Here is a 57,671-nt window from a genome sequence, read left to right as displayed (position 1 = left end):
CCAGGTAGTCGGTCATCGCATCGTAGCGGTCCTTGGGGTTGACCGGCACGTCCGCGTAGCTGGACTTGGGCTGGTAGCCGTAGTTGACGAGGCGGAATCCGAGTTCCTCGAGAATGGGGTCGGCCTCGCGGCGGAACTGGCCGTACAGCTGGTTGAGATCCTCAGGCTTGTGCAGGATGCCGATGGACGTCTCGATCTGGCCGCCCGGTTCGAGAGAGACGGCGACGCCCTCGCGGGCGAGACCCACGAGATGCCCGTTCTCCCAGTATTCCTTCTCGGAATCATAGAAGGGCGCGATGCGCTTGAGGAACGTCTCGATGCCGTTCGGCTCGTAGTAGCTCACGGCGGTGTCGTCGGCGTTGTGCACGGGCAGGTGCTCGATCTCGACGCCGAAGCCGCCGGTGCCGCGCTTGGAGCGTCCGGCCTCGAAGAACTTCAGGAGGCTTTCGACATGCTTCGGGTTCGGCTTGGCGAGCAAATGCGCATAGCTGATTCTGGGAGTGACCATAACCGGTATGGTATGCGAGCCGGCCTACACGGCCCGCCGAACGCCCGTCAATCGGCTATATCTTTTTCCGATAGCGGGTGCGCGGAGTCTCTTCCGGTTCCCGATTCCGCGGGACGAAGGATCGGGAACCGATGGCAATCCCGAGATCAGGTCACCAGATTGAAGAACACCCCGACCATGGCGAGCACGGCCCAGCCGCCGAACACGAGCAGCATCACCAATCCCTTGCGGACGTGCCACAGCGCGATCCCCTGCAGCATGGCGGCGATGGCATCGGCGCGCGGCGAACCGGTCGTCTCCATCCTCATGCCCTCGGTGACGTGCACTCCGGGCGTGCCCAGGCTTTTCCTCACCATCGCGTGGGTGTCTTCCGGCATCGCGGTGAAATCCAGTCCGGAATCGTCCTCGCCGGTGATGTTCCGGCGTTCGTGCTTTCCGTGGCGCTTCCGACCGCCGTCACCACCGTTCCCGCCGTTCCCGCCACCGTCGCCCGATCCGCCATCGTTCCCGTCTCCGCCAGCGGATTCCGGCTTCCCCGGCGTCCCGCCACGGGTCCGGATGTCCTCCATGATGGGATCCAGCCCGATGTTCGTCGCGGGGACCTCCAAGGCGCCGACGAGCAGCAGCGAGCACGCCAACGCGCCCCAGAACGCCTCGCCGCCCAACGCCAACGGATTGGTCACCGCACGGAGCGCGTAGAAGCGGTCGATGCCGAACATGTAGTCCGCGAACTCCGATTCGCCCATCCCCTTCTTGAGGCGGGCCCTTTCGTACGCCCCTTCGCCGTAATGGCTCTCATACGCGGCGATCTGCCGGTCGACGGTCATGACGCTCTGCAATTGGTCCAGATCGGACCAGCTGATATGCGAGGCGCCCACAGCCATGCCGATCGGCAAGGACAGCACGACGCACAGCACCAGTCCCGCATAAGGCATGCGGTGTGCACGGCGCACCTGCCTGGCGAACACCGCATCGTCCTCCAGATCGGCGTTCAGGACGGCGTATGACATCCGCTGCATGAAGAAGGTGTATACGGCGCAGACGAAGGCCGCGATGGCGGACAGACCGGCGTCGAATTTCAACGCGAACACCAGAACGGCCATGACGGCGGCGAACATCAGGCACGCGACGACGAATGCGTGGCGACTGGGATGGCCGGAGGCTCCGTTCCCTGCTGTCATGACGGGTCCTTCCCAGAACGTCAGTCGGCGGTCACGAAGCCCTGCGGCTCGCCCTTGTCGGCGAACTTGGCCTTGTGGGCCTTCTTCGCGGCGGCGATCATGAGCTTGATGCGGTTCAGCTGGTTGGCCTCGGAGGCGCCCGGATCGTAGTCGATGGAGACGATGTTGGCCTCCGGGTGCAGACGGCGGATCTTGCCGAACATGCCGCGGCCGGTCACATGGTTGGGCAGGCAGGCGAACGGCTGCGCGCACACCACGTTCGGGCATCCCTGCTCGATGAGCTCGAGGATCTCGGCGGTGAGCAGCCAGCCCTCGCCGGCCTGCACGCCGATCGACGTGACCTCGGCGGCCTTCTGGACGAGTTCGGGCATCGGATCGTCCTGCTTGAACTTGCCGTGGGCGGTCGCGATGGCGGCCTTGATCGGCGCGTTGTAGCGGTCGAGGCCCCAGCGCATGAGCGCGTACAGGGTCTGGTTGCCGCCCATGCCGAGGTTCTTCTCGTTCCAGTCGGTGATGTACGGGCGGGTGGTCATGAACTCCATGATGCCGGGCACCACGGCCTCGCAGTCCTGCGATTCGATGACGTCGACGACGTGGTTGTTCGCGTCCGGCTGGTACTTGACGAGGATCTCGCCGACGACGCCGACACGCACCTTGCGGGGCACGTCCTTCAGCGGCAAGGCGTCGAAGCTCTTGACAATCTCCTTGGCGAGGACCGGATACGGCAGGTAGCCCTTCCTGAGCCACGGGGTCTTCGCCGCGGTCTTCGAGAAGCCGTGGTGCTCGATGGTCTCGCGCACGATGACGTCCCACTGCTCGTACAGCTTGTTCGCCGCCCCCTGCTCCACCTCGTATGGGCGCACCCGGTAGAGGCACTTCATGAGTAGGTCGCCGAGGATCAGCGCCTTGACGGCGCGGTGAAGCATCGGCACGGTGGCCTTGAAGCCGGGGTTGTCCTCGAGTCCCTGCGTGGAGATCGCGATGACCGGGATCTGCGGGTAGCCGGCGTCCACCAGGGCCTTGCGGATGAGGCCGAAGTAGTTGGTGGCGCGGCACATGCCGCCGGTCTGGGTGATGGCGAGCGCGACGTGGTCCGGATCGTATTTGCCTTCGAGGATCGCGTCGATGAGCTGTCCGATGACCATGATGGCCGGATAGCAGGCGTCGTTGTTGACGTATTTGAGGCCGGTCTCCACGTCCGTGCGGGAGGCGTGCTTCAACACGTCGAACTTGTAGCCACCGGAACGGATGACCGCCTCGACCAGCGACAGGTGGATCGGGCTCATCTGCGGGGCGACGATCGTGTAGTCCTTCTTCATGTCCTTGACGAACTTGCGGCGTTTCGCGTAGCGGGACATGGTGGCGTTGTTGTGGCCGGACTTGCCCTTCGCCTTGCCCTTGCCGGTCACGTCGCCGGTGGTGCCGTCGCCGAGCGCGCCGAGGCGCGCGTCCTCGATGTCGCGTTCGGCGGCGCGTTTGGACGCCGCACGCATCCGTTCGGTGAGCTTCGGGTTGGCGGCCATCGTGGTGTCGAGCAGAATCTGACGGCCCGGGGTCGGCGCCTTGGAACCGGTTTTGCGGAAGCCGGTGGACTTCGGCGCGTTCGACGGGACGTCGGACGTGTCGGAGATGGCGGACGATTCCGCCTTGACCTTGGCTTCGGCCGCGTCGACGGCGGCCTGTGCCTCGGCGAGCGCGGCCTTCGCGGCGGCGAGGTCGGCTTCGGCCTGTTCCTGCGCCTTGCGTCGAGTCTCGAGCTCCCGTTCGACTTCGGCGGAGTTCGCGGCGATCGTCTTGTCGTCGATAAGCGGACGGTCATGCTTGTCGACGGCGCCGGCTGCCGCCGCGGCCTTAGCGGCGCGGGCCTTGTTGGCCTCGCGCTCCTCGACGGCGGCCTTGAGCGAACGCAGACGGATCTTCGCGGCGCCGAGGTTCGAGACCTCGTCGATCTTGAGCAGCGTGTACACGTCGGCCTTGTCGGCGAGGATCTCGGCGACCTGGTCGGTGGTGATCGCGTCGAGGCCGCAGCCGAACGAGTTGAGCTGGACGAGTTCGAGCCCCGGATAGGAGGCGACGAAGTGGGCCGCCGCGTACAGGCGGGAATGGTAGGCCCACTGGTTAGTGACGCGCAGCGGCATGCGTGCGACGGTGAGCTTGCGGTCGCCGACGTGGCGGAAGCCGTTCGCGTTCTTCTTCCTCGGATCCTCCTCGCCCTTCGAGAGGAATTCGGTGAGGTTGAGCTTCTCCCCCGGCTGCAGCTCGCAGATCGAATCCTCGGAGAGCACGACCATGCCGAGCGAGCAGATGGTCTCGGGGATGCCGTGGTTGATCTCCGGATCGATGTGGTAGGGACGGCCGGCGAGCACGATGCCGCGGCAGTCGTGTTCCTTCATGTAGGCGAGGGCCTTGAGGCCTTCCTCCTGCACGTCGTGCTTGAAGACCTTGTCCTCGGCGTAGGCGGCCTTGACGGCGGTCTCCGCCTCCTCGCGCGTCACGTTCGCCCACGCGAACTCCTCGACGATGCGGTCGACCATGAGCTCGTGGTTGGCGAGGTTGAAGTACGGGTGCATGTAGCGCACGCCCTCGTCGCGCAGTTCGGGCATGTTCGCGCCGACAACGAGTGGATAGTTCGCCACGACCGGGCAGTTGTAGTGGTTGTCCGTGTTGGGCACGAGGTTGTCCTCGTAGCTCACGCACGGGTAGAAGATCGTTTTGACGCCCTTGTTGAGCAGCCACTTGATGTGGCCGTGGACGAGCTTGGCCGGATAGCAGATGTTCTCGGAGGCGATCGATTCGATGCCGGTCTCGAACAGCTCATGGGAGCTGCGGCCGGAGATCATCACCTTGAAGCCCAGGGACGTGAGGAGCGTGAACCAGAACGGATAGTTCTCGTACATGTTCAACGCCCTCGGGATGCCGATCTCGCCGCGAGTGGCCTTCTTGTCCGTGAGACGGCGGTACGCGAAGCAGCGCTTGTACTTGTAGTCGTACAGGTTCGGTCGGTCGGAGCGTTTCTTCTTCGCGTCGCCGCCGCGTTCGCAGCGGTTGCCGGTGACGAAGCGGGAGCCGTCGGAGAACGTGGTGATGGTGAGCTTGCAGTGGTTCTGGCACAGCTTGCACACGTCGCGTTCGGTGGTCATCGACATGTGGTCGAGGGCTTCGCCGGTGAGGATGGACGAGGCCGTGTGGTGGACGCCGTCGATGACGACCTCGCCTTCGTGCGCGTCCGCGTTGGGGGTGTCACCTGCGGCGGATTCCTCGGCGGCGGCCGCGTCGACGGCCGTTCCGTCCACACCGACGTGCTCGTGGTCGTCGTCGGCGACGTCCTCGTAGTGCATGCGTGCGGTGAGGGCCGCGCCGTACGCGCCCATGAGGCCTGCGATGTTCGGACGCGTCACCTCGCGTTCGGTGAGGAGTTCGAACGCGCGCAGCACGGCGTCGTTGAGGAAGGTGCCGCCCTGCACGACGACGGTGTCGCCGAGCTCGCCGGAGTCGCGCAGTTTGATGACCTTGTACAGGGCGTTGCGCACGACGGAATAGCACAGGCCGGCGGCGATGTCCTCGATGGAGGCTCCCTCCTTCTGGGCCTGCTTGACCGACGAGTTCATGAACACGGTGCAACGGGAGCCGAGGTCCACCGGATGCGTGGAGGCGAGCGCCTTCTGCGTGAACTCCTGGATGGTGAGTCCCATCGACATCGCGAAGGTCTGGAGGAACGAACCGCAGCCGGACGAGCAGGCCTCGTTGACGGCGATCGAGTCGATGACGCCGTCGGTGATGGCGAGGTATTTCATGTCCTGTCCGCCGATGTCGATGACGGCGGTGACGCCGGGGCTGACCATTTCGGCGCCGCGATAGTGGGCCATCGTCTCGACGACGCCCTCGTCGAGGTGCAGACCGGTGGTGATGAGTCCCTCGCCGTAGCCGGTGGCGCACGAACGAGCGATCCACGCGCCTTCGGGCAGTTCGGTCTGGATCTTCTTGACGATGTTGATGGCGGCGGTCAGCGGGCTGCCCTCGTTGTTCGCGTAGGAGGACCAGACGATCTCGCGGTCGTCGTTGACGAGCGTGGCCTTGATGGTGGTCGATCCCGCGTCGATGCCGAGGAAGTGCGGGCCGTGCGCGCCTTCGAGCGTGCCGATGTGCACGTGCTCACGGTGGTGACGCTTGTCGAACGCCTCGCGGTCGGCCTCGGTCGGGAACAGCGGCGGCATGGTCGGGGTGTTGGAGGGCAGGTTCTTGAGCTCGTCCAGACGTTTGAGGATGTCCTCGCAGGTGCGGGCCTCGAAGTGGTGGCCTTCGTCGTCGGAGTCGATCTCCGCCTGCAGGGCCGCGCCGTATGCGACGTACAGGTGGGCGTCGGTCGGCACGATGAACTCGTCGACCTTGCCGTCAAGCGCGCGCTGGAACGCGGCGCGAAGCTCGCTCATGAAGAACAGCGGGCCGCCGAGGAAGATCACGGTGCCGTGAATCGGACGTCCGGAAGCGAGGCCGGCGATGGTCTGCGTGGCGACGGCGGTGAAGATGGAGGCGGCGAGGTCCGGCTTGGCGGCGCCGTCGTTGATGAGCGGCTGCAGGTCGGTCTTGGCGAACACGCCGCAGCGGGAGGCGATCGGGTACAGGTTCTCGTAGCTTTTCGCCATCTCGTTGAGGCCGGCCGCGTCGGTGTCGAGCAGGGTGGCCATCTGGTCGATGAACGCGCCCGTACCACCGGCGCACGAGCCGTTCATGCGCTGTTCCGGCGTGGGCTTCAGATACGTGATTTTGGCGTCTTCGCCACCGAGCTCGATGATGACGTCGGCCTGCGGGTATTCCTTGTCAATCGCCTCGGTCTCGGCGATGACCTCCTGGACGAACGGCACGTGCAGGTTGTCCGCGAGCGCGAGACCGCCGGACCCGGTGATGGCGAGGCGGATCGGCTCGTCGCCGCGGCCGCGGTTCTCTAGTTCCTTATGAATGTCGACGAGCAGCCCGGCGACCGTGGCGCGCACATTGGCGTGATGACGGCGATAGTCGGAAAACAGGGTCCCGGACAGGGAGTCGGACTGGTCGAGCACCACCGCCTTGACGGTGGTGGAGCCGATGTCCAAACCCACGCGCAACGGCTTCGTATCGTGGTTCGACGCCACGGTATGCGCTTCGTTCACCATGTAAACCTCTTCAACCGATTTCCGGGACGCGTCTTGCGAGTCGCAAGTAAATCGCGTATGGCCCGGCCACTCAAAACCCATACTGTAGTCCGAAGCCCTGCCCAAGGAAGGCGGGTCACGCGGGGCGCGAGAGTGATTCATCTAACAGGGGAAGCGGTAAACGCAACGCTTCCGCATGTCCTGTCGGGATAGGGGTTCGTGTTCGGATCACATGACCAGCAGATGATCGACGGCGACGAAGGAGCCGACCGAGCCGAAGCGCTGGCCGGTTTTGTCGGTCCAGCCCGGCATTTCGCCGGTCACGGTGATGGATACGATGTAGTCGTCCTCGGGCAGTTCCGGCGAGACGTACCGGTAACCGGAATCCGGCGATTTGGCGTACCAGCTCACGAAGATGGGATTCACCACCATCGCGGACTCCCCGCCCATCCCGGCTCTGCGAATACCGACCCTCGCATACGACCCCCACTGGTCGGCACGTCCGGTCAACGCCACCCGCGAGCCGTGGAACGGAATGGTGACCGATTCGCCGGCCCTGTCCGATCGGAACCCGACGTCGATGCGCCGTCCCTCGAACGGTTCCTCCTTACCCGAGACCGGCGACCATGCCGGCCAGTATTCCGCCAACCGCAGCCGACCCTGATTCACGGACAACTGTTGCCAGACATAGGTGGCGGCGGAGGCCTGATGTGGGAACGACCAGCGGTCCCCCATGTACATCGCGATCTCGCCATGCCCGGTGTGCACCGGCAGCACGTACAGCGTCTGCGAATTGCAGGTCATCGTGCCTTCCGGCCATGGTCATCGAACCAGGGGACGCCGCTGATGATGAGTGATTGCTGGGACATAGCTTCACCTCCTTGAACGCAAAGCCGCCTTTCCGGTAGCACCGTCGACACCGCCGGACGGCACACACCGGAAAGGCACTGCTCAGAAATGGAACCAATCATGCGCAGGATGGTTCCGGAAAACCGCAAGGGCCAATCCCACCTCCCGAATCACCCCTTCACCGATCCGGCAACCAGTCCGGAGACGATCCACTTCTGGCAGAAGATGAAGAAGACGAACACCGGAACCAGCGCGATTACCGTGATGGCCATGAACGCCGGCCAGTTGGTCGTGAACTGGCTCATGGAGTTGAACACCTGCAGGATAATCGTGCGATTGTCCGTGGAGGACAAGAACACATTCGGCTGCAGGAAGTCGTTCCACGTGGACAGTGTCTGGAACACGACCACGGTCGCCAGAATCGGCGTGATCATCGGAAGGACGATCGTGCAATAGATCCTGAACGGACCAGCGCCGTCGATGCGCGCCGCTTCCAGCACCTCCATCGGCAGCTTGCGCATGTATCCGACGATCAGGAAGTAACAGAAAATCGAGTTGACCAGGTACAGCGCGATCAGACCCCATAATGTGTTGACAAGATGGACGTTGGCTTCCATGCGATACAGCGGGATCAGCGTGGCCTGCAACGGGATGCAGAAGGCTATCATCAGCACGGCGCCGACTCCGGCGGTGAACCAACTTTTACGCAGGATCATGCCGTATGCGGCCAGGGAACCGATGAACAGCTGAAGGAACACCGCCACGACCGTGACGATCAGCGAATTCAGGAAGCTTCGGGCGATCGGTAGGTTGGCGAAAGTGTCGATGTAGTTCTGGATGGACCATGTCTCAGGCAATCCGAACGGAGACTTCGCCATGTCGATGGAGGTCTTGAACGAGTTGACGATGATGTAGTACAGCGGGAGCGCCATGATGATTGCCATGGCGTTGATGAGAATCGTGCGCACCCACACGCCGATCTTCGCCCTGGTGCTTGGCTTGAGCTTGTTCATATTACGCGAACCTCCTAGAGATGGCGCTGGTGAGAGCCGTCTGCCCAAGAACCACGATCAGACATGCCAGCGTGAACAGCACCGCCAGCGCCGAACCGAGACCGTACTGCGACTGCGAAATACCATGGACGATAATCGCCTGGGTGATGGTGTTGGTGGAATATCCGGGGCCGCCCTTGGTCATGCCGAAGGGCAGGTCATACACCTTCAGGCCATTGGTGATGAGCAGGAACGTGGAGACCACGATTCCGGGAATGAGCTGCGGCAGCGTGATGTGGATGAACTTCTGCAATCCGCTGGCACCGTCGACGGCGGCCTGCTCGTAAAGGTCTGCGGGAATCGCCTGCAGATACGCCAGATACAGCGTGGCATGCCAACCCACGGCAGCCCAGATGGCCACGAAGATCACACAGCCACGAGCCAGGGTCTCATTGGCCAGCCACGGTACGGAATCCAGTCCCATCGACACCAGCACGGAATTGAGCGCGCCCGTCTTGAGCGGGGAGAGGATGAAGCTCCACACCATACCCAGCACGATCAGCGAGGGGACGCCCAAGAAGAAGAACAGCGAGCGGGCGAACGAGCGGCCGTAGAACTTCGTGTTGAGCAGCACCGCCAGAGGAATGGCGATAATCGTGGTGATCAGCGTGGTGGAAAGCGCGAACAGGATGGTGAATCCCAGGCCCACCAGCAGGGAGGGATCGGTGAATACCTTGCGGTAGTTGTCGAAGCCGACGAAATTCACATCGGGGTTGAATCCGGTGTAGTCGGTAAAGGAGTAATACACCGTCTGGATCAAGGGGATCAGCGTCAGCACGACGAACACCGCGAGGACGGGAATCAGGAATCCGGTGGACGATGCCGATTCAACGAATCCGCGGGTCTTGTACCACGGCGTCTTGCGGGCGTCATCGCGTCCACCGACCTTGGCGTCGCCGCTGCTGTCGGACTGCCGCATCATTGCGGGGTTGCATGTTTGTGCCGTCATGTCTTTATTGCCTTTCCATAAGGAGTGTGTCGGGGCGACTTTCGAGGCGCAAAGGAGAGGAGAATCCTCAGGAGATTCGCCCCGACCGGAGCGGCGGCTGGCACTGGAGTGCGGAACCCCAGCACCCAGAGAACCGGTCGCCGCTGATTTGCGCATTCGCTTTGATTGCGCATTCACACCAATCGCGTTACTTGGCGTTGGCCTTCCATGTCTCGTCCATGTGCTTGGCCACCGAAGCGGCGTCCGTACTGCCCTGGATGAGCAGCTGCCACTGGGAGGTCATTTCCGTGGCCATCACGTTGCCGTTCTGGGACCAGTTGGTCCAGTAGTACTTGCCGGTGGTCACGTACTCGTCGTAGATGTCCTGCAGCTGCGGAGCCACGTCGGCGGCGTATTCGGAGGAGACGGAAATCTGACCGATGTTCTTTTCCTCGAGTTTGAGTCCCTCTTTAGAATTCATGAAGGCGAGGAACTTCTCGGCAGCCTTGAGCTTATCGCCATCGATCTTCGAGGAGATGGCGAACGGGGAGTCCGGCCCACCGCCCACGTACGGTTCGCCGCCTTCCACCGCAGGGAACGGGGCGGTGGCGTAGTCGACGCCGGAGGAGTTCAGATCAGGGAAGTCCCACGGGCCGGAACGGAACATGGCTAGCTGGCCGGTCATGAATTGCTGCTTGATCTGGTCGTTGTTCACGCCCACGACCTCCTTGGGCATGGTGCCGGATTCGATGAGCTTCTGCCATTCCTTGATAATCGGGGTCCACTGCTTTTCGAAGCTTCCACCCTCGCCCATTTCCGGCCATTCGCTGGTATCGATGCCCTGCTTGGCGTAGTAGCCACCAAGCATCGGCTGGAACGAGCCGGAAACGACGGTCGGATCGTCCATGTACGGCGTGATTCCCGCGGCCTGCAGTTTCTTGCCCAACTCGCAGAATTCATCGATCGTCTCAGGCACGGAATCGTATCCCACCTGCTTGAGCAGGTCTTTGTTATATACAATGACGCCGACCCATGCGGTGGGGCTCATGCCGTACACCTTGCCGTCACGGGTATAGAGGTCCTTATTGGTGTCCGGAATGGAATCCATGAACGACTCATTAGTCAAGTCCTTGGCCAATCCGGCGTCCAGCACTTCGTTGCGCGTCTCGATGGACATGTGGAACACATCGGGCAGCTGGTTTCCTGCGGCACGTGTGGTCAGCGTCTGCGCGTAATCAGCGGCTTCGCCCTGTGCGGTGCTCAGATCGACCTTAATATCGGGGTTGGCTTTCTCGAAGGCCTCGATGATGGGCTTGACCTGATTCTCGTTGTTCCACGAGAAGTAGGTGATGGTGGTTTTGCCGGAATCAGCTGTTCCACTACCGCATGCGGCCAAAGGAACGATCATCGCCGCTGCCGCTACAGCCGCGATGACGGTCTTGGAGAACTTCATGGTGTTTCTTCCTTCCTGCGACACCCGCTTTGGCATCGCCAAGAACGTTGTGATCAAGCTCGGCTCGAACCTTGGGCCACTATGCCCCTCCATTGTGCACCGTCTTGATTTGTTAATACGTATTAGTGAATACGTGACTTCAGTATGCCACCAAGGGACCGCGGCGGCAAAGCGGCGTGTCGCAATGGCGCCAATTCCATAAAGGCCTTAAATAGAGCTATTTAGAGCAGGCCGCACCCAGCAACCACTCTCCGGTTCATCTGAAGAGAAACACGCCACGCCGGAATTTGTAAATCGATGTCTTCATCGTAATAATACGTATTAGATACACGCGACACTGCAGCCGCGTCAGATGTTTACTGCGCATAGGAAAGATCACCATGAACAACACGGCTCAATACACAACAATCGACCTTCTTCCCAATGAACTCTGGTGGGGAGGCCGCGCGGCGGACGGCCGACTCATGCCATTCGGCGCACAGCCGTTCTCCTGCGACCTCGCCGCCTGGAAACACGTGGATGGACAGCTGCCGGAAGCGTCGAACCAGAGCGCGCCATTGCTGGTCTCCACCTGCGGCCGCCATATATGGTGCGACAAGCCGTTCGCGTTCTCCTTTGAAGGCAAGCACCTAACCGTGCAGGCCGATCATGCCGTCACCGTGCATGGCGACGGCGACGGCACGTTGCGAGACGCCTTCCTCGCGGCGAGCGAGCGGTATTTCCCACCTTCCGGCGCGACTCCCGCCAAGGCGATGTTCACCAAGCCGCAGTACAACACATGGATCGAAATGCCCTACCGCCCGACCCAGCAGGCCGTGCTCGCCTACGCCGACGCGATGCTGGCCGCCGACATGCCCCCGGGCGTGCTGATGATCGACGACAAGTGGAGCCCCGACTACGGAACCTGGACGTTCGATCCGGCCGCGTTCCCGAATCCACAGGAGATGCTCCGCCAGTTGCACGGCAAAGGATTCGACGTCATCGTCTGGCTGGTGCCGTTCGTCAGCCCCGATTCCGCGGTGTTCCGCGAGCTCGAGGCACGCGGACTCATGCTGCGCGACCGCCACGGCCGCACGGCCATCCGTCGCTGGTGGAACGGGCTGAGCGCCGTGCTTGACCTGAGCAACCCCGAGGCGAGGCAGTGGATCCGCGGCCGGCTCGACGCGCTGTGCGAGCTCGGCGTGGACGGCTTCAAGTTCGACGGCGCCGACCTGTACGACTTCCACGACGACGACCTGCCATTCACCCCGATGACGGCCAACGACATGTGCGAACAATGGGCGGCCATCGGCGTGCACTATCCGTTCAACGAATTCCGTGCCTGCTGGAAGATGGGCGGGCAACCGCTCGCGCAAAGGCTTCAGGACAAGCCCGCCTCCTGGGATGAGCACGGCATCGGCTCGCTGGTCCCGGAGATGCTGGCGCAGGGCATGATCGGCCAGCCGTTCGTCTGCCCCGACATGATCGGCGGCGGCGAGGTCAACAGAGCCAAACATTCGGACGTGGATCAGGAGTTCTTCGTCCGGTACGCGCAAATCGCAGCGCTTTCCCCGATGATGCAGTTCTCCACGGCGCCTTCCCGCGTACTGGACGAGCGGCATCTCGACGCAGTACGCAAAGCGCTGGCCATCCGCGAATCGTATCTACCGACGATCCTGCGCCTAGCGGATCATGCGGCGCGAACCGGCGAGCCGATCATCCGTCCGATGGCCTACCACTTCCCCGATATGGATACCGTCACCGACCAGTTCCTGCTGGGAGACGACACCATCGTCGCCCCCTGCACCCAACGTCATGCGGTCTCCCGACAGGTATCGATCCCCAAGGGACGGTGGCGTTCGGATGACGGACGGACCATCACAGGACCGACCATCATCGACACACCGTGCCCGATCGACAGAATCCCCCGCTTCGCCCGCGAAGGCTGACGATGGGAGTCGACCGCAAGAGGCTAATATCGAATGGCGGCCATACCCACCACCGCAATCCCGCCAAATGAAATCCAGTGCAAGAGGATCCCATGACCACCAGATACGCCGGAACCCGACCGCCGACCAGTAAGGACGTCGCCGCCCTGGCGGGCGTATCCCAAAGCACGGTATCGTTCGTCATCAATGGCAAGAACACCGTGTCCGAGGCGACGCGACGGCGAGTCGAGGAGGCGATGCGCAAGCTCAACTACCAACCGAACGCCGGCGCACGCACATTGAAGACGAACCGCACCAACATCATCGCGCTGTTCGTGGAGATGAGCGAGACGATCGACGCCAATGAGACCACACCGTACATCGACGCGATCGTGCGCAGCGCACGCGCACACGACTACGACGTCATCCTCACCACCACGCACGACGGCGTGGCCGCCCTGAAACGCATGGCCGGCAAATCGATCTGCGACGGCTTCATCCTCATGGACGTCAGCCGCGAGGACCCCCGCATTCCAATCGCCGCCGAACTCAGCCAACCCGTCACGCTCGTGGGCCGTGCGAACAACGCGCGCGGGCTGGACTGCGTGGACGCCGACGCCCGCAAGGCCGCCCTGCTGGCAGTGGATGAACTCGCCGATACCGGACATCGTCATGTGACGATGGTCGGTACACAACTGGGCACCGACCCGCATGAATACAACTTCGTCGATGAGTTCTACACCACCGCGCACCAGCGCGCGGACGAACGCGGGCTCGGCTTCTCCATCGTGCAACGACTCGGTGAAGGATGGCCCGGCATCGAGAAGACCTCCGACCAGCTGCTGCTGCACGCCGATGACCGTCTTGGCATCATCGTCCGTCAGCCCCAGCCGACCGAATGGCTGCTGCGTACATTACGCCGGCATGGTGTGCTTCCGGGTCAGGACGTCTCCGTAGTGTCGTACTGTTCGGACTACGCCGCGGCATCGTTCGAATGGCAGGTCACCAACGTATCCACCACACCGGAGCAACTCTCGGAACACGCCGCGACCCTGCTGTTCGACCGTCTCGAAGGCAACCGCAATCGTGATGCACGCTGCGAACTGATAGCGCCGGCGGGCATCACGCGCCGCGCCACCACCGTCGACTGGACCAAGCGCTGATCGGAGAGCTGTCCGGCGACGCGCCGTTCAGGAGGCCTGGGCGCCTTCGCCGGCTTCGCGGTCCTTGAGATAGATCTCGGGGATGTCGCGCTCCTGGTCGTGGAGCTTGGCCCAGATGATGGGCTTGCCGGCCTCGAGGGATTTCGGCACGTCGATGATGCGCTGGTTCTTCGAGCCACGGAACTGCAGGAGCGAGTCCTTCTGGGTCTTCAGGTACCGACCGTCGACGAGGATGTCGATGAGCTTCAACAGCTCGAGCTTGTCCGGCGTCTCCCCCGGGCGCATGAGTTCCTCCCACGTATAACCGGTCCACGACCAGATGTCCTTGGTCTTCCCGAACTCGCTGCGGATGCGCTCGGCGAGCGGCAACAGCACGGGCGTGTTGAGGAACGGTTCGCCGCCGAGGAACGTGATGCCCTGCACCCACGGGGCCTTGAGGTCCTCGATGATCTTGTCCTCGAGCCGCTGCGTGTACTCGTGACCGGCCTTGAAGTCCCAGATCGACGAGTTGAAGCAGTCGACGCAGTGGAACGGGCAGCCGGAGACGTACAGCGAATTGCGCACGCCTTCGCCGTCGGTGACGACGAAGGTCTTGTAGTCGGCGATCATGCGCTTGGACATGCGCCGTCCATCCCACTGCCCGGCACGCGGGTCGTTGGCGAGCCCTCCGGAGGGGACGGACGGCCCGCGTCCGGTCTCCTCGGGCGCGAAATCGCGGCGAATCATCTCACCCATGTCACACCTCATTTGCGTCTCGGCCCGTCGGAGGGGCCTTCCGTCGTCACAACGGATTGAGGGTGGCCGTGCGATGCACGGCCACCCTCAGTCTTCATTCCGTCGCCGTATCTCCAGCCGACGGGATGACATGCTGAATCACTACTTGGCTTCCTCGAACCATTCGCGGGTGGAGCCGTCGTCGAGCGTGACGTGGCCGGTCTCACCGCTCATGTGCTTGACGCGGTGGGAGATCTCCTCGTGACGTCCGTGCACCATGGGGCGCTGGACCGGGTTGCCGAGGTAGCCGCAGGTGCGCTTGGTGACGTTGCACTTGTCCGGATCGGAGTTGCCGCACTCGGGGCACTTGAAGCCCTCGTCAGTGGGTTCGAAGTCGCCCTGGAAGCCGCACACGAAGCAATGGTCAATCGGCGTGTTGGTGCCGAGGTAGCCAATGCCCACGTTGTAGGCGTAGTCCCACACGGCTTCAAGCGCCTTCGGGTTGTCCTGCAGGCACGGGTACTCGCAGTAGTTGATGAAGCCGCCGGAGGCGTAGTACGGGAAGTCCTTCTCGTAGTTGAGCTTCTCCATCGGGGTGGGCTGGAGCCACACCGGGTAGTGGAACGAGTTGGTGTAGAAGTCGTGGTCGGTGACGCCTTCGACGCGGCCGAACTTCTCGCGGTCCATGCGGTTGAAGCGGTCGGTGAGGGATTCGGCCGGCGTGGAGTACACGGAGTAGTGGTAGCCCTCCGCCTTGCTCCACTGCTTGCACAGCTCGCTCATGCGCTTGACGATGGACAGCGCGAACTCCTTGCCCTCCGGATCCCAGCCGTGGTCGCGGATCCAGTTCTTGCCGTAGAACACGGCGGTGGTCTCCGCGAGACCGATGTAGCCGAGGGACACGGTGGCGCGCTCGTTCTTGAACAGCGTGTCGACGTTGTCGTTGGCCCCGAGGCGGCCGAAGGCGCCGAAGCGGAACAGGGTGGGCGCGTTGACCGGGGTGGCCTGCTTGCAGCGCATGATGCGGAACTGCAGGGCCTGATGGGCCACTTCCATGCGCTCGTTGAACAGCTTCCAGAAGCGTTCCTTGTCGCCGTGGGATTCCAGCGCGATGCGCGGCACGTTGACGGAGACGACGCCGAGGTTCATGCGGCCGTCCTCCTCGTCCTTGCCAGTGGCGGGGTTGATCCAGCCCTGCAGGAAGGAGCGGCAGCCCATGGGGGCCTTGAAGGAGCCGGTGATCTTGACGATGTTCTCGTAGAACACGACGTCCGGGTACATGCGCTTGGTGGCGGATTCAAGGGCCAGCTGCTTGAGGTCGTAGTTGGGGTCACCGGGGTCGGCGTTCACACCGTGGCGCACGGTGAACACGAGCTTCGGGAAGATGGCGGTGTGGTGCTCCTTGCCGAGGCCGCGGATGCGGTTGAGCAGGATGGCACGCTGGATCTCACGGGAGAACCAGTCGGTGCCGAGACCAAAGCCGACGGTGACGAACGGGGTCTGGCCGTTGGAGACGCGGTTGGAGTTGATCTGGTACTCCATGGTCTGCATGGCGTCGTAGATGGCCTTGCGGGTGCGGATCTTCGCGAGGATCTCACGCTCCTGCTCGAGCTCGTCGACGTCCTCATGGAACGGTGTGTCCATCGGCAACGGCTCGCGGCCCTTCTCGAAGTGGAGCTTGGACGGCTCGTTGGCCTTCGCGTTGGCGACCTGGCGACGCGCGAACTCGATCGGCATGTCGTCGGGGATCATCTCGCGGGCCTCTTCGAGGAACTTCTCGTAGTCGAGCTTCGCGTAGCGGGCGAGATGCTCGTCGGCGCGGTTGGCGGTCTGGCCGCCGTACTGGCTGGAGGCCACGTCCTTCATGATCTGGGTGATCTGGGTGGCGGCGATGGCGATGGACTTCGGGGAGGCCATCGGCGCGTTGCCGAGCGTGAAGCCGTTGGCGAGCATGTCCCAGAAGTTCGGCAGGGAGCAGTTGGACTGCGCGGTGAACGGCGAGTAGTCGGCGTCGTGGAAGTGGATGTCGCCCTTCATATGGGCGTTGGACACGGCGGGCGGCAGCATGTTGAACGCAGCCGCCTTGGAGACGGCGCCGGCCAGCAGGTCGCGCTGGGTGGCGTAGACGTTGGCATCCTTGTTGGCGTTCTCGTGGATGAGCGTGGGGTCCTGGTTGATGAAACGGGACACCGCCTCGTTCACGTCGGTGGCCTTCGCGCGCTCGATGTCCTTGTCGAGACGGTAGGTGGTGTAGGCGCGGGCCACGTCGTACAGGTGCGCGTCGATGAGCGCATGCTCAACGAGGTTCTGAATGTCCTCGATCTTGGCCGGGCCGGCGTAGCGTTCCTTGATCTCGCCCTCGACCTGGTCGGCGAACGAGCGGATGAGCTTCTCCTCCTCCGGTCCGACCTGCTTGTCGAGGTCGCCGAAGGCGGCCTTGACGGCGGAGATGATGTTGATCGGGTCGAAGTCGACGATACGGCCGTCACGCTTCTCCACCTGGACCTGGCTGGACGTCCTGGTGGCTGTTGCGGTTTCGAGCACTTCGGTCTCCATCTCTTCTCCTCACCGGCCTTGGGCCTTGCTGCAAAAACTCCGTTCCCACGGCTCCTCCGGCGACGTTCCCGCACCCGGATTTCCGTGGGCCTCAGATACTGTACGACAACCCCGGCACCATATCTAGTCCCGCCACGCCGGCAGAACACTAGGACTAGTGTTCTTCGGCGGAATTCCGCCGCAAACTACGACTGTGTGATTAACGTAACAATCATCGGCCAGCGTGTCGCGGTCAGCCGAGGTTGGACTGCGTGCCGGCGATGTCCGCGGTGGCGGCCTGCGCGTTCTGCGCGGCGTCCAGACGGGTGCGCACGTCGTTGAGCAGGCTCTGCGCGCGCCGCGCCAACGCCTCGCCGATCTCCCACTGCCGCATCGACTGGTCGAGGTTGAGACCTCCGGCCTCCAGCGCCTGGACCGCCTGGATGAGCTTGTCACGGGCCTCCTCGTACGGCATGCGCGCGATGGCCTCGCGCTCCTCGTCGGTCAGCGTGGACGCCGGTGCCGCCTTCCGGGCCTTGTCGTCGGCGGTTGCGGTCACGGTCTTGTCGGTCATGGTCATTGCTCCTTCATATGTGGATGTTCGTCGTATGGCTGTCCGCCGTGGCAGTCATCGCCCCATCCGAAGACGGACCGTCGGACGGGGCGGGAGCGGGCGGGTCAGTCCGCGGTCGCGGTGACGACGCCCTTCCTCAGGGTCAGGGTGAGTTCTTCACCGGTCCGGACCAGCGAGGCGTCGTCCATCACGTGCCCCTGCTCGTCCTGGACGACGGCGTATCCGCGGTTCAGCGTGGATTGGGGGCTCAACGCGGTGAGCGAGGCATGCGCCTTCTCGATGGTGAGCGAGGCGTCGTCCACGATGCGCCGCAGGCCGATGTCGAGACGGTTCCGCGCATCGTCGAGGAACCGCTGGTGCGGCTCCAGCATGGTCAACGGCCTCGTCAGGCTCGGGCGGTTCGCATAGCCCTCGACGAGACGGATCTCGTTGTCCACGCGCGAGGAGATGCGCATGCGCATGCGCTGCAGGGCGTTGTCCACCAGCTGCCATTGCTCGCGCACGTCCGGCACCACTTTCTTGGCGGCGTCGGTGGGCGTGGAGGCCCTCAGGTCGACGGCGAGGTCGATGAGCGTCCAATCGTCCTCATGCCCCACGGCGGAGACGATCGGCGTGACGCAGGCCGCGGCGGCGCGCACGACGCCCTCGTCCGAGAATCCGACCAGATCCTCGAACGCGCCGCCTCCACGGGCCACGATGATCACGTCCACGTCCGGATCCTCGTCGAGCTTGCGGATCGCCGCGATGATATCCGGCGGGCATTGCGCGCCCTGCACATGCGCGTGCACGATCTTGAACCGCACGGCGGGCCATCGGAGGTTCACGTTGGTGACCACGTCGCCCTCGGCGCGCGCCTGGGGCGCGCAGATGAGGCCGATGCACTTGGGGAATTCGGGCAGCGGCACCTTCCGGTCCGCGTCGAACAACCCCTCGCCCTTGAGCCGTTTGCGCAGCTCGTCGATCTGTTCCTTGAGCCCTCCGGCGCCGATCTTGCGGATGTCGTCGCCGATGAAGCTCAGACGCGTCTGCTTGACCCAGATGTCGGCACGCCCGTGGACGACCACGCGGTCGCCCTGCCGGAACTGCGCGGCGGCGGCGGCGAACGTACGCCATCCGGAGACGGAGATGGCCACGTCCTCGAAATCGTCGCGCACCGTAAGGTACGCGGACCCCGGACGCCGCGTGTTGATCTCCGTGATCTGGCCGCAGATCCACGCGGCCGGCCATTTCACCACCGCATTGTGGAACTTCTGGCTCAGCACGCTCACCGGCCATGGGTTCTCCGCCGTGGTCTCGGCGGCCAGCCTGGGCAGCTGGTCCATCGGCCTCGGCCGGTCGAGGCCGCCGGCGACGCCCGCCGTGGCGTTCATTTCGTAACTCATGCGCACCACTATAGTGACGCCTCCAAGGACCGGTAGATATCTACCGGTTCCCTTCCGTCTCCCATGACCGCCGGCGTGTCGTCACCGGCACCGTCATGGACGCCGTCACGAAAAGGCCAGCGTGGCGAGCAGCGCCGCATGATCCGAACCGGCGATCCTCACCACCTGCATCCGCCCGGCGGCGACGCCCCGGTCCACCACCACATGGTCGATGCCCGCGAACCGGGGCAGCAGGCCGCGGTCCGCCGGCCAGGTGAACGTGAAGCCGTGGCCGGACATCATCGCGGCGTCACGGAACCGCTCCCCGAGAAAGCCGCGGAACGGCGCATGATCAGTCGTGGCGTTGAAGTCGCCCATGAACACGAACGTGTCGTCCGTGTTCGAGCGCATCATCGCCAGCTCGTCCAACGATCGCTTCCATTGCCGCCAATAGCCGGGCACCGGGGCGGTGGTGTGCACGGAGACGAACCGGATACGCTTGCTTCCGGCGAACTCCACCGTGCCGCCGGGCATGAACGAGGCGCTGGAATCCACGTCGTCGTCCGAAGGGTCCTCCAGCGGGGCGGCGGACCACAGCCCGTTGCCGTACACGCCGTCGGAGCTGGAGATCTGGGAATACGGCAGATAGTCCTCGATGCCGGCTTTGCGCAACGCCTCGACGAACCCGTCGGTGGTCTCCTGCAGCGCCAGCACCTCGACACGCTGGTCGCGCACGGTCTCCACGACCGCCTCGGCGTCCGCACGCCCCTTGTACACGTTGAACGTCATCACGCGCGCATACGCGTCGGACGTGTCGGCGTGGGCCTGCGCCACGGCCGTAGCGGCACGCTCCGGCAGAACGTCGCGCGAAGCGAAGAACGGGTACTGCCACCACACGTTCACCGCGAGGGCCGCCATGGCGACAAGCGCCGCGACGAACCTCCTGGACGCCAACGCCGCCACGAGCGCGAACGCGGCGACGACGATGAACCATGGCGTCGCCGAGACCAGCACCGGCACATACGGCAGCGCCTGCAAGTCGGAGGGCAGCGACCTCGCCAGCACCGCGACCATCGCCGCGGCGGACGACGCCACGGCCAAAGCGCCCAGCACGCGCCTGCGGAATCTCCCCCGCGCAGGACCGGACTCGACGCGCACTCCCCCGCCGCCGGACCGCGGACGCGACGCGGGCTTCCGAGAGGAACCGGTCCGACGGGCGGACGCGCGGCTCCGGCCGGAGGCGCCGGCCGGACCGGCGGAGGCACGCCCCGTCGTCTTCGAACGGCCGGACGTCGGCCGATGGGACTTCGACGCGTCGCCATCCTCCGACGTCGCACGCGCGAGCAGCTCGTCGCGCGCGGCATTCCGCGCCTGCGTACGGGAACGGTATACGTTCGTTCGATCTCGTTTCGTCATCGCCCCTCCTTATGCCGTCTGTCACCTTACCGTGCCGGTGACGGACGCGCGTCCACGAACGACGACGACTCACATCATCCCGACATTCCCGCGTGGGGCCGGCCGAAGTCCGTGTACAATGGACCGCTGTCGCCTCGGTAGCTCAGGGGATAGAGCACCGCTCTCCTAAAGCGGGTGTCGTCAGTTCGAATCTGATCCGGGGCACGTCTCACCCCTTGGAGCGCAACGGTTCCAAGGGGTTTCGCTTACTTCGCCTTGGCGGCCTGGCTGTCGATCCACTGGTTGGCGGCGTCGACGGCCTCCTGGAGGGTGACGGCGGCGGCCTTGTAATAGCGTGAGTCCTTCACGCCGGATGAGTCGAACAGGTTCTTCGCGGTCCGGTAGGCACCTTGAAGCATCGCGGAGACGGTCCGGGACCCGCTCAACCCGTCAAGCCGGTCCAGCGTCTTCCGCGCTTCGGAGAGCGTGTCCTTCAACGTGTTTTTCGCGGATTGCAGGTCGTCCGACACGGAACCGTCGTCCGACCGCGCGTCGCCGTCAGTCCCGTCATCCTGTGCGGCCTTGCGCTGGGCCTTCTGTTCGGCATCCCGCTTGGCCTTCAGTTCGGCGGCGCGGATGCGCAGATCCTGCGCGTCATCGTCCAGCTGGGACGCGTAGCGTCTCAGGTCCGCCCCGAACGCGTTCGACGGGCAGACCGCGGGCGGATCCTCCCGTTCCGCGCCGGCGGCGACGGCCGCCACCGCGGCTTCGGTCCATTCGTTCTCGGCCGTCGTGCAGACGTCGTACGCCCGACGCTGGTCCACGATGGCGAGTCCCGCCGCGATGAGCGCGAGGACGACGACCGCGATGAGCATGCGTGCCGTCCCGCGCCGGCGGCGACGTACGACGGGGAATTCGATGGTGGGCGCGGCATCGTCCGGAGGAACCGGAACCGCGCCGTCCGTGCCAGGCCCGGATGACGGTCCATGGACGCGCCCGACATCTTCATCAGCCATGGGTCACCGACCTCCCTCATACGTCGACTCCACCGTCCTTGCCCGTCACTGTATCTCGCGACGCCGAACAAACAGTCATCGGATTCCGGCGCGTGCGATGTACGATGTCGGGTATGCGAATCGCGGTCCTCCTCCTGCATCCGGTGTGGTCGTTCGATCTCAACGCCACCATCCAGATCTTCGACGACAGCTCGCGGCCGCAGAACACCATCGTCCTCGACTTCGTCTCGCCGTCCACCTCGATGGCGCTGGACCACGGCATGTCCATCGCGACCGAACCGCTCGCCGACTACATCGCGCGATGCGACGGCGTGCACGGCGACGGATGCGCCGGCACGCATCCCGACCTCATCATCCTGCCCGGGTTCGCCGACCCGTTCGCCATCGCCGCGGACCGTCGCACGGGCGACGACAAGGCCGCCCTGTTCTGCCGGAACCCCCATGACGCGCTCATGGCACGCGACTGGCTCAACGCCGAACGCGACCGGGGCTGCGAGATCGCCGCGATGTGCACCGGCGTCTTCGCACTCGGATGGATGGGGCTGCTCGACGGAGTCGACTGCACCACGCACCTGCCGTTCGTCGAGGACCTGCAGGCGCAGTTTCCCAAGGCCCTCGTGGCCAAGGACCGCGTGCTCACGCATGACGGACGCCGCCGCATCTGGACCGGCGCGGGCGGGTCGGTATGCCTCGACCTGTGCCTGGCCATCCTGAGCGAGCACGCCGGCGAGGCGGCAGCGGCGGACGAGGCGACGATGCTCGCTCTGCACTATCCGAGATCGGTGAACTCACGGCGCCGGACGACGCCCGCCGGCACGATGGCCTCGCATCGTCAGGACGAAATCACACTGCTCGCACGGCGGGTGCGCGAGCATCTCGGCCACGAGTGGTCGCTCCCCGCGCTCGCCCAGACCGCGCACATGTCGCCGCGCACGTTCCAACGCCGCTTCGCCGAGGCGATGGGCATGCCGCCGAAGCGATGGATACTCGAGCAACGGCTCAAGGCGGCGAAGGAACTGCTGGAGCTCACCGACCTGCCGATGTACACCATCGCCTCACGGGTGGGTCTGCACGATGCGGACTCGTTGCGCAAACGGTTCACGCTCGCGTTCGGGATGACGCCGAGCGAGTATCGCAGCCGCCATCGCCGCTAGCCGCCGAAGCACGCCCACCCGGCGGGCCGAACGTCATGGTTGGCGCGATTGTCCGGTATGTTGGCGCGAACCACCCGGCCGGGCGACGCCATGTTCACGTTCACATGAATAGGCTAGCGGTTGTCACGCAATCCACCAGTGGATTTACCAACGGAGGTAAGAACCATGTGGCCTATTCTTCTCGGCCTCGTCCCCGCGCTCGGATGGGGATTCCAAGGCGTCGTCATGCAGAAGGTCGGCGGAACCACCGCCAACAAGCAGATGGGCATGACGCTCACCACGTTCGTGTTCGGCGTGGTCGTGCTCCTCGTCCATCCGGTCAGCTGGTCATGGACACTGATCGCCGCGGCGGCCATCAACGGCATCCCCTGGGCGATCGCCCAGATCCTCCAGATCAGGAGCTTCGACTATCTGGGCGTCGCACGCGCCATGCCGCTGTCCACCGGCATGCAGCTGACGATGACGACGCTGCTCGGCGCGTTCTTCTTCCATGAGTGGACCACCACCGAACAGATCGTGCTGGGCGTCGCCGCGCTGGTGCTCATCATCGTGGGTGTCGCGTTCACCGCCTACCAGGAGAAGAAGGAGCGTGGCGACGGCCCGTCGAACATCGTGCTCGGCGTCATCATCACGTTCATCTCCTCCCTGCTGTACGTGGCGTACGCGGCGGCCGGCAAGTTCTTCTCGGTCGACGCGCTCGACCTGCTGTTCCCGCAGGCGGCGTTCATGCTCGCGGCGACCATCGTCATCGCGTTCATCACCACCGGCGGACAGTCCACCGACCCGCAGATCGGCGTGTTCGGTACGAAGAGCTGGGCGAACATGTCGACCGGCGTGCTGTTCGCCACCGCCAACCTCACCATGCTGCTGTCGAACCAGATCAACGGTCTCGCGGTCGGCTGGACGCTGAGCCAGATGAACGTCATCTTCGCCACGCTCGGCGGCCTGTTCATCCTCAAGGAGAAGAAGACGCGCAAGGAGATGGCGTTCGTCATCGCCGGCATGGTGCTCGTGGCCATCGGCGGCGTGCTCATCGGCATCACGAAGGCATGACGTGCGGCACGTACGGAACGTACGCCGCATCACGCATCGGAAACACACGAAACGACACACGAAACACACGGAACAACGAGGTTTTCCCGATACGGAAGCCGATACGAAAGGAAGTATCACCATGATCAATGTCGGATTCATCGGCTGCGGCGCCATGGGACGCGACCACGTCAGGCGCATCACCGAACGCTGCGCCGGCGCGCAGGTCGTCGGCGTGTACGACACCGTCGTCGAGAACGCGCGCAAGGCCATCGACGACAACCGGCTCGACGCGACGATCTACGATTCGGCCGAAGCGCTCATCGCCGACCCGAACGTCGACGCGGTCGTCATCGCCAGCCGCAACGACGTCCATCTCGAGCCGCTGCTGCAGGCCATCGACGCCGGCAAACCGACCTTCACCGAGAAGCCGATGACCATCGACGGCGCCGACAGCTGGAAGGTCGTCCAGGCCGAGGTGACCAAGGGACGCCGCACCGTGCAGGTGGGCTTCAACTGGCGTTTCGACCCCGGCTACGACGCGATGAAGAAATTCACCGCGGACGGCGGCATCGGCACGCTTCTCATGGCCGGCATGCGCCACTACAACGCGCAGGCGTCCACCAGCTACTACGGGACCGACAACGTCATCAACGACACGCTGATCCACAACTTCGACATGCTCCACTACATGTTCGACGACGACTTCACCGCCATCGAGATGAAGTTCGCGAGGATGAACTCGCTCAACCCGAACGGCGAGTCCCTGCGCGAACCGCAGCTCGCGGTCGTCGAGTTCGCGGGCGGCGCGCTGGCCACCGCGGAGGCGAACGTCAACTGCCAGTACGGCTACGACATCCAGTGCCGTCTGGTGGGTGAATCCGGCATCATCTCCCTGCCGGACGTCGCCACCCCGGAGGTGCGTCGCGCCGGGCAGATCAGCCATGCGATCTCGTCCGCGTGGTTCGACCGCTTCACCGAGGCGTACGACCGGGAGTTCGACCGGTTCTTCGCCAACATCGAGGCCGACCGCCAGCCGGGCGGCGTCGAGGCCACCGCGTGGGACGGCTACGTGGCGAACGTAGCGGCGGACGCGGCGCTTGAAAGCCTGCATCACGGCGGACGCATCAAGGTCGAGCTCAACGAGAAGCCGGCCCTGTACGCCATCTGACCGGAGCGCGGCGGAAACGCGAGGGGCGGCCTCCCCGCACGGGGAGGCCGCCCTTCGCGTCGTGTCTCGGCGTCGACGGAGCCGCCGGACTTCAGCCCATCCGCCATCGCCTTGCCGGCCATGTGCCCGCCCAGCGCGCCGTTGACGAGAGTCTTCAGGTCGAGGCCGATGCTGTTCGACAGCCCCTCGCTGATCTGGCTCAGCGCGTTGGTGGTGTCGCCGACGAGCCTGGTGGTGTTGCCGTCGCCGTACATCGTGATCGAATCGACCTTCGCGAGCGGCTCGGCGATGGCCCGTGCGATCTCCGGCATGATCTGGATGTACTGCTGGGCGATGATGAGCTGGTTGTTCATCGCGTTGTACGCGTGGCCCTGCGCCTCGATGCCGGCGGCCTCGCCCTCGCCCTTGGCCTTGAGGGCGGCGCCTTCGGCCTCGCCCTTGACGCGTGTGGCCTGCGCCTCGGCGTCGGCGGTCGCCTTGACGGCCTCGGCCTCCTGACGCTGACGGTACAGGTCGGCCTCGGCGTTCTTCTGCGTGGTGTACAGCTGGGCGTCGGCCTTCTGCTCGGCGGCGTAGCGGTCGGCCTCGGCCTGCTTGCGCACCGTGGCGTTGAGCTCCTTCTCCTTGACGGCGGCCTGACGGTCGGCCAGTTCGATGCGGCGCTCCTCGGCGGCGATCTCGGCGTCCTGCTGCGCGACGTTGAGTTCCTTGGTGCGTTCCGCCTTGGTGATCTCGTAGACCATGTCCGCCTTCGCCTTGGCGTTGTCGGCGGTGGTCTTGAGCTCCGCCTGCTTCAGGTCGAGCTGGTTCTGGCGTTCGGCCACCTGCTGGTCGGCGGCGATGCGCGCGAGCTGCGCGTCCCGGCTGATCTGGGCGGCCATGTCGGCGCCCATGTCGCGGATGACGCCCTGACCGTCGGCGAAGTCCTGCACGTTGAACGTGACGAGCTCAAGGCCCAGGGCCTCCATGTCGGCCCGGGCCGCACTCGCCACGGTCTCGGAGAACTCGTCGCGGTTCTCCATGAGCGTGCGCAGTTCGGTCTTGCCGATGGCCTCGCGCATCTTGCCGAGCAGGACCTGCGTGACGTCGGCCATCATACGCTTCTTGTCCTGGTTGAGATAGTTGCGTGCGGCGATCTCCAGCGGGTCACGCTCGACGCCGTCATGTCCGGTGAATTTCTCGACGCCTATCTGGAAGTTCGCGACGGCGCTCACGTCGATGAGGATGGCGTCCTTCGTGGGGATGGGCGTGTCCGTGTGGAGCTCCGACTGGACCACGCCGAGGGACAGCCAGTCACGACGGTAGAGGAACGGGATGATGATCGCGGCGCGTCCGATGACGAAACGACGGCCGCCCGGGCCGGTGATGACGAGCACGCGGTCGGTGGGCGCCACCGTGTAGCAGCCCACGGCCAGCAGGATGACGGCTATCACCACCACGGGGATGATGAGCCACAACGGGCTGAGATTGAACAGATCGAACATGGACGGGGCTCCCTTTCTTCATCGTCCCGCGGCACCGCTGCCGCGATGGCTTTCGGCCGGTCGCCGTCCATCGCCTCGTATGCGGCGGACGGCGGGCCTTAGGTCACGATGATACCGTTCCGGCACCCGTTCGGGGGGATATGCGGACGGGAAGCGGCGGGACGACGCCTCGCCCTTTTCTCAGAAACCGAGGCGCGTGCGTCCGAACTGGTCGAGCCAACGCAGGATGGCGCCTTCACGCAACGCCCACGGGCAGATCTCGATCTCCTCGATGTCGAGCGCCTTCATGATCTCATCGGCCACCACGCCGCCGCCCACGATCTGCATGGTGCGCTCCGGGGTGATGCCCGGCAACGCCACACGCTGTTCGGGGGCGATGGCGGCGAGGCGGGGCAGCCAGTCCTCCAGCTGCTCGCGCGTCATGACCATCGTGTCCTCGCGTCCCGGCTGGCGCAGCACGGCGCCGGCGAGACGCGCGAGCGAACGGAACGTCTTGGACGTGCCGACCGCATGGTTCGGATGCTTGGATTTCGGGAACGCGTCCACCATCGGTTCGAGGATGCGTCGCACTTCCTTGCGCACGTCGTCCAGCTCCTCGGACGTGGCCACGCCGGAGGGCAGGAACTCGGTGGTGACGCGGCCGGCGCCGGCCGGCACGGACAAGGCCACGGTCGGTTCCTCGTCGGAGCCCATCGCCACCTCGAGCGAGCCGCCGCCGATGTCGAGCACGAGCAGACGGCCCGCGTCCCAGCCGTACCAGCGCCGCGCGGCGAGGAACGTGAGCCTGGCCTCGTCGGTGCCGGACAGCACGGTGACGGACTGCCCGATATGCTCCTCGATCTTGTGCAGCACCTTGTTGCCGTTGGGGGCCTCGCGGATGGCGCTGGTGGCCATGGCGAGCAGCTGCGTGATCTGGTATTCCTCGGCGAGCTTCATGCCGTCGTCCACCGCGGCGAGGATCGCCTCGATGCCGGCCTTCCTGATGGATCCGTCGTCCTTGAGGTATTTCATGAGGCGCACGGTGGTCTTCGTGCTGGCCTCCGGGTCGGGACGCGCGCCGGGCGCGGCGTCGACGATGAGCATGTGGATGGTGTTCGAGCCGATGTCGAGCACGCCGAGTCGGGTGGTGTGCGAGCGCAGGTTGACCATGCTGGATTCCTTGCAGTCCTTCGTGTTGTGTGCTTTGTTGTGTGTTGCGATGCCGTCGTTCGCCGCGTTGCCGTCGTGTCGGATGCCACCACGCGCCGCGTCAGACGCGCAGCGTGGGCAGCCATGTGCCCAGGCGGTCCAGGCCCTCGGCGAGCGCCTCGCGCGATGCCGCATAGCTCAGACGCACGTGCGTGTCGGCGGTGGCTGCGCCGAAGTCGCGTCCCGGGGTCAGCGCCACATGCGCCTCGTCGAGCGCACGTTCGCAGAACGTCCACGCGTCGAGTCCTGTGGACGAGATGTCGAAGTACGCGTAGAACGCGCCGTTGGGTTCCACTTCGACGGGGAGACCGATGCGGGCGAGCCCGTCGATGACGATGCGACGGCGCGCGAGCAGCTCCTGCCGGCGTCGTTCGCATACGGCGAGGCTTTCGGGCGTGAAGCAGGCGAGGGCCGCGTGCTGGGTGGGCGTGTGGGCGCACAGATAGTAGTTGGTGGCGAGGTCGTCCACGGCCGCCAGCACGGCCGGGTCGTCGGGGACGATGGCCCAGCCGAGCCGCCATCCGGTCATGCCGAAGAACTTGGAGAAGCTGTTGCAGACGATGGCGCCGTCGTCGCAGGCGAGCACCGACCGGACGGCGACCCCGTTCTCATGGTCCGCGAGGTCAAGGTAGGTCTCGTCGACGTTGCGCCAGGCGCCGTGGTCGCGCGCGTAGGCGGTGACCTCGCGCAAGACGTCGAAGTCGATGGTGGTGCCGGTCGGATTGGACGGGGACGTGATCATCACGGCCTTGGTGCGGTCCGTCCAATGCGCGGCGACGAGGTCGCGATTCAGGTGGAAGCGGGTGGCGGCGCTGGTGGGCACGTCGACGACCTTGCCTTCGAAGCTGTTGACGAGCTCCCGGTTGCACGGGTAGGAGGGGTCGGCGATGATGACCTCGTCGCCCGGGTCGACGGTCAGCGCGGTGGCGAGCAGGAGCGCCGCCGATCCGCCGGAGGTGATGACGATGCGCTTCGGGTCGATGTCGAGGTCGTGGCGTTCACGGTAGAAGTCGGCGATCGCACGGCGCAGTTCCGGCAGCCCCATGGCCGCCGTGTAGGGCAGCGCACGCCCGTCGTACTGCTCGCGCATGGCGTCGCGCACGGCCGGCGGGGCGCCGAAATCGGGTTCGCCGAGGGAGAGTTTGACGACGTCGATGCCGTCCGCAATCATCTCGTCGGCCTTCGCGCCGAACACCATGGCGCGGAAGGGCTGCGCCTCGCGGGCGCGGCGCGACATGACGGGCGTCGGGGCGGCCGACGTCGCCGCGTTCGAATCGGTCGGATCGGTCGCGGAACGGACGTCGTCCGCCGTTCCGGGCTGCGTTGCTTCACCACTGGTCATACCGCCCGTTGTATCGGCACGGCCCGACAGCGGACCGCATGCCGGAGGCGTACCTGACGGACGGCGCGCAAGCGTCGTCGGACGGTAGAATCGGCGGTGGAACGACCTTCACGGACATTCAAGGAGGAACGAACGATGACGACGGAACCGCAGGCGCAATACAGACCGTACGGCAGGCTGAACGGCGCACGATACGAACTCGAACAGACCGGCGAGGATACGGTGAACGTCGCGATTCTGGGCGCCGGGTCGATCGCCAACACGATGGCGAAGACGCTGGTCGCGATGGCCTCACCCTCCACACGGTACTCGCATCTGATCCACCCGTACGCGGTGGCGGCGCGCGACTTCGACCGCGCCGAGGCGTTCCGTGCCAAATACGGGTTCGACAAGGCGTACGGCTCGTATGAGGAGCTGGTGGAGGACCCGCTGGTGGATCTCGTCTATATCGCCACCCCGCACAACTTCCACGCCGAACAGGCGATTCTATGCCTGAGCCACGGCAAGAACGTGCTCGTGGAGAAGGCGTTCACCGCGAACGTCAAGCAGGCCAGGGACGTGTTCGCCGCGGCCGGGAAGACCGACGGCCTGCTCGTCACCGAGGCGATCTGGACGCGCTACCAGCCGAGCCGGCAGATCATCAACGACCTTATCTCCTCGGGTGAACTGGGCGACATCCGCATGGTGCGCGCGGACCTGAGTTACGAGCCGCACGGCCGCGACCGCATCACGAACCCGGCGCTGGCCGGCGGCGCGCTGCTCGACGTGGGCGTGTACGCGCTGAACTTCATCGACATGGCCGTCGGCGCGGACCACGGACGGTCGATCACGTCCATGCAGACGACGATGACACCGTACGACACGGGCGTCGACGCAACGAACGCGACCATCCTCACGTACGACGACGGGCTCATGGCCGTGGCGACGAGCTCGCGCGCGGTCGCCTCGGACCGTTCCGGCGTGATCGAGGGCAACAAGGGCTATGCGGTCGTCGACAACATCAACAACCCGCTGGGCATCGACGTGTACGGGCTCGACCACGAACTCGTGCGCCACATCCGCGTGCCCGGCCAGCTGACCGGTTACGAGTACGAGGTGGCGGCCGCCGCGAACGCGATCCTGGACGGGCATACCGAATGCCCGGCGATGCCGCACGCGGACACGCTGCGCATCATGTCCCTGATGGACGAGATCCGCGCCGCGTGGGGATTGAAGTACCCGTTCGAGGAGTAGGCCCTACCGACGGGACCGACCGCTCCCCTACCGTCTGCGCGCCAACGCCCACCCGAGCAAGGCGAGTGGAACCGCGCAGGCGGTGAAGAGGGCGGGCAGGAACATGCCGACGTGCGGTCCGGACGCGTCGAGCACGACGCCCGCCGCGGACGAGCCGATCGACGTGCCGACGGTGCCGGCGGTGGTCACCCAACTCAGCCCCTCGGTGAGACTTTCCGGAGGCACGAGGTCCTTGACGATGAGGTTGCCGGTGGTGAACAGCGGCGAGACGACGAGGCCGGACAGCACCTCCACCAGGCCCAGCAGGACGAGGTTGTCCATGACGAGGCGGAATCCCATGTAGCCGACAGTCAGCAGGCACAGGAACATCACCATGTGGCGCCAGTGCGAGCCCTTGGGCCGGCGTGAGCCGAACACCATGGCGCCGGCGCACGAACCGACCGCGAACATGGCGAGCTGGAGACCGAGGAACCGTTCCAGCCCCATGGATTTGATGGATGCGGTGATCGACACGTCGAACGCGGTGAAGCTCATGTTGAACACCACGAACACGATGAGCAGGGGCAGCACGCCGCCGTAGAGCAGCACGCTCCTCGGCTTCGCGCCCTGCCGGCGCAGCGTCCCGAGGCTCAGCCGGTCGGCGTTCCCGTCCCCGGCCGCAGTCTTCCCATCCTTCGCGCCGCCGGGCTCCGTCGCGGCCGGCCGGACCTCTACGGATTCGACCATGGCGGGCGGCTGCGTGGATTTGAGCGCGAAGAAGACCGCGCCTCCCACACCACAGGCGACGGTCGGGACGAACAGCTGGCTGACGGGATGCACGGACGTGGCGAGCCATGCGGCGAGGATGGGGCCGAGGATGAACACGACCTCGTCGATCGCCGCCTCCATCGCGTACGCGGTGTTGAGCAATGATTCGCCGTCGGCGACGCCGCGCAACGCGTACGCCCATCGGGTGCGCACGAGCGCGCCGAACGAGAACTGCGTCAACCCCATCACGATGGCGAGCGCGAACAGCAGCGGGATCGGCACACGGAACAGCGCGGCGAACGCGAACGTGAGCATGGCCGCGACCTGCACGGCGAGCGCTGTCCTGCCGACGCGCCGCTGGCCGAACCGGTCGAACAGCCGCGCGTAGAACGGCGTGACGCAGGACAGGGCGAACACGTAGGTGGCGCTCATGGTGCCCGCTATCGTCCAGTTGTCGTACAGGTGGTTGAGGGCGAGCACGATGCCCAGGCTCATCATGGAGATCGGGAGCCTGGCCACGGCGCCGGAGACGCAGAACGCCTTGGCGCCGGGGATGCGGAACAGCCGGGCGTAGGGGGATCCGGCCGCGGCCTTGGAAGCGGAGGTGCCCTGGCTCACGGTCATGCCCGCACCGTCCCTTCCGTCCGGACCGGGTTCTCCTGCGGGACCGGGTTCTCCGGCGGGACCGGGCCTTCCGACGGGACCGGACTCTCCGGCGGGACCGGGCCTTCGTAGATGAAGATGTCCTCGCCGTTGCCGGCGGGTTCGTCCGGATGGTCCTTGGCGTAGCATTCGGCGGTGCGCTCGAGTCCCTTGTGGTCGTAGAAGCCCACGTCGCAGCTGGAATCGGTGTGCAGATAGTAGCGTCCGACGCCTTCGGAGGCGAAGTAGGCAAGCATCCGGCGCCAGAGGGTGCCGCCGACGCCGTGTCCGCGCGCCGCGGCGGCGACGAGGAACAGCTCGAGTTCCGCGGGGGCCCTGTCGTTGACGCCGATCCGGTCCTCCAGCCGCTCCTCCATCCGATGCCATGCGTTGGTGCGTGCGAGCGCGGCCGCGCCTTCCTCCGTGGCGGCGAGTTCGCCGTCGACGCGCGCGAGCGCGGCCGGAACTTCGGGGAACAGCGTCGGCCGGCCGGCCACCCTCGACAGGGTGACGCCCATGAACGTGCCGTCCGTCCCCTGCGCGATGTCAGCGCGCGTGGCCGGTTCGAGATAGTGGAGCACGAAATGCCGCGAGGTCATCCTCGCGATGTCCGGGTCTCCGGGTTCGTCGACGCCCCAGGTGAGGTAGAACTGGTCGGCGATGACGTCGAGATCGTCCCACTCCATGGGACGGTAGGTGATTGCGGTGCCGTTGGTTGCGGTGTCCGTCGCAGCCATGATGCCTGTACTCCTTGTTGTGGTCGTTCGGCACGTGCGCCCGCCCACACGTGCACGCACGAGGGTCGCGGGTTCCTCCGACGAGACGTTCGCGGCGCGTTCCCACCGCGGGACCCGCTGTCCCGCCGTCCAGCGCCGCCGCCCCGCATGGGGATGGCGCCGCATCGGACGCGGGATGGGTCTAATCGTCGTCGGATTGCTCGGGAACTCCGGAGCTCAACTCGGCAATGATGTCCTGTTCTGTTTTCGCCTCGGCGCGCAGTTCTCGGTTCCGCTCGTCGGGCTCACTCACATAGTAGAGAGCCGCGTCGATGCTGTCCAGCGGCAGGCCCTCCACCGCGGCGAGCAGGAGACGGTAGAGGTCGAGCTGCGCGAGTCTCTCCGCACGTTCCTTGGCGGTACGCGGCCGACGCCCGGTCTTCCAGTCGATGACGGTGTACCGTTTCGAATCGTCCTCCGGGTCGAGGCCACCGTGGAAGACGGCGTCGAGCTTGCCGTTGGCGATGATACCGTCCAGTTGGGGCAGCGAGACGACGATCTGCCGTTCGGCCCATGCGGGGATGCGCCGCGCCCATGGGGATGCGGCGAGGCGACGCTCCCAGGAGAGCAGCCGCCGTTCGACGGCATCGTCCGGTTCGTCAGCGCCGAGCCCGGCGAGCATCGTCCGGCGTGTCGGATTGGGGAACGTTCCAGCATCCACCCCGGGCACGGCGTCGGTTCCGAGCAGGTCCTTGCCGGGGATGGCCGCGTCGATGAACCGTTGCGCCCACGCGTGGAACCGGGTTCCCGCCGAGGCGGACGGCGAGGCGACGGACGGGATGGGCCGTACGATGCTCCTCCAATACCGGCGTTCCTCGCGCTCGCCCAAGGTTCCGGCGCGCACCTGCAGACCGGTGACGCTTTGGCGCGATCCGGCGAGGATGCGCTGCGCCTTGGTCCTGACGGCTTCGTCGAGGGTCTCGCCGGACAGCGAGCCGCTCATGAGGTCATCGTCCGCGACCAGCATCCGCGCCCGTTCGAGCAGGGGCCCCACCGGTCCTTCCGCATCGGCGGCGGTCTCCCGGACCGCCTGTACGGTCTCGGCCGCCCGCCGCAGACGTTCGGCGAGCGCCGGCGTCAGCCCGACGGGCCATGGCAGGCCGTCCGCATCCCGTTCGATGTCATACGGCCCGTTCCACGCGTCCGTCACCAGCACACGTACACGGGCCTTCGCCGCCTCGCCGGCGAACATACCGGCCGGTAGGGGGACGCCGCGGCCGGCCAGCGTGCGGACGTCCGTCGAGGCATCCGTCGAAGCGTCCGTCGGGGCGTTCCCGGACGGCACCGCGGCGCCATCCGCACCGTCCATGTCATCCGCGCCGTCCGCACCGGAGCCGTCCTTTCCTATGGTGACCGCGTCGGCGCGGGAATGCAGCGCGTCGTGCACTTCAAGCCAGAAGTTGGACGGCTTCGCTGACCTGGGTTTCCCCTCAATCAAGGAGGGATCGCGCAGGGGCGAGGATGTGCGCGCATAGGTGAGCAGCACGTCCGTCCTGGCTCTGGTCAGCGCCACGTACATGAGCCGCCGTTCGTCGGCGTGCAGCCGCCTGCCGTATTCCTCCTCCTGGGTCAGATACCGGGAGTCCGGGTCGGCACCTTCCGCGCCGTCTCCGTCGTTCCGCAGCGAGCCGTACACCTCGTCGTCGATGCGCTCCACACCGTCCAACGCGTCCAGCGAGGCGATGGGGTCCGAATCGGCGGGGGCGTCGTGCGGGAATCTGGGGAGGATGCCGGCATCGACGCGGATCGGCACTGGTACGGCGGTGGGGTCGTCGAGCCATGTCCTAGCGCTCTCCCGATATTCGGGGGCCGTCCAGATGCCATGCTCGAGGCCGCCGGGGTGCGCATCGTCCTCCTCCACGGAGAGATTGTCGCCCTGACTGCTGGGGAACACGCCTTTCTCCAGTCCCACGACGGCGACGGCGTCCCACTCGAGGCCCTTGGACTGATGGACGGTCATGAGTTCCACGTCGGCCTTCCGGTCGGCCCCCAATGCGGCCGCCTCGTCCTCGATAGAGCCCAGCGCGTCCACCCATGCCATGAATCCACGCAGCGTGGGCGTGGCGTCGGCCGCGATCTCGGCGGTGTAGGCGTCCACCAGATCGGTCACGGCCCCGATGGGAATGCGCGCGAGGGTGGGGTTGACGGTTCCATCGTCCGAATGGAGTGCCTGGGCCACCACGGTGTCGATGTCCAGATCGAGGGCTTCCGCCGCGGCCCGCACCACGTCCTGCAGCGGCCCTCCGACCATGTCGTCCACACGGCGCAGCATGCGCGAGCAGCGCAGGACCGCATGTCTGGCGTACCCGTCCAGATGTCCTTCGCGTTCCAGTTCGTCCCCGAGGTCGTCCTTCATGAGCAGGTCGGGCAGGAACACGGCGTTGGCCACTTCGGACCGGTGTTCGCGCACCAGCGAAGCCCACTGGGACCGCGGCGCATCGGCGGGGACCACGCCGGCGACGGCGAGCGCACGGTAACGGCTTTCGGTGTTGTCGGCGTCGGCGAGCGATGCGAGCGTCGAGAGCGCCTGCGCGTCGAGTCCGAACCGCGGTGTGGCGAGCAGACGCATCAGGCTGTTCGTGTCGGTGTGGTCCGAGACCACGCGCAGCAGGGCGAGCAGATCCCTGACCTCGGGGCGTTCGAGCATGGCGGAGTAGCCGACGACGGCTGTGGTGAGACCGGCCTGCTCCAACGCCTGCTGGTAGAGGGGCATGGCCTTCTTGGATCGGAACAGCACCGCGGCGGTCTTGGGTTCGCCGTCGTGTCCGGTCTCCTTCCTGACCGCGGCGCAGAAACGGACCACGCCGTCGATCTCCTGGCCGAGGGTGTCGTATCCCAATGCGCCCACGGTGCCTTCGGGGGCGTCGTCGAGGGTGCTGAGCGGCCGCACGTCGACTTCGCGCATCAGTGAGCTGCCGGGACGCCTGGGCTCCTGCCGCAGCGGCAGGGTGAGGTCGTTGGCCGCTTCGAGCACGAGTCTCGCGTTGCGCCTGGTGACGCTCAGCGCATATGGCCGCTCCTCCGCCCGCATGTGGAAGTCCCGTTGGAACATGCGGAATGCGCCGGGGCTGGCGCCACGCCACGCGTAGATGGATTGGAACGGGTCCCCCACGGCGCTCACCGCCGTACCGCCGCCCTGGAACAGTGTGGCGATCAGCGTGGCCTGCGTGGTGGAGGTGTCCTGGTATTCGTCGAGCAGCACGTGACTGAACCGTTCGCGGTAGCGTTCGCCGATGGAGGGGAACCGTGTGACCAGCTGGTAGGCGGCGATGGTGAAGTCGCTGAATTCGGCCATGTTGCGCCGCCGCTTCTCGTCGGCGTATTCGGAGACGAGCCTCAACAGCAGGTTGCGACGCTCCGCTGTGCCGGCGAGTCCGGCGCAGGTGAACAGGCACAGGTCATGCTGCATCCGACGCTGCCGCTCGACCTTGGCCTGCCATGTGGCGTCCGTATCCTTCTTCGTCCGTTTCGGCTTGGGCGGTTTCGGACGCTCCTCCGGGACGGTCTCGTCTCCGATGGCGTCGCGCACCCGGGCGATGAACGCGTCGTCCCACGCCCGTACGGCCGCGATGGCCTGGCGCATGTCGGTGACGCCGTCGCCGATCATCGCGCTGCCGATGGCGTTCGACAGTCCGAGCACCTGCTTCGACAGTGCCGAGAACGAGCCCAGGTCGGCGTCGCGCAGCTCATCGGCGTGCCGTCCGATGACATCACCGGCGAGCAGGAGCGCCCCGGCTTCGCTCAACGGCTGCGTGTTCTGATCGAAGCCGACGAGCAGGCCGTACTGGCGCACGATGGTCTGGAAGAACGCGTCGTACGTCGCGATGGTGGGCTTGAGGAACGCCCTGTCCGCATTCGCCGCCCTATCCTCTCCATCGTTCCCCGAAGAGAGCACGGCCGTGGAGACGCGGTCGAGCAGCTCTCCGGCCGCCTTGCGGGTGAAGGTGAGACCGAGAATGCGTTCCGGGGCCGTGCCCCGGCCGATGAGTTCGATGATGCGCCGGGTCATGGTGTAGGTCTTGCCGGATCCGGCGCCGGCGACGACGAGCACGTCGTCATGGACCGGGGCGCCGATGACGGCCGCCTGCTCCGGGCTGTCGGTGAATGTCGTGGTCATGCGAGCCTCGTTTCGAAGATGGTGTCCACGGCGCCGGCGCATGCCGGGCACACGTCCTTCATGCGGCATCGGCCGATGTGCCGTGCGGTGGGATGCGCGACGATGGTCGCGGACCGGCTGGCGGCGGCCGCGTAGAACACGCGGGCGATCATGGTCAATGCCCAGAGCGCCTGTGTGCCGTCGAGGGACGCGAATTCGCGCCATGCCTCATCCGACACGTCGTGCAGGCCCTCCGGTCTGCGCTCCGGATGCGGATGCGGCATATCGAGCAGCTTGTCCGCCGACGGATAGTGGAAGCGTTTCATGAACGCCTCGGCGTTCAACGTGCCGCCGGTGAACAACGCCGGCTGATAAGCGCCTTCCGGCGCGTAGCTTTCCGCGGGGGTGTCGTTGCAGGCCACGTGGAACAGCGCGCTCTGCGCCACGGGCGTGACGTCCTCGAGCCGCACGTCCCCTTGTTCGGGGAAGGCGAGTCCGAGTTGGTAGCACACGAGCTGCAGGTCGTTGGCGGCCTGCCTGATGGTGGGCGGCTGCCCGGTCTTGTAGTCGATGAGACGTATCCGGGTCCCGCCCCGCACCGTCCGCGTCTCCTTGCGGTCGATGCGGCCGGACAGCCGGACGGTCAGGTCATCGCTCATGCCTTCAGGCCACCCGCCGATGAGCGTTCCCATGAGCGCGCCCAGTTCGTGGGCGGTGACCGCATGCATGCCGGGCAGCCCGTTGTATGCGGGCAGCAACCGCGCGAGGGTGATCCGGGCCGTGAACTCCTCTTCGCAGTCGGCCCGTTCCAGGGTGCCGATGTCGAAGTTGTCGCCGTTGCGCCCAAGATAGTCGGGCTCGTTGGAGGAGACGAAGTATCCGGCTATGGCGGCGAGCGCCGTCTCGGCGTCGGCGTCCTTGCGAATCATGGCATACCGGTCCGCGGGATCCCCCACGGCGTCCGGGTCGGGCCTGAGACCTTCGTAGATTGCGCGCAGCCGCGACAGGACCGCTTCGGTCCGTTCCTCGCGCCCCGAGCCGGCCATGAAGCCGGGCATATCGAGGCCTTCCTCGCTGCCCTGCTGCGCCACGGCGTGGATCAGCGTGCCGAAGCCGGCGGCCACACTGCCGGGGCGTGGCCCGGCGAAGCGGTTCTCCAGCATCCAGCACACCGGACAATCCCAGATCCGGTCCACCGCCGATGGCGACAAGGTCGCCACGGGGTGGGCTTGTCCGGACGAGACCGGAACGGCTTCCCGCCCGTCATTCCGCCCGTAAGGGGTGCTTTCTTGTGTCGCCGACGCGACGTCATCGCAGTCGCCCCAATCACTTGGGTTCCGCGTCGGGAACGACCAGTTCTCTGGCTCGGCGGATTCGATGCCGTGCCGTGCGAGCAGCGCCAACGCACGTGCCGCGTCCTTGGCCCCGGCGACATCGGACGCGTCGCGCGCAAGCGTGATGCGTGCGGCCGCGACGAGACCGCGCGGATCCGCGTCCAGACCGTCATACCCGTGTCCGCGTTCGTCGCCCTTCGCATCGTCACCCGTGGATCCCGCGTCGGACGCGGCTCCCGCGGCGCTTCCCACACCGGTGTAGTCAGCTTGTCCGCGGTCGAACCGTTCCGGCATATACCCGTAGAGGAAGTCCGAAGGCGTGAGGTCGTCGTTGCGCACGGCGCTGACCGTCACCGTGGCCGATGCGCCGATGGCCCGGGTGAGCGCCACGAGCAGCCCCTTCTTCTCCGAAGACAGCACGGCCGTCAGCCGCGGGTCGGCCATGCCGCGGGACGTCTCCAGGCCGCCGCCCGCATATTCCCCGTGGAGCATGATGTCGGCGAGGTCGTCCCCGCCGAAGAGCGTCCCTCTCTCGGCGAGGTTGGGCCATACGCCCTGCTGCAACGCGGGCATCCACACGTGCGTCCAATGCCGTCCCACGGCGCCGGCCGGCGTGGAGAGCGTGACGGCCTGTTCGACCGGCCCCACATGGGCCAGCGAATCGGCTTCGATCTGCATGGACCGTACCTGCTCGGCGAATGCGACGATGTCATGGCCGGCGGTGCCGCCTTCCGCGTATTGGAACAGACGCATCGCCGCGTCCAGGCGATCGTTGGCGGCACGCCCTTCGGACGTATTCGCCAATGCGGCGGTCTGCCACGCCCCAGCCACGCCCATGGCATCCCATGCGAGCGAGAGGACGTACTGCGGCTCACGACTCTCCAGCCCATCCAGACCCGCAGCCACCGCACCGACCGCATGCCACAGCCTGCGCCATGCGCGAATCTGGGGGTCCCTGCCCATGACATGGGCGATCATGTCCATGATGTCCGAGGCGGGCGCCTGCGCGTCGTCGAACGCGAGCATCACGTAGAGGGCGTTCGTCGAGAACCCCATGGCCTCGTCATGCGGCGCGGAGCCGCCGATCAGGGAGTCGTCGACCGTCTCGCCGGATGCGTCCGACCGCGCCTCGCGCGCATCGTACCAACGCCGTGCCATCTCACGCCACGCCCCGGTCAGACCGCTCAGACCCGCGGCGCCTGGAATCTCGTCATCCGCTTCGGCGGCGGGTTCCCCGGAACCATGCCGGGCGTCGTCCGGAAGGATGTCGGCGAGCGACACCAACGCATTCATCGCCGATTCGACGGCCGCAAGCCGCGCGGGACGACCCTCCCCGGGTTTCGCACCGGTGGTGATCAGCGGGCACGCCATCAACGAGGCGACGCGGGACCTCACGTAGCGGGATGCCTCCTCCGGAGCCATCAGGCATCCCATGATCCCCTGACGGCGCAGGCGCGCAAGCTCGATCAGGGAGAACAGTCCCTGCACGAACGGCTCATCCCTGAGCGGCCTGGTGACGGACGAATACCGCACCGGCACGCCATCCCGTCGCAGCCGTTCGCCGAACATCCGCACCGTGGCGTTGTCGTGGGCGATGACCGCCATCGTGTTCCACGCCTCGCCGAAGTCGAGGTGCGTCCTCTTGATCCTCCACACCACGTCGTCGAGCTCCTCACGGGGGCTGCGGTAGAGCGCCGCCCGCAGCGACGTGTCGTCCGGCTTCGTTCCGACCGGCGTGATGGGCAGACTTCCCTCCCACCGCGCGGGCTTGCCGGGACGATCGGGCAACGCCGTCATCTCGTTCTCCGGGGACGGGATGGACAACGCCACCCGCGAAACGACGAGATCGCGGTAGCTCGGGACCCCCGGTTCCGGCGACGGACCGGACAGGACGGCGCGTTTCGCCTTCAACACCCCGTCCACGGCGCGTCCGAAGACGTATTCGGGATAGGAGCCGCGGAAGGTCTGCACGGCTTCATCGGGGTTGCCGACGAGCAGCAGCCTCGTCCCGGCGCGGTGGAGGGCCTCTAGGAAGCGCAGTCCCGCAAGCGTGGTGTCCTGGAAATCGTCGACGACCAGCAGCGCGGGCGACGTGGCGGACCGTGCGCCGTCGCGCAGAGCGGCGGCACCGTCCACCAGCAGCCGCGAGGCGTCCAGACGGTACTGGCCGCGATAGTCGTCGCCTATGGCCCGCTCGTATTCCCGGCGCAGCGCGAACGTCAACCGCCATTGGACATCGAGACGCTCCGCACGCCGCCAGGCATGTCCGCGGTCCGCGGCGCCGATCGTCTCCCGCAGGGCGTCCAAGGCGAGGGATTCGCGTTCGCGGTCCACGCCGAGCTCGTCCATACGCGCCAGCATGTCACGCAGCTGGCCGACGAACGCCGCGGAGATCCCGCGCTCGAGCATGGAGACGGTATCCGCGTCCCCCTCCCCGGCGGACGCCGCGCCGTCCCCGTCGTCCGTCGCCACCGACGCCGTCCATCCATCGTCGGCGAAATAGAAGCGCAGCAGCAGACAGGTGGGGCACAGGTCGCCGGTTCGTGCGTGCATGAGATGGGTCGCGAGCACCTTGCGAAGGAGCGCGTCCTGCTCGGCGCCGTTGAGCAGCTTGGGGGCGGGAGCCCCGGCATCGAACGCGACCGCGGCGAGCACGCGGTATGCGAGCGCCGAAAGCGTGGTGACCGGACGCACCTGCGAGGAGGCTCCGATCCGGCGGATCACCCGGTCGGCCAGTCCGTCCGCGATGACCCTGTTCGACACGGTCATCACCGCCTTGTCGTCGCCGTACGTCTTCAGGCCACGCACAAGGGCCTCGAACGCGTACTCCGTCTTGCCGGTGCCGGGAGCCCCGGAGACGAGCAGCACGTCCTGCTGCGCGGCCGGGGAATCCCCCGCAGGGCCGTTCAGGAGCGCGTCCAGCGCCTCGTATGCTTTCTCATTGCCAGTCATAGCCTCCAGCGTAGGACCGCCGCCGACCATCCGGTAGATATCTACCGGAAAAAACCGGCATGTCATGGCGTTATCGCGACACGCCCATCATTGCAACGTCTCCCACACCATGGCGGACAGATCTCGGATGGACGCCTGGGCGGCGTCGGACGACGTGACGGACGAGGTCATCACCGCGATCGCATAGTCGCCCTGCGTCGGCGTGCCGTCGATGGCGCCGGACGTGTCGTCCGTGGAGAACACGATGGCCGCGTCGTTCTCCACGCCGGCGATCTCGCCGGTCTTGTTCGCACAGCTCACGCCTTTGGGCAGTCCTCCCGGGATCTTCGCGCGCCGCGTCTGCGCGAGGAGCAGGTCGAGCATGCGCCGGCTCGCCTCCTTGGACACGAGTCCGCCGCGCCAGACCGCGGCCATGAACCGTCCGGCGTCCTGCGCGGACGTGGTCTTGCGGTTCGGGTCGCCGTCCGCCACACCGATGGCCTGCGTGATCTTCGTGGAGGAGAAGCCGTATCGCGCGGCGGTGCCGTTCACCACGTCGAAGCCACGCTCCATGTCCCCGTCCCCCAGACGTTCGATGAGCGCGTTCGTCGCCTCGTTCGAGCTGACGGTGATCATCTGGGTGAGCAGCCCGTCCACCGTGGAGTCCTCGGCGAGCGCACCGTCATCGAACCGTTGGAACACGGCGAGCATCACATACAGCTTGATGACGGACGCCGCATATCCGGCGTGCACGTCCACGGACGTCGACGCGCCGGTGGACAGGTCCTCCACATACACCTGCCAGGAGCCTTGGTAGCCCGCGGTCCTCGCGCGAATGACCTCGCCGAGGCCGTCCATCCGACGCTGCATGAGCGCCTTCGCGTTAGGCTCGGGGACGGCCGCCCGGGCCATCGCCCCTGTGGACCGCGCCATGCCCGTGCTCCGTGTCCCGGACGCCGCTGCGGAATCCGCGTCTCTCAGTTCCCCCGCCACGCGGACCGCTCCGATTCCCAGCGACACCGCCGAGGCGAGCATGACCACCGCGAGCGTGGACGCCACGGCCCGTCTGGTGCGACGCGCCTTCCGCGCGCGCTCCGCGTTCCGTCCCACATGCCGTCCGATCCGATTGTCCGCCACGCGACGACAGCGTACCGAACGGTGGCTACGTCCGTGACCGCATGCCCTGTCGCTCCGTCATCCCGTGTGAACCGTAGGATGGACGCAGGAGCGGAAGGAAAGAGGACATGCCAGCAAGCAACGCAGCGCCACCGCGGATTCCCGGCTACACGTATATCCGGACGCTCGGCGAGGGGTCGACGGCGAGCGTGTACCTGTACCAGCAGCGTACCCCGAACCGCATCGTGGCGGTGAAGGTCTCGAAGGATTCGGTCAATCCGCGGGCGGCCGCGCAGTTCACCCGGGAGGCCGATACGATGGCCCGGCTGTCGAGTCACCCGAACATCATGTCGATCTACGGCGCGGGGGTGACGTCCTCCGGCCAGGGATACATCGTGTTCGAATACGCGCCGAACGGCACGTACAAGGAGATCACGCAGGCGCATCCCCTCACCTGCGACCAGATGCTCGATCTGGGCGTCAAACTGGCGGGGGCCTTGTTCACGGCGCATCGCGCCGGCGTCATCCATCACGACATCAAGACCAGCAACGTGCTCGTCAACGCGCAGGGGCTGCCGGTGCTCGCGGACTTCGGCATCGCGTCGGGCATCTACGACAAGCGGTTCACCGGCTATTCCCTGCCCTGGGCGCCGCCGGAGGTGCTCACCGGGCATGTGGGGCAGGAGGCGGCGGACATCTACTCGCTCGCGGCCACCCTGTACGCCACGTTGACGGGACGGTCCCCGTTCGAGTACGGCTACCATCCCCGGACGCCCAACGAGCTCAAGGAACTGATTCTGGACAAGCCGCTGCCCGCCCTGAACCGTCCGGACGTGCCCGCGGACGTGGAGCGCGTGCTGCGCAAGGCCATGGCGAAGGACCCCGACGACCGATACTATTCGGCGTTGCAGTTCGCACGCGAGATGCAACGCGTGCAGCAGGCCCATTTCGGCCATATGACCCCGGTGGTCGCCGAAGGGCAGCCGCCTTATCCGTCGCATCGTGCGGCGGTCGCGCCCGGCGTGCGGACGACGCGTCCGACGGAACGGCGTTGGGTCCGCCCACTGGCCGTCGCGGCCGGCGTGGTCGCGGCGATCGCCGCGGTATCGCTGGCGTTCGCCTTCGTCATCATCCCACGGTCCGATTCCCATGCGACCGGTTCGCAGGCCACGGTGAGGACCCCCGGCACCGGCGAGGGCGACGGCTCCGCGGCGGCCGGCCCCGATGCGACGGAGACGACTCCGGTCCCGTCCCCGTCCGACCTGTACGGCGCCTACGACGCGGACGGAACGGTGACGTTCCATTGGACGAACCCGGATCCGAAGGACGGCGACACCTACGCATGGCAGCCCGCCGAAGGGTCGGGGGAAGGGACCGACGGACAGGCCAGGATGGTCAGGGAGACCCAGGTCACCGTCGACGCCGATCCCGACGCCGCCCAGACCTGCATCCAGGTCTCCATCGTCAGGGCGGACCGGCGGATGTCGGACGCCCCGGCCACCGCGTGCGCCGCGAAGCCCGTCTCCGGCGATTAGCGGACCGGCGGAGCACCGCACGGAGCCGCGGCATTCCGGGCGACACGCCGCATGTTCCGTAAAACCGGGTGACATGGGGCGGGTGCCGTAGCGGCGCGTTACATTACAGATATATCCACACGTTCATCGGGCGGGAAACGACGGGAGAAGGTCATGGCCAAGTCGTCACAGGCTTATGAGAGGCGACGCAGGATAGGCGCGCTGCTACGCCGCCTGACGCCCTCGGGCAGTCGCGCATGGGTGACGCCCGTCATCACGCTGCTGCTGATTCTCGCCGGCATCGCCGGCGCGATCGTCATCAGCTCCGTCATGCAGCGGCATGTGCAGCTGGACGACGGCACGGTGTGGGTCACTTCGCTGAAGAACCGCAAGGCGGCGCGCTTCAACGTGAAGCTGCGGGAGGCGGACGCCGCCGTGGCCTCGTCGGCCCAACGCTTCGACGTCGCCCAGAACGGTTCGGACACGGTGCTGGACGAGGGCGGGAAATCCTCCGCCATCAAGGCTTCCACCATCGCGATGGCCGGCAGCACCGAGACCAAGGGGTCCATGTCCGTGATGATGAACGGCGGCACGGTGGCGTTCATCGACACGAAGACCGGCGACGTCTGGGCCGGTTCGTCCGATGACGTCGAATCGGTCGCCCCCTCGAGTGCGAAACCGCAGATGGCCTTGGGCGTCGGAGGCAGGGCCGTGGTGACGTCGGACGGCGCCGTGTGGGGATACCGGCCGAAGGACGGCATGGTGCTCAAACTCGCCTCCCCGCAGGACAGGAATGCCTCCGACACGGAATCGCTGACCGATGGCGGACGGATGAACGCCGATTCGTTCACCGTGGTGGGCGACGTCCCCGTCATCGCCTCCGGCAGGCAGGTGCTCTTCTCCGGCGGCAAGACCTCCACGGACGTGAATGGACGGCTCACCCTGCAGTCCCCGTCCGTGGACGGCGTCCAATCCGACTGGGTGGCCGCCGCGGGGTCCAACGGATTGACCCTCATCGACCTGACGAAGTCCGGGCCGGAGCCGCTCGTGCTGGAGTCCGGAGGCAAGGGGGAGCCGGCACGCCCCGTCTCATCGGGGGGCTGCGTGTACGCCGCATGGAGCCAGAAGGCGAACAACTACGTGCGCGTCTGCTCCGCGGATGACGGCAAGGCCTCGTTCTCGACGCTCCAATCCGTGAACGCCACCTCCGAACTCGTGTTCCGCACCAACCACCGGCAGGTCGTTCTCAACGACGTGGTCAACGGCAACGTCTGGAACCCCAGGGACTCCACGAACGTCATCAAGATCCAGTGGAACCGGATCCAGACGGAACGCACCAAGCAGCAGGAGCGGAACGAGGACTCCGCCGACAACCAGCGGGATTTCGCCAAGACGTGCTCCGCCCAATCCGGCCAGATCAAGGCCGAGGATGACGAGTTCGGCGCACGCGCGGGTTCCGAGCAGATCCTGGACGTGCTGCGCAACGACCATCAGACCGATTGCTCCGTGCTGCGCATCGACCAGGTGAGCGCGCCGTCCGGAGGCACGGTGACGGTCTCCCCCGTCTATGACGGCCGCTACATCCAATTGGACGCCACCAAGGCCGAACCAGGCACGGTGACGTTCTCCTACGACATCTCCGACGGTCACGGCCAGACCTCCACGGCCACCGTGAGCCTCGACATCCTCGGGACCGCGAACCAGGCGCCCGTGCAGAGCGACGTACCGCCGGAACTGTCCGTGGAACAGGGCGCCACCTATACGGCGAACGCGATGGGAAGCTTCACCGACCCCGACGGGGACCCGCTCACGCTCGTCTCCGCCGTGGCAAGCAATTCCGACCAGGTGACGGTCTCCACGCGTGCGGACGGACAGCTCGTGTTCAACACCGGCTCGCTCACATCGGGACGAGTGGGCGTGGAGGTCACCGTCTCCGACGGGCGTCTCACCGGCACCGGGACGGTCTACTTCTCCGTCAAGCCCGCGAACACGCTGCCGGCGGACATCGACCCGGTGGTCAAGTCCACGCTTCCCGACACGGACACCACCATCGACCTCAAGCCGTACGTGCACGGCACGGGCGCGCAGCCCGCCCAGCTGTCCGGCGCGGACGCGCCTTCCGGCGCCAGCGTGACGATGAACGCCGCGGACATGACCATCCAGTTCAGGGCCACGACGCCCGGCACCTACTATGTGCCGTACACGGTGACGCAGGGTTCCATCCCCGCCACGGGTCTGGCCCGCGTGGAGGTCCAGCCGGCGGCCGGCGAATCCGCCAAGCCCGTGGCGGCCAACGACGTGGCGCTGCTCGGCGCCGACAACACGGCCATCGTGGAGCCGTTGTCCAACGACATCGACCCCATGGGCGGCGTGCTGTCCGTCACCTCGGTCACCGCCGATCCAGCTTCCGGCATCAAGACCGGACTGGTGAGCCACAAGCGCGTGTACCTGACCGCACGTCAGGTGCCCACCACACCGGTGGAGGTCTCCTATACGGTGGCGAACGCCGCCGGGACGTCGACGGGCACGATCGTGCTGCAACCGCCCGCGCTCGCCACGGGCAACGCCGCGCCGAAGGCGTCGAACGTGAACACGCAGGTGCGTACCGGCGGCATCGTCTCGGTGGACGTGCTCGACCATGTGAGCTATTCGGACGGCACGACGGTGACCCTGTCCAACGATCTGCAGACCGACAAGGCCACGTTCCGGGGGCTTGCGTTCGTCTCCGGCACGACCGTGCGCTATCAGGCGTCGGACGAGCCTGGCGTCTATCCGATCACCTATACGGTGAAGGACAATCTGGGCAACGCCGCATCGGGTACGATCACCGTCACCGTGCACGAGCGCAACGCCGAAGGCAAGGCGGCACCCACGCCGCATGACACCGAGGCCCAGGTCGCGGCCGGACAGAAGGTCCGCATCCCCATCACGCTCACCGGCATCGACGTGGACGGCGACGACGACCAGCTGCTCGGATTGGGCAACAAGGCGCCGCAGCTCGGCCGCATCACGGAGGTCGGCGCGAACTACATGGTGTACGAGGCGTATGCGGACTCCTCCGGCACCGACACATTCTCCTACGCCGTGGAGGATTGGACCGGTCAGCGCGCGCAGGCGCAGATCCGCGTGGGCGTGTTCCAAGGGGCGTCCGACTCCGGCGTGTACGCGCGCGACGACTCCGTCACGCTCCGCCCGGACACCGCGGCGACGGTCCCAGTCACGCTCAACGACATCTCGGGGGACAACACCGACCTGAAGGTGGACGGCAAACTGGAGACCCAAGGCATCTCCGGCGCCAAGGTGGAGGCCAACGCCATCGCGTTCACCACGCCCTCCACCGCCGGAACGGCGTACATCGTCTACACGGTGAAGGACAAGGCTGGACTCTCGGACACCGGCACGCTCACCGTGAACGTGGACCCGAACGCCCCCATCGACCCGCCGCAGGCCTATGACTACCGCGTGCCCTCGGCCGCCACCATCGACAAACGCAGCGTGGACGTGGACGTCAGCCAGTGGATCGCGAACCCGTCCGGTCCCGCCGACGAGCTCCAGGTCGGCGTGCATGAGTCCGCGCGCGACCACGCCCGGGTCAAGGGCGGCGCGAAGTCCACCGTCATCACCGTCGACCTGACCGACGAGGCGCGGGCGGTGCCGTACACGGTGACCAACACGAAGTACCACATCACGTCCACCGCGTTCATCCAGGTGCCCGCATATGGCGTGTTCCCGCCGACGCTGCGTCCGAAGGCCCCCGCGCTCAAGGTGAACGCCCGCGAGACCATCCAGATCAACATCGCCGACTATGTGCGCGTCGGCGCCGGCAAGGAGCCGTACGTGGACGGCGCCGACTCGGTGAGCGCCACGAAGGCGGCGGACGATGACCTCTACGTGAACGACAAGACGCTGAAGTTCACCGCACCGAAGGACTATTCCGGTCCCGCCTCGATCACGTTCACCGCCGTGGACGGCAAGAAGGGCTCCGACAAGACGAAGATCATCAACTCGGCCGTGCTCACCCTGCCGATCACGGTGATAGGACGCGACGTGCCGGCGCCGACCTTCTCCTCGTCCACCATCGACGTGGTGGCCGGCGAGGACGCGAAGACCATCGACCTCAAGGCGCTCACCCACACTCCCGACGGCCTGTACGACGACGAGAAGCAGTACACGTACTCGGGAGGATCCTCCTCCGGCAAGGTGGAGGCCACCGTCTCCGGCTCCGGTAGCCTGCGCGTCAAGGCCGACAAGGACGCCACGCCCGGCACCACCGTCAGCGTGCCCGTCGACATCGCCTACGGCAAGGGCACGGTGCATGCGGGAGTGACCGTGCGCGTCATCGCCTCCACCAAGCCCCTGGCCCGGATCTCGGACAAGACCGTCAAGATCAAGGCCGGTTCCACGGAGACGGTGAACCTACTCCAGGACGCGTACAACCCGTTCCCGGACTCCCCGCTGACCGCGGTGCAATGCGTCTCGGACGACACGGCGAAGCTCACCGTGCAGTGCAACTCGTCCGGCAGCATCGCCATCACCGCCGCGTCCGACATCGGCGCCAGCTCCAACAAGGTGCTGGTCACCGTTCAGGACGGCACGAAATCCGCGGACCGCAAGGTGACGGGAACCATCACCGTCTCGGTGATCGACAAGCCCGACGCGCCGCTGCTCTCCCCCGTCGACGCCAAGCCGCAGGACGCCGCGGTGGACCTCACCTGGACGCCGGGATCCGCCAACGGCAGCCCGATCACCGACTACGAGGTGGCGTGGGGCGGCCCCACGAACGGGTCGAAATCGTGCGGCGCCGTCACCACCTGCAAGATCACCGGGCTGGCGAACGGCCAGACCTACACGTTCAAGGTGCGCGCCCGCAACGAGGTCGGATGGTCGAAGGACTCCAACACCACCACGGGCAAGCCGGACAAGGTGCCGGACGCCCCCGGCAAGGTGTCGCTCCAAGGCGCGAGAAACGCGGTCACCATCACCTGGGAGGCTCCAGGATCTTCGGACAAATCCTCGTTCAGCGCCCCCACCAGCTACAACGTCACGCTGACCGGCCCGGGCGGCTGGTCCAAGCAGGAGACCGGGGTGAAGGCCACCTCGAAGACATTCGACGTGCCGGACGAGGTCCTCAACGGCGGCACCGGATTCAACGCCAGCGTCCAGGCGGTCAACGACGTGGGCGCCGGCGCGGCCGCCACGGGATCGCTCGACTCCGGCGTGTACGGCAAACCGGACGACCTGACCGTCACGGTCACGCAGAACGGCGACAACGTCACCGGCACCGTGGCGACGGGCAACATGCGCGGCAACGCATGCGCGTCGATCACGGTCACGCATGGCGGGTCCTCCTCGAAGGTCCCCTGCGGCAACAAGTCGTTCTCATTCGCCATCAAGGACAACGAATACTTCTCCACATTCCAGGTGGACGCCGCGATGACCACGGACAAAGGCATCACCGTCAATGGCTCCGGGAAGACCGACGTCTCGACGAACATCGGCACCGTCTCCACCACAATCGGCAACGACGGCGGCGGCACATGCACGCTCTCCTGGAGATCCAGCGGCAAGGTGAACGGTGCTAAGGTCCGGTTCGGCGACTACTCGAACGACGACGACCAGGCGAACAGGAAAGATCTGAAGACGACGATCGGCCCTTGGGAGACCTGTCCGACCGCCACCGTCACGCCGACGTTCAACGGCCATGACGGAGAGTCCTCCACGGCCCCCAACGGGTACGTCTACCGGAAGAAGCCGACCATAGACCCGAACGCGCTGCGGCTGTCTTGGAACCGGGACAACCACAACCGCATCGACGTCTTCGGCACCAACGGCATCGACAACTACGGGCGCGACGACATCACCTCGTACACGCTCGTCGTGGACGGACAACCCGTCACCGGCTTCAACAAGCTGTCCACATCCATCGACGCATCGGGCATCCCCGCCGAGGCCGACGCCGGAGACATCACATGGAAGCTGACGGTGACCATCGAAAGCGAAACCTATTCGACGGACATCTCCGGCACCGTCTCCGGCATACGCGCCGACGCCGCGGAGAGCCAATCGCTGTCCGGGAACCTGCCGGAGTCGTTCTACGTCGAACATCCATGGGTAAGGGGGCTGGCATCCTCCATCCCACGCTGACCTGAACGGCGGCGTCCGCGCACGGCATCACCACGAGCCGCGAGCCCGCCAACGCCGACAACCCCATACCAGCACGCATCAGAACACACCACCAGTCTTCCGGAGAGACGTTTCCCTCCGGAGACGAGAACCACCATCAAGGAGAACCCCATGAGCGAGCACACCGGCGAACCGATCGACGACGCGACGACGCTGTCCGATTCCACGCACGCCCACATCCCCGCCAAGCCGAGCCTTCCCAACCGTCCCAACCCCTCGATTCCCGCGAAGCCGGGCGCCCGGCAGCAGCCGCTCCACACGCCCGAGGAGGATCTGGACGCCACCCGGCTCGGCTCGATGGCCGATATGGACGCCACGCGTCTGGGGCACATCGCGCCCGCCGGAGCCCCTTCGGCACCGTCCGCCTCTTCCCCGGTCTCCGCATCGGTGTCCTCCGCGCCGCAGGGCTCCCGGTTCCCGGCACCCGCGGCGACACCGGCCCCGGGCCTGCCCCAACGGTACGACACGACCACCGGACGCCCCGCCGCCATGTCCTCCACCGACATGCCGGTGACGCCCGATGACCGCACCACGGTGAACGCCCCCACCGGGAACATCATGCCCGCGGCCCCGGAGGCCGCAACGCCGGCCACCCCCACGACGGCTCCCCTCACCACGCCCGTCGCGCCGGCGACGCCCGTCCCCGGCGCCGCTCTCATGCCCGATGCCGGCGAGGACGTGCAGTTCTTCCGCAACGCGTTCGACCTCCTCGTCGACAACATCTCCAAGGTGGTCGTCGGCAAGGAGAAGCCCATCCGTCAGGTGGTGTGCGCTCTGATGGTGGGAGGCCACATCCTGCTGGAGGACAACCCCGGCACCGGCAAGACGCAGCTCGCCCGCGCGTTGGCGAACTCCATCGACACCAGCTTCAAACGCATCCAGTTCACCCCCGACCTGCTGCCGTCCGACGTGGTGGGCGTGACCTTCTACGACCAGAAAACCGGTGATTTCACCTTCCGTGAGGGACCGATCTTCGCGTCCATCGTGCTCGCGGACGAGATCAACCGAGCCTCGCCGAAGACGCAGTCCGCGCTTCTGGAGGTCATGGAGGAGCAGAAGGTCACCGTGGACGGCGTCACGCACGACGTCCCGCAGCCGTTCATCGTCATCGCCACGCAGAACCCGATCGAACAGCTCGGCACCTACAAGCTTCCCGAGGCGCAGATGGACCGCTTCCTCATCAAGACGTCCATCGGCTACCCCGGACACGACGTCTCGGTCGACATCCTCAAGCAGCTCGACGTGACGGACCGTGCCACCACCATCTCCCCCGTGCTCGGCGGCGACGACATCCTCGAGCTGCGCCGTACGGCCGAATCGATCCATGTGGCGGATGCCATCACCGAATACATCGTGCGCCTGGTGGAGGAGACCCGCCACAACGACCGCATCCTGGTGGGAGCCTCGATGCGAGGCGCGCTGGCGCTGACCCGCTGCGCCCGCATCTGGGCGGCGTCCGACGGACGCGGATACGTCATCCCGGATGACGTGAAGGACCTCGCCGTCCCCGTGCTCGCCCACCGCATCAGCCTCACGGCGGAGGCCACGTTCGCCGGCGCCACCCCGGAGGCCGTGATCGAACGCATCCTCGAGGAGATCCCGGCGCCGACCATCGGCGCCTGACATCGGCCCGTCCGACATACCCGTACACCATCCCAAGCGTCCCAACCGAAAGGCACCCCATGCCCACCGCATCATCCCGCCGTCGAAGGGCGGCACGCGCGGCAAAACGGATCCGGCATCACATCCGCCGGTTCCTCACGTCCTACATCTCCCCGCTGGGGTGGGCCGTGGCCGTCTCCGGAGTCGTGGCGGCCGTTGCGTTCATTCCCACCGGCTGGCACGAGCTGCTCGCCTACGGTGCGGTCGCGCTGGCGATGACCTTGGCGGCGATCGTCATGTCGTTGGGCAACACGTCGTTCGACGCCGCGATCGACGTATCCGGCCATCGCGTGACCGTAGGGGACACGGTCACCGTCCATGTGAACATCGACAATCCCGGACGCACGCCCACCGCCACGGCGCGGGGCGACCTGCCGATCGGCGAATTGCACGAACGGTTCTCCATCCCCATGCTCGCCCCCGGACAGTCGAAGCGGACGGACGTGCAGTTCCGCACCATGTCGCGTGCGGTGCTGCCCATCGGCCCGCTTCGCATCCGTAAGGGCGACCCCTTCGGCCTGATACGGCACGAGAAGCGTCTGGCGGAGCGGATCACGCTGTTCATCCACCCCCTGACCGTGCAGCTGGACACGCTCGACGCGGGCATGGCACGCGACCTCGAAGGACAGCCGAGCGGGCAGATCGTCGACGACGACCTCGATTTCTACGGTCTGCGCGAATACGTGCCCGGGGACGACGTACGCAACGTGCACTGGCTGAGCACGGCGAAGACCGGCACGCTGATGATTCGCCAATATGAGGCCACGCGACGCACCGACACCTCGCTGACCATCGCCGTGAACCCCGAGGAATACGCTTCGGCCGAGGAGTTCGAGCTCGCCGTGTCCGTCCACGCCTCGATAGGCGTGCGATGCCTCATGCAGGACCGTCCGTTGGACACGCATGCGGGGACCGTCCATGCCTCGCCGCGCAACGCCATGGCGTTCCTCGACTCGTGCAGCATGATCGAGCCCGACCGCGACGACAACCCGAATCTGGCCGAAGGGACCCTGACGCACAGCCCAGACGCCTCCTTCTACTTCCTCACCGTGGGGTCGCTGCGCGACGTGGACGGCATCAAACGTCTGGCGCTCGCGCTGCCGAAATCGGCGTCGATCCTCATCCTGCAGACCTGCTCGGGCGCTCCCCGCGCCATCCGCCGGTTCCCGGACTTCACGCTGGCCACGGTGGGCGAGCTCGACGACCTTCCGCTGATCATGGGGGTGCTCGCATGACGTTCCCGACCATGCCGTTCGACCGGTCCTCCACCTCGATGCCGGACATGTCCGCACCGACCGGGACGCCCATCCCCGATGGCACGGGGACGAACACCGCCACAGCCACCGGATCCTGGGCGGATTCCACGCATTCGGTGATCTGGATGACACGCGGCGGCTTCGCCACGCCGCTGAACGTCGGCCGCGAGCCGTGGGGCAGGCATATCGGCAACCTGGCGGTGACGGCGGCGCTGACGCTGCTCGCCGTCTCCAACCTCATCGACGTGTACGGGGATTGGGCCCGTTGGGCCGCAATCGCGATACCCGCCACGATCGTCGGCTGCCTGGTCGCCTTGGCCGGAATCAGGCCGGCGATGCGCCTGTGGTGGCAGATCGTATTCCTCACGCTCGCGCAGTTCGTCGTCGGCCCGGTGGTCGCGTTGAACGACACGACGATAGGCCATGTACTGCCGTCACTGTCGACGCTCGCGCAAGGCTGGCAGAGCACGTTCGGCTCGTTCAAATACCTGATTTCGATCGAGCCTCCCACCGGCACCGCCGACGGCTCCCTGATGGCGGCATGGACGCTCGGCCTGTGGACCGCGTTCCTCACGGGGCTGTTCGCCGTCATGCGTGACGCCGTCTGGGCCATGGTGGGCGCCATCCCCGTGTTCGCCGCGAACGTGGCCGCGGCGCTGCTGGGAACCGATTCCGGCTGGTGGCGTCCGATATCCGGCATGGCCAGCGCGATTCTGCTCGTCGTCTGGCTGTCCGCCCGTTGGAGGCTGCTTGAGCTCGGCCGCTGGCTGAGCTCGCTGGTGATCCTTGTCCTCGCCGGCGCGATCGCCGTGGGCGCGTGCCTCGCCGTCCCCCAGCATCGCGTGGTGCTGCGCGACCATTACGAGCCGCCGCTCAACCCGTACGACTATACGAGCCCTCTATCCGGATTGCGCTCCTACGTGAAGGACCATAAGGATGACACCGTGCTCACCGCCCGGGACCTTCCGGCCGGCACCCCCGTCAGACTCGCCGTGATGGACCGCTTCGACGGCAACGTCTGGAACCTGTCCGATTCGAGGTCCGCGGCCGATTCGTCGAACTACCGCAGAGTGGGCACGACGATCGCTGAGGACGAGCAGGGCGAACGGTTCACCGCCACGTTCACCGTGGACGAAGGGCTTGCCGACACCTGGCTGCCGCTCTCGGGTGCCGCCACGTCGGTGACGTTCACATCGAAGACGGACGCATCGTCCTTCTACTACAACACGGACACCGATTCCGCCATCTACCCCAAGGGAACCGTCAAAGGCCTGACCTACACGGAGCGCGGCGTGATTCCGAACACGCCCACGGACAAGCAGATCGACGCCGCGGACGCCGCATCCGTGGACCAGCCGGAGGCCGAGGACGTCCCCGACTCGGTGAGCAAACTGGCCTCCGCTATTGCGGGCGGCCAATCCAAAGGCGGCGAAGCGGCCCGGGCCCTTGCGCAGAAGCTCAAGGAGACCGGCTGGTTCTCGCACGGTCTCGAAGGCGACTACCCCTCGCTGCCGGGGCACGGCAACTACCGCGTCGACAAGCTGCTCGCCGGCACCGAAATGGTGGGCGATTCCGAACAGTACGCCTCCGCCATGGCGCTGATGGCCCGCGAGCTCGGCCTGCCGAGCCGCGTGGTGATGGGCTTCATCCCCAAGAACAAGGACGGCGAGATCACCCAGTCGCGCACCGAGAAGCAGGGCACGCACACGGTGACGAAGTTCACCGGCAACGACATCGAGGCCTGGGTGGAGATCAAGCTCGACGGATACGGATGGGTGGCGTTCTATCCCACTCCCAAGGAGACGAAGGTCCCGGACGAGAACCAGGACCTCTCCCCGCCGAACCCGCAGACGCTGGTGAGACAGCCGCCGGTACCGCTGTCCGATCCGCTGCGCGACGAGCAACAGGCGAACGGCAACTCCACGCTGGCCGGCGAGGATGCGGACGATACGGGCACGAACCTGTTCTGGGCCCGGTTCGCACGCATCGCCGCCCGCGTCGCCATATGGGGCAGCCCCCTGTGGATCCTGCTGCTCGCCGCCGCATCGATATTGCTCACCAAGGCCGTGCTGCTGGCGCGGGCGCGCGGACGAGGCCCGGCACGCACCCGCGTGGTGGCCGGATGGGGAGCGCTCGCCGCATTGGCGAAGCAGAGCGGCGTGGACGCGCACGGCACACGACGCGACCAGGCGCGCGCGATGGCGGACCAGCTGCATCTGGATGCGGCATCGTTCCGCACGCTCTCGAACGACGCGGACTACGCCGCGTTCTCCGGTCAGGACATCACCAGCGGACAGGCGGCCGCGTACTGGCGTGACGTGGACGCCATGCGCAAGGCCATGCTTGCCTCCCTGCCGCGTCTGCGACGCTGGCGCACCAGGCTGAGTCTCAGGGGATTATTCGGCGAATTACGGCGGAAGCCGGCAAAACGTCATATATTGAATACCGGAAAGGGTTCCGCCGCATCCCGCACCTCCAAGCATCAGGGCGGCGGACGGACGCACGCGGCCAATGCAGGGAGGCAACGCCCATGATCATCGGACAGCTCGAGGCCGGTCTGGCCACCGACGTTGGCCTGCGACGCCGCAGCAACCAGGATCTCGGCATCGCCGAACAGGGCGTGTTCATGGTCTGCGACGGCATGGGCGGCGGCATGGGCGGCGAGCGCGCCAGCGCGCTCGCGGTACGTCACCTGCGCGCCCTGTCCGCCCTTCGCGACCGGCGCCGCGGCGACATCGAACGCACGCTCGCCGCCGCGCAGGCCGACGTGGTGGCGCTCGGCGAGGAACTCGGAGGCGTGGCGGGCACCACCGTCACCGGAGTGGTACTCGCGCACAACGACGACGCGTACGCCGGCCCACGAACCGGCACGGCCGCCGCCACCGCGCCTTCCGACGGGCATCCCGTCGATTTCGACGACACGATGTCCACCCCCATCGACGGATACGACAGTCTCGCCTACGTGGTGAACGTAGGCGATTCACGCACCTACCACATGGACGCGCTGCCCGACGGCTCGGCATGGGACGCATCGACGCTCACGCGCATCACCCGCGACCATTCGCAACGTCAGGAGGCCATCGATTCCGGCGAGATGCTGCCTGACGTCGCGAAGGCGCTCATTCCCCGCAACGTCATCACGCAGTGCATCGGAGATCCGGAGGGCATCGCCCCGGACCTGTACGTGGCGGACGCCACCGGCCGTTTCATCGTATGTTCGGACGGACTGCACGCGGAAGTGGCCGGGGACGAGACGATCGCGTCGATCGCCGCCGCCCATAACGACCCGCGGCAGGCCGCCGAAGCGTTGGTGAAGGCCGCGCTCGAGGCGGGCGGCAGCGACAACGTCACCGTGGTGGTGGTCGATATGCCCATGAACGAGCCGGAACGACACGGCTGGGCGGTGACTAGACTGGGCGATGACGAGGATATCGGGGAAATCGCCGACGAAACGTTGCAGACCTTACGAACCATAACAACAAGGAGGCCATGATGGTCGATTACGACGCCGCGGTCGCGGCTGTGCAGGACCCGAACGCGGATCCGATCCTACTTGCGAAAATCGCCTATGAGAACCCGGAGTTCGGCGCGAACGTGGCGGTGAACCAGCGCGCATACCCCGGTCTGCTGCGCTGGCTGGCCGAATTCGGCGACGACCGCGCACGTGAGACGGTGGCGCAGATGGGCTACACCGTATCGGACTCCCCCGCCGGCGCACATCAGCCCGCGGCGGGTGCCGCGGCGGCCGCGGAACAGCAGGCCCAGCCGGCGCAGACCGGATACGCCGACCCCTATGGCGCCGCGCCGCAGGGTCAGCCGGTTCAGCCCGCGCAGCAGCCGGCCGACCAGTACGCCGCCTATGCGCAGCCGCAGCAGGCCCAGCCCGCAGCCGACGCGTACGCCGATCCGTACGGCGCCGCCCCGCAGGGCCAACCCCAACAGCCCACCGGCCAGTACGCCGCCTCCTCCTACGTCCAGCCCGCGCAGAACCCGTACGGGTTCACGGCCGAACAGGCCCGCACCACCACCGACCAGATGCAGATGGCGGAGATTGCGCAGAAGGCCCCCGAACTGTACCCGGCCCTGGCGCAGAACCCCAACCTGTACGAAGGACTGGTGCAGTGGCTCGCCCAGCTCAACGATCCGGCCGTGAACGCGGCCCTCGCCACCCGTAAGTGACGCACGGACGTCACCATTCGATCCGAAGACCCGATTCGACGCGTCCGGCGTTCCGGCCATGACAGGCCATGGTTCCGGACGACGGCGCATCGGTCTTCATTGAGGAGCATGTCACGATGAACACTGTGATTCCTTTCCCTCCCGCCCCCGAGCCCGGCTGGTACGCCGACGATCCCGTGCAGGGCGCCGTTTCCCAGGCCGCGCAACCCATGGCCGCGTCCGGTGACGCCCCGGTCCACGCCACGCCCGTCGCCGACGACTCGCATGCGCCGGTCCAGGACGCACCGTCCACCGAGGCCCGCCCCGGCCTGGCCTCCACCGGGCTGACCGGCACCGGCCCCATCGTCACGGGAACGTTCGTCTCCGGCCAGACCGCCGCCTCGGAACAGGCTGCCGCACCACACACCCCCGAACATGCGCCCGTCGACGACCATGATGAGGACTGGGACAGCACGGTGCTGTCCAGCTCGTTCACCATCAAGCAGACGCGGAAGACGTATCTGCTGCACAACGACGTGACCGGACAGAGCATCCTCATCGACCGCAGCGTGCTGCTCGGCCGCAAACCCTCCGAGGAGATTCCGGAAGGCGCGAAGGCCGTGAAGATCGAGGATCCCACGCGCACCACGTCGCGCAACCACGCGGCGATCAGCATCGACCAGAACGGCCAGCTGTGGATCGAGGACTACGGTTCGCTCAACGGCACGTTCATCATCAAGGACGGCGAGGAACACCAGGTGGTCAAGGGCACGCCGGCGGAGCTGGACGCACCGGCCACGCTACGCATCGGCGACCAGTTCTTCACCCTGCAGGAACAGTAGCCTCCCGTCACCGTTCCGCCCGTTCCCCCTATCTCCGCCCCATTC

At 66.3% G+C, this 57,671-nt stretch carries 35 protein-coding genes and 1 tRNA gene (1 of these 36 running past the window's edge); 15 read left to right on the top strand and 21 right to left on the bottom strand.

Translation table 11 applies throughout. The annotated features are described in order from the left end of the window. The 7 genes from KIH78_RS08745 to KIH78_RS08715 all read right to left on the bottom strand — a co-directional run. Positions 1-508, bottom strand: the 5' portion of a protein-coding gene (locus KIH78_RS08745; RefSeq protein WP_219132045.1) for a glutamate-cysteine ligase family protein. Its footprint begins 770 nt before the window's first position; only the first 508 of its 1,278 coding nucleotides appear in the window; its start codon is at positions 506-508; its stop codon lies off the left edge, out of view. Positions 509-654: 146 nt separating this feature from the next. Further along, positions 655-1,689, bottom strand: coding sequence for a hypothetical protein (locus KIH78_RS08740; RefSeq protein WP_219132044.1), 1,035 nt, complete (start codon positions 1,687-1,689; stop codon positions 655-657). A gap of 20 nt (positions 1,690-1,709) precedes the next feature. Continuing rightward, positions 1,710-6,839, bottom strand: coding sequence for an acyl-CoA dehydratase activase-related protein (locus KIH78_RS08735; protein WP_219132043.1), 5,130 nt, complete (start codon positions 6,837-6,839; stop codon positions 1,710-1,712). A gap of 207 nt (positions 6,840-7,046) precedes the next feature. Next, complete coding sequence (locus KIH78_RS08730; protein WP_219132042.1) at positions 7,047-7,622, bottom strand: hypothetical protein; 576 nt, start codon at positions 7,620-7,622, stop codon at positions 7,047-7,049. A 215-nt stretch (positions 7,623-7,837) separates the two neighbouring features. Further along, the gene (locus tag KIH78_RS08725) at positions 7,838-8,680 is read right to left on the bottom strand and encodes a carbohydrate ABC transporter permease (protein ID WP_219132041.1); all 843 of its coding nucleotides are present in this window, start codon (positions 8,678-8,680) and stop codon (positions 7,838-7,840) included. A gap of 1 nt (position 8,681) precedes the next feature. Then, positions 8,682-9,668, bottom strand: a complete 987-nt coding sequence (locus tag KIH78_RS08720) for a carbohydrate ABC transporter permease (protein WP_236034533.1) — start codon at positions 9,666-9,668, stop codon at positions 8,682-8,684. Between the two features lie 187 nt (positions 9,669-9,855). Further along, positions 9,856-11,100, bottom strand: coding sequence for an ABC transporter substrate-binding protein (locus KIH78_RS08715; protein WP_214315438.1), 1,245 nt, complete (start codon positions 11,098-11,100; stop codon positions 9,856-9,858). A gap of 380 nt (positions 11,101-11,480) precedes the next feature. Between KIH78_RS08715 and KIH78_RS08710 the strand changes: the two genes are divergently transcribed. Both KIH78_RS08710 and KIH78_RS08705 read left to right on the top strand, forming a co-directional pair. Beyond that, a complete protein-coding gene (locus tag KIH78_RS08710) occupies positions 11,481-13,028 on the top strand; it encodes a glycoside hydrolase family 31 protein (RefSeq protein WP_219132040.1) in 1,548 nt (515 codons plus the stop codon). 92 nt (positions 13,029-13,120) lie between these two features. Next, entirely contained in the window at positions 13,121-14,170 is a 1,050-nt protein-coding gene (locus tag KIH78_RS08705; protein ID WP_214315442.1) for a LacI family DNA-binding transcriptional regulator, read from the top strand. A gap of 27 nt (positions 14,171-14,197) precedes the next feature. Here the strand turns inward: KIH78_RS08705 and nrdG are convergent, their stop codons facing one another. From nrdG to KIH78_RS08680, 5 genes are all read right to left on the bottom strand, one after another. After that, the gene (nrdG, locus tag KIH78_RS08700) at positions 14,198-14,905 is read right to left on the bottom strand and encodes an anaerobic ribonucleoside-triphosphate reductase activating protein (RefSeq protein WP_420830146.1); all 708 of its coding nucleotides are present in this window, start codon (positions 14,903-14,905) and stop codon (positions 14,198-14,200) included. 141 nt (positions 14,906-15,046) lie between these two features. Further along, positions 15,047-17,440 carry an anaerobic ribonucleoside-triphosphate reductase gene (gene nrdD, locus KIH78_RS08695; RefSeq protein ID WP_214315444.1) on the bottom strand — a complete coding sequence of 798 codons (2,394 nt, stop codon included), beginning with the start codon at positions 17,438-17,440 and terminating at the stop codon, positions 15,047-15,049. Between the two features lie 232 nt (positions 17,441-17,672). Further along, on the bottom strand, positions 17,673-17,993 hold the full coding sequence (locus tag KIH78_RS08690) for an exodeoxyribonuclease VII small subunit (RefSeq protein WP_214315446.1): 321 nt from the start codon (positions 17,991-17,993) through the stop codon (positions 17,673-17,675). Between the two features lie 104 nt (positions 17,994-18,097). After that, on the bottom strand, positions 18,098-19,363 hold the full coding sequence (gene xseA, locus KIH78_RS08685) for an exodeoxyribonuclease VII large subunit (RefSeq protein ID WP_236034537.1): 1,266 nt from the start codon (positions 19,361-19,363) through the stop codon (positions 18,098-18,100). A gap of 117 nt (positions 19,364-19,480) precedes the next feature. Then, complete coding sequence (locus KIH78_RS08680) at positions 19,481-20,428, bottom strand: endonuclease/exonuclease/phosphatase family protein (protein ID WP_236034536.1); 948 nt, start codon at positions 20,426-20,428, stop codon at positions 19,481-19,483. A gap of 473 nt (positions 20,429-20,901) precedes the next feature. On the opposite strand from KIH78_RS08680, the gene KIH78_RS08675 reads away from it, so the two are divergent. Then, a tRNA-Arg gene (locus tag KIH78_RS08675) sits at positions 20,902-20,974 on the top strand. A 41-nt stretch (positions 20,975-21,015) separates the two neighbouring features. Here the strand turns inward: KIH78_RS08675 and KIH78_RS08670 are convergent. After that, positions 21,016-21,765 (bottom strand): hypothetical protein, encoded by a 750-nt coding sequence (locus KIH78_RS08670; RefSeq protein ID WP_219132038.1) that lies wholly within the window; start codon positions 21,763-21,765, stop codon positions 21,016-21,018. Positions 21,766-21,878: 113 nt separating this feature from the next. Between KIH78_RS08670 and KIH78_RS08665 the strand changes: the two genes are divergently transcribed. The 3 genes from KIH78_RS08665 to KIH78_RS08655 all read left to right on the top strand — a co-directional run bounded on the left by KIH78_RS08665 (position 21,879) and on the right by KIH78_RS08655 (position 25,122). Next, complete coding sequence (locus KIH78_RS08665) at positions 21,879-22,919, top strand: GlxA family transcriptional regulator (RefSeq protein WP_219132037.1); 1,041 nt, start codon at positions 21,879-21,881, stop codon at positions 22,917-22,919. A gap of 165 nt (positions 22,920-23,084) precedes the next feature. Then, positions 23,085-23,972 carry a GRP family sugar transporter gene (locus KIH78_RS08660; RefSeq protein ID WP_219132036.1) on the top strand — a complete coding sequence of 296 codons (888 nt, stop codon included), beginning with the start codon at positions 23,085-23,087 and terminating at the stop codon, positions 23,970-23,972. Positions 23,973-24,093: 121 nt separating this feature from the next. Continuing rightward, entirely contained in the window at positions 24,094-25,122 is a 1,029-nt protein-coding gene (locus KIH78_RS08655) for a Gfo/Idh/MocA family protein (protein ID WP_219132035.1), read from the top strand. Here KIH78_RS08655 and KIH78_RS08650 read toward each other — a convergent pair. The 3 genes from KIH78_RS08650 to KIH78_RS08640 all read right to left on the bottom strand — a co-directional run bounded on the left by KIH78_RS08650 (position 25,065) and on the right by KIH78_RS08640 (position 29,031). After that, on the bottom strand, positions 25,065-26,606 hold the full coding sequence (locus tag KIH78_RS08650) for a flotillin family protein (protein WP_219132034.1): 1,542 nt from the start codon (positions 26,604-26,606) through the stop codon (positions 25,065-25,067). The two genes, KIH78_RS08655 and KIH78_RS08650, sit on opposite strands and share 58 nt — an antisense overlap. A gap of 180 nt (positions 26,607-26,786) precedes the next feature. Next, positions 26,787-27,755, bottom strand: a complete 969-nt coding sequence (locus tag KIH78_RS08645) for a Ppx/GppA phosphatase family protein (RefSeq protein ID WP_219132033.1) — start codon at positions 27,753-27,755, stop codon at positions 26,787-26,789. A 100-nt stretch (positions 27,756-27,855) separates the two neighbouring features. Continuing rightward, positions 27,856-29,031 carry an aminotransferase class I/II-fold pyridoxal phosphate-dependent enzyme gene (locus tag KIH78_RS08640; protein WP_219132053.1) on the bottom strand — a complete coding sequence of 392 codons (1,176 nt, stop codon included), beginning with the start codon at positions 29,029-29,031 and terminating at the stop codon, positions 27,856-27,858. A gap of 240 nt (positions 29,032-29,271) precedes the next feature. Between KIH78_RS08640 and KIH78_RS08635 the strand changes: the two genes are divergently transcribed. Further along, positions 29,272-30,369, top strand: coding sequence for a Gfo/Idh/MocA family protein (locus KIH78_RS08635; RefSeq protein WP_219132032.1), 1,098 nt, complete (start codon positions 29,272-29,274; stop codon positions 30,367-30,369). Positions 30,370-30,396: 27 nt separating this feature from the next. Here the strand turns inward: KIH78_RS08635 and KIH78_RS08630 are convergent, their stop codons facing one another. From KIH78_RS08630 to KIH78_RS08610, 5 genes are all read right to left on the bottom strand, one after another. Next, on the bottom strand, positions 30,397-31,740 hold the full coding sequence (locus KIH78_RS08630; protein WP_219132031.1) for an MFS transporter: 1,344 nt from the start codon (positions 31,738-31,740) through the stop codon (positions 30,397-30,399). Further along, positions 31,737-32,495, bottom strand: a complete 759-nt coding sequence (locus KIH78_RS08625; protein WP_219132030.1) for a GNAT family N-acetyltransferase — start codon at positions 32,493-32,495, stop codon at positions 31,737-31,739. Before KIH78_RS08625 ends, KIH78_RS08630 begins: the two co-directional genes overlap by 4 nt. Positions 32,496-32,676: 181 nt before the next feature. After that, positions 32,677-36,651 carry an ATP-dependent DNA helicase gene (locus tag KIH78_RS08620; RefSeq protein WP_236034532.1) on the bottom strand — a complete coding sequence of 1,325 codons (3,975 nt, stop codon included), beginning with the start codon at positions 36,649-36,651 and terminating at the stop codon, positions 32,677-32,679. Next, positions 36,648-40,916 (bottom strand): PD-(D/E)XK nuclease family protein, encoded by a 4,269-nt coding sequence (locus KIH78_RS08615; protein WP_219132028.1) that lies wholly within the window; start codon positions 40,914-40,916, stop codon positions 36,648-36,650. The genes KIH78_RS08620 and KIH78_RS08615 overlap by 4 nt, the downstream gene beginning before the upstream one ends. Before the next feature lie 87 nt (positions 40,917-41,003). Then, on the bottom strand, positions 41,004-41,828 hold the full coding sequence (locus tag KIH78_RS08610) for a serine hydrolase (protein WP_219132027.1): 825 nt from the start codon (positions 41,826-41,828) through the stop codon (positions 41,004-41,006). Positions 41,829-42,139: 311 nt separating this feature from the next. Here KIH78_RS08610 and KIH78_RS08605 point away from each other — a divergent pair, with 311 nt between their 5' ends. The 8 genes from KIH78_RS08605 to KIH78_RS08570 all read left to right on the top strand — a co-directional run bounded on the left by KIH78_RS08605 (position 42,140) and on the right by KIH78_RS08570 (position 57,626). Then, entirely contained in the window at positions 42,140-43,546 is a 1,407-nt protein-coding gene (locus KIH78_RS08605) for a serine/threonine-protein kinase (protein WP_219132026.1), read from the top strand. A 153-nt stretch (positions 43,547-43,699) separates the two neighbouring features. Continuing rightward, positions 43,700-49,669: an Ig-like domain-containing protein gene (locus KIH78_RS08600; RefSeq protein ID WP_219132025.1), complete on the top strand. Its 5,970-nt coding sequence runs from the start codon at positions 43,700-43,702 to the stop codon at positions 49,667-49,669. A gap of 150 nt (positions 49,670-49,819) precedes the next feature. Then, positions 49,820-51,331 (top strand): AAA family ATPase, encoded by a 1,512-nt coding sequence (locus KIH78_RS08595; protein ID WP_236034531.1) that lies wholly within the window; start codon positions 49,820-49,822, stop codon positions 51,329-51,331. Between the two features lie 59 nt (positions 51,332-51,390). Further along, on the top strand, positions 51,391-52,605 hold the full coding sequence (locus KIH78_RS08590; protein WP_219132024.1) for a DUF58 domain-containing protein: 1,215 nt from the start codon (positions 51,391-51,393) through the stop codon (positions 52,603-52,605). Beyond that, positions 52,602-55,160, top strand: a complete 2,559-nt coding sequence (locus KIH78_RS08585) for a transglutaminase TgpA family protein (protein WP_420830145.1) — start codon at positions 52,602-52,604, stop codon at positions 55,158-55,160. The genes KIH78_RS08590 and KIH78_RS08585 overlap by 4 nt, the downstream gene beginning before the upstream one ends. Beyond that, a complete protein-coding gene (locus KIH78_RS08580; RefSeq protein WP_219132023.1) occupies positions 55,157-56,119 on the top strand; it encodes a PP2C family protein-serine/threonine phosphatase in 963 nt (320 codons plus the stop codon). The genes KIH78_RS08585 and KIH78_RS08580 overlap by 4 nt, the downstream gene beginning before the upstream one ends. Beyond that, positions 56,119-56,805, top strand: coding sequence for a variant leucine-rich repeat-containing protein (locus KIH78_RS08575; RefSeq protein WP_219132050.1), 687 nt, complete (start codon positions 56,119-56,121; stop codon positions 56,803-56,805). The genes KIH78_RS08580 and KIH78_RS08575 overlap by 1 nt, the downstream gene beginning before the upstream one ends. Before the next feature lie 209 nt (positions 56,806-57,014). Then, complete coding sequence (locus tag KIH78_RS08570) at positions 57,015-57,626, top strand: FHA domain-containing protein (RefSeq protein ID WP_214315489.1); 612 nt, start codon at positions 57,015-57,017, stop codon at positions 57,624-57,626. The last annotated feature ends 45 nt before the right edge of the window (positions 57,627-57,671 follow it).

Source organism: Bifidobacterium saguinibicoloris (genome assembly GCF_019331725.1).
Classification (GTDB): Bacteria; Actinomycetota; Actinomycetes; order Actinomycetales; family Bifidobacteriaceae; genus Bifidobacterium; species Bifidobacterium saguinibicoloris.
This window is presented reverse-complemented; position numbering and strand designations above follow the sequence as displayed.

What these genes read in the sequence shown, in the direction of transcription:
- KIH78_RS08740 (WP_219132044.1), bottom strand. Translation starts at nt 1,689, where the DNA reads ATGACAGCAGGGAACGGAGCCTCCGGCCATCCCAGTCGCCACGCATTC.
- KIH78_RS08735 (WP_219132043.1), bottom strand. Translation starts at nt 6,839, where the DNA reads ATGGTGAACGAAGCGCATACCGTGGCGTCGAACCACGATACGAAGCCG.
- KIH78_RS08730 (WP_219132042.1), bottom strand. Translation starts at nt 7,622, where the DNA reads ATGACCTGCAATTCGCAGACGCTGTACGTGCTGCCGGTGCACACCGGG.
- KIH78_RS08725 (WP_219132041.1), bottom strand. Translation starts at nt 8,680, where the DNA reads ATGAACAAGCTCAAGCCAAGCACCAGGGCGAAGATCGGCGTGTGGGTG.
- KIH78_RS08720 (WP_236034533.1), bottom strand. Translation starts at nt 9,668, where the DNA reads ATGACGGCACAAACATGCAACCCCGCAATGATGCGGCAGTCCGACAGC.
- KIH78_RS08715 (WP_214315438.1), bottom strand. Translation starts at nt 11,100, where the DNA reads ATGAAGTTCTCCAAGACCGTCATCGCGGCTGTAGCGGCAGCGGCGATG.
- KIH78_RS08710 (WP_219132040.1), top strand. Translation starts at nt 11,481, where the DNA reads ATGAACAACACGGCTCAATACACAACAATCGACCTTCTTCCCAATGAA.
- KIH78_RS08705 (WP_214315442.1), top strand. Translation starts at nt 13,121, where the DNA reads ATGACCACCAGATACGCCGGAACCCGACCGCCGACCAGTAAGGACGTC.
- nrdG (WP_420830146.1), bottom strand. Translation starts at nt 14,905, where the DNA reads ATGGGTGAGATGATTCGCCGCGATTTCGCGCCCGAGGAGACCGGACGC.
- nrdD (WP_214315444.1), bottom strand. Translation starts at nt 17,440, where the DNA reads ATGGAGACCGAAGTGCTCGAAACCGCAACAGCCACCAGGACGTCCAGC.
- KIH78_RS08690 (WP_214315446.1), bottom strand. Translation starts at nt 17,993, where the DNA reads ATGACCGACAAGACCGTGACCGCAACCGCCGACGACAAGGCCCGGAAG.
- xseA (WP_236034537.1), bottom strand. Translation starts at nt 19,363, where the DNA reads ATGAACGCCACGGCGGGCGTCGCCGGCGGCCTCGACCGGCCGAGGCCG.
- KIH78_RS08680 (WP_236034536.1), bottom strand. Translation starts at nt 20,428, where the DNA reads ATGGTCGCGGTGCTGGCGAGGTCGCTGCCCTCCGACTTGCAGGCGCTG.
- KIH78_RS08670 (WP_219132038.1), bottom strand. Translation starts at nt 21,765, where the DNA reads ATGGCTGATGAAGATGTCGGGCGCGTCCATGGACCGTCATCCGGGCCT.
- KIH78_RS08665 (WP_219132037.1), top strand. Translation starts at nt 21,879, where the DNA reads ATGCGAATCGCGGTCCTCCTCCTGCATCCGGTGTGGTCGTTCGATCTC.
- KIH78_RS08660 (WP_219132036.1), top strand. Translation starts at nt 23,085, where the DNA reads ATGTGGCCTATTCTTCTCGGCCTCGTCCCCGCGCTCGGATGGGGATTC.
- KIH78_RS08655 (WP_219132035.1), top strand. Translation starts at nt 24,094, where the DNA reads ATGATCAATGTCGGATTCATCGGCTGCGGCGCCATGGGACGCGACCAC.
- KIH78_RS08650 (WP_219132034.1), bottom strand. Translation starts at nt 26,606, where the DNA reads ATGTTCGATCTGTTCAATCTCAGCCCGTTGTGGCTCATCATCCCCGTG.
- KIH78_RS08645 (WP_219132033.1), bottom strand. Translation starts at nt 27,755, where the DNA reads ATGGTCAACCTGCGCTCGCACACCACCCGACTCGGCGTGCTCGACATC.
- KIH78_RS08640 (WP_219132053.1), bottom strand. Translation starts at nt 29,031, where the DNA reads ATGTCGCGCCGCGCCCGCGAGGCGCAGCCCTTCCGCGCCATGGTGTTC.
- KIH78_RS08635 (WP_219132032.1), top strand. Translation starts at nt 29,272, where the DNA reads ATGACGACGGAACCGCAGGCGCAATACAGACCGTACGGCAGGCTGAAC.
- KIH78_RS08630 (WP_219132031.1), bottom strand. Translation starts at nt 31,740, where the DNA reads ATGACCGTGAGCCAGGGCACCTCCGCTTCCAAGGCCGCGGCCGGATCC.
- KIH78_RS08625 (WP_219132030.1), bottom strand. Translation starts at nt 32,495, where the DNA reads ATGGCTGCGACGGACACCGCAACCAACGGCACCGCAATCACCTACCGT.
- KIH78_RS08620 (WP_236034532.1), bottom strand. Translation starts at nt 36,651, where the DNA reads ATGACCACGACATTCACCGACAGCCCGGAGCAGGCGGCCGTCATCGGC.
- KIH78_RS08615 (WP_219132028.1), bottom strand. Translation starts at nt 40,916, where the DNA reads ATGACTGGCAATGAGAAAGCATACGAGGCGCTGGACGCGCTCCTGAAC.
- KIH78_RS08610 (WP_219132027.1), bottom strand. Translation starts at nt 41,828, where the DNA reads ATGGCGCGGTCCACAGGGGCGATGGCCCGGGCGGCCGTCCCCGAGCCT.
- KIH78_RS08605 (WP_219132026.1), top strand. Translation starts at nt 42,140, where the DNA reads ATGCCAGCAAGCAACGCAGCGCCACCGCGGATTCCCGGCTACACGTAT.
- KIH78_RS08600 (WP_219132025.1), top strand. Translation starts at nt 43,700, where the DNA reads ATGGCCAAGTCGTCACAGGCTTATGAGAGGCGACGCAGGATAGGCGCG.
- KIH78_RS08595 (WP_236034531.1), top strand. Translation starts at nt 49,820, where the DNA reads ATGAGCGAGCACACCGGCGAACCGATCGACGACGCGACGACGCTGTCC.
- KIH78_RS08590 (WP_219132024.1), top strand. Translation starts at nt 51,391, where the DNA reads ATGCCCACCGCATCATCCCGCCGTCGAAGGGCGGCACGCGCGGCAAAA.
- KIH78_RS08585 (WP_420830145.1), top strand. Translation starts at nt 52,602, where the DNA reads ATGACGTTCCCGACCATGCCGTTCGACCGGTCCTCCACCTCGATGCCG.
- KIH78_RS08580 (WP_219132023.1), top strand. Translation starts at nt 55,157, where the DNA reads ATGATCATCGGACAGCTCGAGGCCGGTCTGGCCACCGACGTTGGCCTG.
- KIH78_RS08575 (WP_219132050.1), top strand. Translation starts at nt 56,119, where the DNA reads ATGGTCGATTACGACGCCGCGGTCGCGGCTGTGCAGGACCCGAACGCG.
- KIH78_RS08570 (WP_214315489.1), top strand. Translation starts at nt 57,015, where the DNA reads ATGGCCGCGTCCGGTGACGCCCCGGTCCACGCCACGCCCGTCGCCGAC.